Genomic DNA, 44,357 nt, shown 5'->3' with positions numbered 1-44,357 from the left:
AGATCATTTCTTCATCAATCTGCTTGCAGGATTGGCTGCATATGTTTTGAAACCGAGGAAACCTGCATGTTCACTGAAAGGCTTGCCGACAACATTCCTTATCCCGAATTGACGTTAAGCAGCATAAGAACAGCTGCGCCCCCGACCACACCAACTGCGAATAAGATATTCACGACAGATCGTATGGGATGGGTATGGCGTTCTTCCTTTAACCGGGTGTGTGTGCGTTGTTCCGGGCCGCCGACAATGGTCAGATAAAAACGTTTCTTGAAAAACGGAATCGACAGGCGAAGGTTCAAGGGATGCTCATTGGATCATTTTGCGGTTTCCAACGCATCGTTGATGGCATGACGTTGCCAATCATCCAGCGAAGCCACAATATCCCCGTCTAAACGGTGATGAAGAAGGTGCCCTTGCGGATTCGTTTCATGCCCTGTTTTCATCATCTTTTTTTGCCCTGTATGCCTATCCCCTTATAGGTAAATATACTCCTACAAAGTCCCTATTCAAAGTAGAATGCAGAAAAAACTGCATAAATTTTAGCCAGAAGTCATCTATTTACTTGTAAATTGGTATTTTTATCCTAGCCTTAAACTTATGGGGAAAAATCCCCATATGTGTAACGACCCAATAAATGGGCTACAGGGATGAATGGAATGAATAAGACGCTTTCCAAGTCGGAACAGCAGAAAGCAGACCTCATAAATAAAGTTGCCAAGCTGATTAACGACAGACTACCAAAAAAAGATGCCGCCGATGCGGTAAAATTTGTTCAACAATTTTTTTCAAAAGTACCACCTCACGATTTGATCGGGCGCCAGGAAGAAGAGATTTACGGCTCTGCACTGGCGTTTTGGCGTTTTGCCGCCAAGCGTAAAAATGACGAGACACTGGTGCGTGTCTATAACCCCAATCTGGAAGAGCACGGTTGGCAGAGCGACCATACGGTCGTGGAAATTTGCACACCGGACCGCCCTTTCCTTGTCGATTCCGTCACCTCTGCCTTGACGGAAAGCGACATGACAATTTACCTGACAATTCATCCCGTCATTACCTTATGCCGCGACGATAAAGGCTATCTTGTCGGCACATTGTTTGAAGACGAAAAAATACCGAAGTCGTGGGGCGATACCTGCCAGTATGAATCCTACATGCTGTTTTTTGTGAATAGACAGTCCGATAAGGACCAACTGCAAACATTAAGCGATAGATTAAAACATTGCCTGAGTGAAGGCGATGCCGCCGTGCGCGATTGGCAGGATATGCGCAAAGCAGCCCGCGATACGATTGAAGGCCTGTCTAAAAAACTACCCGATGTGAACCCGGAAGAAGCCAAAGAAGTCTGTGACTTTATGCAATGGGTTCATGATGATCACTTTACGCTGCTGGGTGTCTGTGATTTTGATATCAAGGGGGATACGGTTGTTCCCGTTCTGGATGGGGCGCTGGGCATCCTGTCCAATCCGAAGTCAAATATTCTGGATGAAATCAGTATTCTGGCAACCAGTCCGGCATCGGATAAGGGCAAATTTACAGAAGATTCATCCCCGCTGATGATTGTAAAAACATCCCATAAGTCGGTTATTCATCGCCCGGTTTACATGGATGTGATTTGCGTCAAACGTTATGGCGCAAAAGGCAAAGTGATCGGTCAGCGTGTCTTTGTCGGCCTGTTTACATCGGCGGCTTATAGCCGGGCACCGCATGATATTCCGGTCGTTCGCATGAAATCCATGCGTGTTATGGAACGGGCCGGTTTTAAACCGGGCAGTCACAACCGCAAGGCTTTTGCCCATATCATTGATACCTTCCCGCGTGACGAACTTTTCCAGATCAATGAAGATGCGCTTTATGAAATGTGCATGGGTATCCTGAACCTGCAAGAACGCCAACGTGTGGCGTTGTTTGTGCGTATGGATGATTTTTCACGTTTTGCCTCCTGTTTGATCCATATTCCGCGCGACAGCATGACAACGGAATTGCGCCAAGACATGCAGGCGATTCTGGAACGGGCGTTTAATGGTGAATTGAAGGCTTTTTATACCCAGATCGGCGATGCACCTTTGGCGCGTTTGCATGTCATTATCTCGACACCGGATGCGGGTAAAACCGAAGTTGATCTGTATGAAGTGGAAAACCAGTTGATAGAAGCTGCGCGCAGCTGGTCCGATCATTTGCGCGATCAATTGGTGACGTCAAACGGTGAAGAAAAAGGGTTGGAACAATACCGGCGTTACCGCAATGCTTTCCCGGCGGGGTATATCGAAACCCACAACGGCGCATTGGCGGTAAACGATATTGCCAAACTGGATGATGTGTTGAAGACGGGTGAATTGCAGTTGAGCCTTTATCGCCCGATTGAGGCGACAGGTAATGTCATCCGTTTTAAACTTTACCATCCCAACGGGGCGGTTCCGTTATCCCATGTTTTGCCGATGCTGGAACATATGGGCTTACGCGTACTGGATGAACATCCCTATCCGGTCTATCCGCAGAATTGTGATTGTGAGTTGATTATGATCCACGATTTCGGGTTGACCACAGCCAGTGGCGGCGATGTCGATCTGTCGGCCATTCGGGAAAGTTTTCAGGAAGCGTTCCGTCACATCTGGACATCGCAAGTGGAAAATGACGGTTTTAACCGTTTGGTGATCGAAGCCGGGATTAAACCCTGGCCGGTGATGTTGTTGCGCGCCATGTGCAAATATTTGCGTCAGGTTAACATTCCGTTTTCGCAGACCTATATGCAGCGTGCATTGGCTTCCAACCCGGAAGTGACGCGTTTGCTGGTTGATCTGTTTTATGAGAAATTTGATCCAAAGATCAAAAACGATCCCCAAAAGATTGATGCGATCCGTACGAAAATTCTGGACATTCTGGATACGGTGCAGAATGCGGATGAAGATCGAATTTTGCGACGTTTCCTCAATCTGATTGATTGCACATTGCGCACCAACTATTTCCAGATGGATGAAAACGGCAAAGACAAGCCTTATGTGTCCTTTAAACTGAACTCGCGGGAAATCGAAGATTTGCCTCTGCCGCGTCCGTGGCGGGAAATTTTTGTTTACAGCCCACGGGTTGAAGGGGTGCATTTGCGCGGCGGGCCGGTTGCCCGTGGCGGTTTGCGCTGGTCGGATCGTCGCGAAGATTTCCGTACAGAAGTTCTTGGGCTTGTGAAGGCTCAACAGGTTAAGAACGCGGTGATCGTACCGGTGGGGTCCAAAGGCGGCTTTGTCGTCAAACAACCACCGAGTGAAGGCGGGCGTGAAGCTTTCCTGAAAGAAGGGATTGAATGTTACAAGACCTTTATTCGGGGCTTGCTGGATTTGACCGACAATTATGTGGCGGGCAAGGTTGTCCCGCCGAAACAGGTTGTGCGCCATGATGAGGATGACCCGTATTTGGTGGTTGCTGCTGACAAAGGAACGGCGACATTTTCCGATATTGCCAATGGTGTGTCTGAAGAATACGGGCATTGGTTGGGCGATGCGTTTGCTTCTGGCGGGTCTGTCGGTTATGACCACAAAAAAATGGGGATCACAGCCAAAGGTGCGTGGGAGTCGGTCAAACGTCATTTCCGTGAAATGGGTAAAGATATCCAGAATGAGGATTTCACCGTTGCCGGTGTCGGTGATATGGGCGGCGACGTGTTCGGTAACGGCATGTTGTTATCCAAACATATCCAATTGGTTGCGGCCTTTAACCATCTGCATATCTTCATCGACCCGACCCCGGATGCGGCAAAATCGTGGGAGGAACGCAAACGTCTGTTTGATGAGGTCAAGGGCTGGGATCAATATGATACATCCCTGATTTCCAAAGGTGGCGGTGTCTTCCTGCGCTCCGCCAAGAAGATTGAGATTACACCGGAAATTCGCAAGGCTTTAGGCTTGGCGGGGTCGGTTAAATCCTTGTCTCCGAACGAACTGATCCGCAGCATTTTAAAAGCACAGGTCGAGTTGCTGTGGTTCGGCGGGATCGGCACTTACATCAAGGAAAGCCATGAAAGTGATGCCGATACTGGTGATCGGGGCAACGATGCCATCCGCGTGGATGCAACCGAGCTTCATTGCAAAGTCATCGGCGAAGGGGCGAACCTTGGATGTACGCAGCGTGGGCGAATTGAATTTGCCCTTCATGGCGGGCGCAACAATACCGATGCGATTGATAACTCCGCCGGTGTGGATTGTTCTGACCACGAGGTGAATATCAAAATTTTGCTCAATCAGATTGTGGCAAATGGCGATATGACCATGAAGCAGCGCAACAAGATTCTGGAACAAATGACCGATGAAGTTTCCGATTTGGTCTTGCGTGACAATTATCTGCAAAGTCAGGCGATTACGATCGTTCAGGATCGGGCTTTGGATTTGCTGGATCAACAGGCACGCCTGATGAAATATCTGGAACGTCAAGGCCGTTTGGACCGTGATGTTGAAGTGCTGCCCAATGAAGAAGTTCTGGCAGAACGTCAAGCCGCGCAGAAAGGGTTGACCCGACCGGAAATCTCGGTGCTGATGCCTTATGCGAAAATCTGGCTCTATGACAAATTGCTGGAGTCCGATTTGCCGGACGATCCGCGTCTGGAAGAAGATTTGATCCGTTATTTCCCGACACAGTTGGGGGATATGTTTGAGGATCAGATTAAAAACCATATGCTGCGCCGTGAAATTATTGCGACCGGGATTACCAACTCTTTGATCAACCGTGTGGGGGGTAGCTTCCTGATGCAAGTGATGGAAAATACCAATGCAACGCCGGATGATATTGCGCGAGCTTATTTGATCACGCGCGATTCGTTTGGATTGCGTGACACCTGGGCGGATATCGAGGACTTGGACAATAAAGTCAGTGCCAAGGAACAAATCCGCATGTTGCAACAGGTCAATAAACTGATTGACCGGGGCACCAAGTGGTTCTTGCGTTATGGCGAAAAACCGTTGGATCTGGGTAAGGCGGTCGAGTCTTTCTCAAGCGGTTTGCAAAAACTGGGCGAAAAACTGGAAGAGGTGCTGCCGAAGAATATTCTGAAAGCACATCTGGATCAGGCCCAGACCTTTATTGACAATGGCGTCCCGGAAGAATTGGCCAAGAGCGTTGCAGGCAAAGTGGTTTTGGTATCGGGTTGCGATATCGTCGGCATTGCCCAAAAACGCGAAATGGATGTTGTGGACGTTTCCAAAATCTATTTCGAAGTCGGTTCCCGCTTCGATTTGGGTTGGATGCGCGCCACCGGTGAGCAACTGGGTCTAAAAAACCATTGGCAAAAATTGGCGGTTGGTGCGTTGATCGAGGATTTGTACAATTACCAGTCAACCTTGACCAACATTGCGATTGACAATATTGCAGGTGGCAAAGATGCGCTCAGCGGATTGATGAAATGGATTGATGACAATCAAACTGTCGTGGACCAGACCGATCAAATGCTGGCGGAAATTAAATCCACACCGGGTATTGATTTTGCCATGCTGACCGTAGCGGCAAAACAGTTGCGTGATATGATCGCACAAGGCTGATAAGCCCTTAAAAGAGAAGGCCCGCTTGTACTTAACAGGTGGGCCTTTTTCTTTATCTTATTGAAAAACATCAGATAAAAATTTATATTTTCCCTTTACAGACAGGATTTCCAGACTATGTCTCATAGAGCGAAACAAAAAAGAGGAGCCTGTTTTCGACTTATTCCAAAGAAAGCGCGATATGATTTTTAATAGCAGTAGCGCGCTTAGATCATAAGATTTTTCAACAACGGCATGACTTGATGCAAGCATGTCCGCGCGGAGCCAAAACATTCAGGTTGAAAAATCAAGATCCACCCTCTGCGCGTGACGATGGATATATATTTTTTGGGCAGCCCATAGTGGCTTTTTAAAGCCCGTCTATCCGTCGAAACCTTCGTCAAATACATTAGCCGATCTTGCACTTGCCCTGATATGGGAAGATTTGCAGGCGGTTTTGAATCGAATGGAGACGTCACGTGACCCATAAAGAAACCTATATTCAGAAGATCAAAAAACAGCTTGATGACCTTGAGTTTGAAATTGAACGCTTAAAGGATAAAGCGGCGCAAAAACGTGCGCAGGTGCATGTTGAATATTCTCGTCAAATGATGGAACTCAACACGAAAAAGGAGATGCTGAACAAGGAACTTGAAGACCTTGCCATTGCTTCCGAAGATGCGTGGGAAGAGTTGAAAACCGGTGCAGATAATGCATGGCAGGATTTGAAAGAAGCCGTGGAACGCGCCCGTAATCATTATTCCTGATGAGCGCATGATCCATATCTAGTTTATTGATTTTAAATGGATCCCACATCAAGTGCGGGACGGCTTTTGGTCAATTATTTACTGAAAACACTTTGTCAGCAGACCGAAATGGCTGCGTTTTGTGCGCAGCCATTTTTAAAGGAAATATAGCTTGGATCAGGAAATCAGGTTTCCTGATCCAGATTTGCCCCGGCTTCTTCCGTGCCGGCTTCGTATGCCTCTGTTGCGCCCGGTGTTTCTTCACCTTGTGGGGCCTCATATTTGGGGCCGCCCTTGGTGACGCCGACCATTGCCGGGCGCAAAAGACGGTCATGGATGACATAGCCGTCCTGCATGACTTGTGCGACCAGACCTGCAGGCTGGCTGGGGTCGTTCACTTCGAACATGGCCTGATGCAGGTTATGGTCAAACGGTTGACCGGCGGCTTCGACACGTTTGATACCGGCCTTTTTAAAGGCGTTTTGCAATTCGCGTTCGGTCATATCGACACCTTTAATCACATCGGTGTCTTTCATATTGTCCGGGGTACTTTCCAGGGCGCGGCGTAAGTTGTCGGCAACGGAAACCATTTCGCGGGCAAAATTGGTGACGCCGTATTTCAGCGCATCCTGTTTTTCGCGTTCGGCACGGCGGCGTACGTTTTGTTCTTCCGCAACTGCGCGCAACCATTTGCTTTTGGTGTCTTCCAGTTCCGCTTCCAACTGGGCGATGCGTTCATTTACGTTTGCGCCTTCGGCAAAACCTTGTACGTCCGCCTCCAGTGTGTCTTGCGGTGCGCCTTCCTCGATTGTAACTTCTTCTGTTACAGGGTCATTGTCTGCAGGTGTTGCTTGTGTGTTTTCGCCTGACATTTCGTCTTCTCTTCAACTTTATTCTAGCCAATCAATCGGCCGATTACCTTGGAGGTATAATCGACCATCGGAATAATGCGCGCATAGTTGATACGGGTTGGCCCGATCACACCAATTGCGCCGACAATTTTTTGGTGACCGTCGCGAAACGGAGCCACCACCATAGAACAGCCGGACACGTTAAACAACGGATTGTCCGAACCGATAAAAATTTGTACGCCATCTGCCCCATCGGCAAGGTGCAGAAGCTTTAACAGGGTTTCTTTGGTTTCCAAAGCTTCAAATAGGGATCGAATGCGTTCCAGATCGCCAATGGCGGCAATATCATCCAGTAAATGCGCCTGGCCCCGGACAATCAGGGAACCCGAATCGCTTGTCCCGCCTGCCCATTGGGCTAAACCTGTTTTGACAACACGGCTGGTCAGTTCATCCAGTTGTGCCTGCTGGTTCTTGAGCTCTTTATGAATTTCGCCCAAACCCTCAGCCACGGTACGCCCGACCAGTTTGGCCCCTAGATAATTACTGGCCTGAACCAAGGCACTGGGTGGGATGTCATGCGGGGTGTCGATGACCCGATTTTCGACCACGCCGTTTTCCATCACCATAATTACAAGGGTGCGTCCCGGTGACAGATTGACGAATTCGATATGTTTCAGCGGAGAATCGGTTTTCGGGGCAAAGACCAGACTGGCGCACCCGGACAGACCGGAAATCATGCCAGAAGCTTCGGACATTACATCTTCGAATTTGCGGCCCTTGGCAGAACATTCCTTATCAATGACCTTGCGTTCATTGGCCGGTAAGTCGCCGATTTCCATAACGCCATCGATAAACAGGCGCAACCCTTGTTCCGTCGGCATGCGTCCGGCGGATGTATGGGGGGAATGTAAAAGCCCCAAATCTTCCAGGTCCGCCATGACATTGCGAATGGAGGCCGGAGACAAAGAGTTTTCCAGCAGTTTTGAAACCGTGCGCGAGCCGACAGGCTCGCCCGTTTCCATATAGGCATCCACAATGCGGCGAAAGATATCGCGCGATCTATCGTTCAAATTACTCAACATGAGAGAAATTTAGTCTCAAGAGGTCATTGCGTCAATGCGAGAGGCTATGTTAAACCGAGTCAAACTTAATGACAGGCCCAATAGGATATTCGATATGATCACGATGGATGAAATTCAAAAAGTCACCGCCCACCTGCGTAAAACCTTCGGCAACGATAAAATTCGTATTCAGCCGCCGAAAAAGCCGGACCATCCGACCGAAGTTTATATTCTGGATGAATTTATCGGCGTTTTGCACCGGGACGAAGACGAAGGCGAAGTGTCTTATGATCTGAATATCTCCATCATCGAAGAAGATTTACAGTAATGGCCATTCGTCCGTCCGGTCGCGCCGCCGATCAACTGCGCCCTGTCAGTTTCGAATTGGGTTTCAGCAAATATGCAGAAGGTTCCTGTCTGGTAAAATTTGGCGATACCCATGTGTTATGCACCGCCACCGTGGAAGAAAAAGTCCCCGGTTGGATGCGTGGCAGTGGTGCAGGTTGGGTAACTGCGGAATATGGCATGTTACCGCGTTCCACCCATGACCGGATGCGCCGTGAAGCGTCCAGCGGGAAACAATCCGGTCGGACACAGGAAATCCAGCGTTTGATCGGGCGTTCTTTACGTGCGGTAACGGATTTGAAGGCAATGGGTGAAATTCAGGTGCGTGTGGATTGTGACGTGTTGCAAGCCGATGGCGGGACGCGTACGGCATCTATCACCGGGTCTTATGTGGCCATGTATGCGGCGTTTCAAAAAATGGTCGAAGCGGGCAAGCTGGCTGCCATTCCCATGTCGGATGAAGTGGCAGCGGTTTCTTGCGGGATTTATGAAGGCGAAGCTGTTCTTGATCTTGATTATGACGAAGACAGCACAGCACAGGCTGATACGAATTTTGTTCTGACCGGCAAGGGCGGGATTGTTGAAATTCAGGGAACGGCAGAAGAAGACCCATTCAGCCGTGAACAATTTATCCAATTGCTCGATCTTGCGCAAAAAGGCATTAGCGAGTTAAGCATTCTACAACGCAAAGCCCTTGGATTGGAGTAAGCCTTATGACCCGCAAACTGGATGCCGGAAAACTTGTTATCGCCAGCCACAATGCGGGCAAAGTGCGTGAAATTCAGGAATTGCTCGCCCCTTATGGGATGGACGTTATTTCTGCCAAGGATTTAAACTTGCCGGAACCCGTTGAAGATGGGGAAACCTTTATTGCCAATTCCCAGATCAAATCTTTGGCAGCGGCCAAAGCCTCCGGCTTGCCCGCTTTGGCAGACGATTCCGGTTTGGCAGTCAATATTTTGGCCGGTGCCCCCGGTATTTATTCCGCCCGCTGGGCCGGGCCACGCAAAGATTTCCAACGGGCGATGAAAAAAGTGCAAGACGCGATTTGCGAATATGACACCATCGAAGCGAAAGCCGATCGTGGGGCGGCCTTTATTTGTGCGTTGTCTATCGCCTGGCCGGATGGACATACCGAGGTGTTTGAAGGCCGTGTCGAAGGCGAGATGGTCTGGCCACCGCGCGGGGAACAGGGGTTCGGGTATGACCCGGCCTTTCAACCCGTTGGATATGATGTGACGTTCGGGGAAATGGAACCTGCTGGCAAACATGAAATCAGTCATCGTGCGGATGCGTTTCGTCAATTGGTTGCCAACTGTTTTTAAAAAATCGTCATTCGCTGTTGTTCCTGATTTTCCACTTCCTATATCAGCTTGATAAGATGTGGAGCATGAAATGAATAACGAGATAACAAGCGTTCTTGAGTTCTGGTTTGGCAGTGCGGCGCCCGAACAGATGGCGACCCACCGCGATATGTGGTGGATGAAAGACCGCGACATTGATCGAAAAATCACCGATCAATTTACCTCTCTCTATGAACAGGCGGCGACCGGGGCTCTGGTTCATTGGAAAGAAGACCCGTTGGGGTGTCTCGCGTTGATCCTTTTGCTGGATCAATTTCCACGCAATATGTTTCGCGATAAGGCCAAATCCTTTGCCACTGACGAGCAGGCTCTGGATATCACACGTTATGTACTGGAACGTGAATGGGATGTGGATTTGGCACTGGCGGCCCGCTTGTTTATATATTTGCCGTTGGAACATAGCGAAAATATTGAGGATCAAAATGTGGCTGTTAGCCTGATCCGTTCCTTGGGGGATGAAAACTATACGGACTTTGCCGTGCGCCATCGCGATATTATCAAACGATTTGGACGGTTTCCCCATCGCAATAAAATTTTGGGTCGCGAAGATAGCAAAGAAGAGGCTGCGTTTTTGAAAGAGCCGGGCAGTGGGTTTTAACCTCTTTCTCCGACATGTGAAAACGTGTATGAAAGAGGCATGCAAAACAGTATCGACATAAACCGTACAGACATCGTGTATCACGGCTGGGTCGGGCAAATGCCGCAGGCCGTGCGTCCTTATTTGATTTTAATGCGGGCAGACCGTCCCATCGGGACATGGTTGTTATTGCTGCCGTGTTTCTGGTCTTTGGCCTTGGCCTCCAGTGGGGTTCCCAATCTGTATTTTGCGGTTTTATTTGCAATCGGGGCCTTTGTGATGCGCGGGGCCGGATGTGTAATGAATGATCTGGCGGACCGAAATTTTGATGGCAAGGTGGCCCGCACCGCAACGCGCCCCATTCCCAATGGCGATGTCAGTCCGTTGCAGGCCGCTCTCTTTATGGGGGTTCTGTGCCTGATCGGCTTGAGTGTTTTGCTGCAATTTAATTGGTACACGGTTGTTCTGGCCAGTGTCTCGTTGGGGTTGGTCTTTATTTATCCGTTTTGCAAACGCTGGACCTACTGGCCGCAGGTCGTCCTTGGGTTGACCTTTAACTGGGGGGCCTTGGTGGGTTGGAGTGCCGTTGACGGTAGGCTGGCGTGGTCGGCGGTTTGCCTTTATTTTGCCGGGCTATTCTGGACCTTGGGATACGATACAATTTATGCCCATCAGGATAAGGAAGATGATATTTTAATCGGTATTAAGTCTTCTGCCCTGAGATTGGGGGAAAAAACCGTACCGGCGCTTTATTTTTTCTATACCATGACAACCGGGTTGGTCGTGTTGGCGGGTTATTTGGCGCAAACCGGACCTTTGTTCTATATCGGTTTATGTGCCCCGGTTGCCCATCTGATCTGGCAGGTTAGAACAGTCGATATTCATGATGCCCCGACTTGCCTGATGATTTTTAAATCCAACAAATGGTTCGGCTGGTTGCTGTTAGGCGCTTTCCTGATGGGCAATATATCGCTTTAATCTATTTTGTGTTTTTGTTGTTTTCGTTCAAAAGCTCTGCGGCGCGTTCCATTACGGCTGCCAGACTTTGGCGAACTTCCGGCTGGTCAAGTTGCTCAAAATCCTTGAGCAACGAAATGGAAAGTTTGTTGAGAAGCGGATCAATATCTTCAAACTCCGCCAAGGCAGGTGTTTGATCGTCGGCTTTAAAAAAGTAATTTACATTTACGTTGAAAACCTGTGCCAGCAAAAAGAGCTTTGAAGCGGGGATTGGGATTTGCCCGGATTCATATTGGCCGATTTTGATGCGCGAGACGTCTATTTTCTGTCCTAAGGCACTTTGCGTTAAGCCCGCAATTTCACGTTTCAGGCGGAGTCGACGACCAATGCCCAGATTGATAGGGTTTGGTCCTTGTGGGTCTTGAGACATGGTAGCTCCCTGCAATACACTAAAGAGGTGTATGAAATAAAAAATACACCTCTGTTGTATATCACGAAAGCCAAGCGCGCCAACCGAATATTCACCTTTTAATAGGGTTGTTCAATATTTTACTACTATTTAGTGTTTTATAGACGGGGATGTTAAAAATTTTCTTCTTCGTGCGGTGTATCCGTCAGGCTATTGGCCAATGCCCGCATGAATTGCCCCATGCGTTGACGCAATATGTCATCGGGGATGCGGTGAAAATCGTGGACCAGCGAAATGGAATCGCGTGAAGAAAGCGGGTCGCTGTCAAATGGCTCGGCAAGAGGCTCGCTCAACCCGTAAGGGTCTGCGTGAGAGGCTTCATACAAATCTTCCGGCATTTCCTGAAAGAAGTAGGACACATCAACCCCAAGCTGGCGTGCAATTTTATAAAGGTTGCTGGCGCCAATACGGTTGGTTCCATTTTCATATTTTTGAACCTGCTGGAAGGTCACACCGATGGAATCGCCGAGTTTGGTTTGCGAAATGCGTAATCCGACACGACGTGCGCGGACACGGGAACCTACATATTTATCGATTGGGTCGGGGCTGGTTCTTGGTGGTCGTCTGCTCATTGTTATCTACTCGTTTCTATTCGCACCATATTTTTATTCTTGCACGCATGTGCAATCTCTCTCTTACACAATCCAGCGCCAGAATTTTATTATATCGGACTGCAAAAATGCATTTCGATATAAAGATTTTTATAGCTGTTCAAGACTGTTTTCGTTAAAAACGATGAAGGTTTTCGTGATACACTTGTGGGCGTACATTGAAAGCAGTCTTAAGAGGAATTCAGAAACTCAGGGTGTAGAGACTACAACCAATAGTTCGAAAATACCTCTGTTCAGCAGGCTTAACATATATTTAAATTGTTGGTATTGCAAGGTTTTCAATAGGTTGGAATATGAAAGATATCGGTCAGCGATTTACGGAAATACGTAAAAATTTGGGTGTGACTCAGAAAGAATTTGCAGACCGTTTGGGGGTGTCTTTAGGGTCCGTTCAGGGCTATGAGTACGGAAAAGTTCCCAAAGGTGAAGTTTTGCAAGCTTTGCTCAATATGGGTTTTAATTTGAACTGGCTGGTTGATGGGCGCGGGACGATGATGCGCGACCAAAGTCAGGATGTGGCACTGAACCGTATGTTGATGTGGAATGTTGCGTATTTTTTATGCAAACGAAATGATACGGATGAAGACCCGGAACTGTATGCCGATGCCTTTATGGAAATATATGATGCGATGGTACGCGACAGCGGTATCAAAAAAGAGGGTGAAGACAGTGATATTTCAAACATCATTGATTTTACCTTGCGACGTCTGGGGCAATAAAAAAAGATGCCTGTGCCGGTATAATCCGACACAGGCATCTGGCCCGCTTAGTTTGCGCGCTGGAGTTGACGTTCGGTCAGTTCGATCAGTTTATTGGGCTCGAAATGAACCATACCGAACTCGGGGACATCAACGTTATTAATTCTCCGGTTTCTGGCAATCATACGCTTGAAACCAAGGCGTTCGTACCACCGCCAAATTTTGTTTTCCTGAAAAGCCCAGCAACATAAAGGGGCAAGACCTCGTTCAACCAAATATTTAGAAAGGGTACTGATGGCCAGATAGCTGACGCCAAATGTCCGATATTGCGGTAAGACATACAATGCATGTAATTCGCCTTTTGCGCCGATCAACATATCGTCGTCATTTGGTTTGCACATGCAAAAGCCCACAGGTTTGTTGTCATCTTCAAACACGAACAGGGCTTCGTTTTTATTGGGGCGATCTTCATCAAACCAGCGTTGCCATTGCTGGAAGCGGTAAGATCGATCCCGATTGGACAAGACTTCCTCGGGCATAAAGCCATAGGCATGGCGCCAACAAATTTCGTGAATTTCTGCAATGTCAGCGACATCATCTTGAGTTGCTACACGTATATTAAGCATTTCTATCTCCTTTTCTTGCTTAAGAGATAAAAATGTACAAAAAATATTATTGCATGGCAGTTCACAATCTATAATAATACTCAAATGGTGGGCAAGAATATATGATATGGTTACTGTAAGGTGTAATATGCTTGATCAAAACATTCAGGGCGCATTGGCAAAGCTCGACGTAAATGCCAAAAAGCGCAAGAAAAAACGCTCATTGGTTGTTTCTCTTGCGGGACTCGCGCTTATTTTTAGTGTTTTCAGTGGTGTTTGGGTCTATCAGCACATGATGCCATCGGTCAGCATGGATCATTTGTCGCGTTTGATTATTGTGGCTTCCCGCAGCAGTGATAACGATCCCATTCGTTTGTTAGGGGATATTGAACGCCGCATGGGTAAGAAAATGGAAAAATTGTCCAATGCGGAACGTGTTGATGCGGTGGCTTATCTGATGAACCATATTGAACTGCATCACAATCGTCAGGAATTGATTTCCTATTAAGCTGCATGTGATTTCCCTTGTGAAATGGGAAATAGATGGTAGCCAATGCGCCGCTTTGGCGCTATGGTCGCGTTGTTTTTATTCGGGTCTATCTTGAAGAACGATGCGCATTCTTTTTATTACCTCCACACGGATCGGCGATGCCGTTCTTTCCACAGGCATTCTGGATTATTTGCTTGAACGTTATCCGCAGGCAAAATTTACAATTGCATGCGGGCCTGTTGCCGCCCCTTTGTTTGAGGCAACCCCACAGGTTGAGCGCGTCCTGATTATGACCAAAAAGAAACGATCCATGCATTGGATTGATCTTTGGAAAGAGTGTGGTTTTACATGGTGGCACCGCGTGATTGATTTACGCAATGGGCCGATTACCTATCTATTCCCAACGTTGCGCGGGACACACCTGCACCATGATGATAAGCAAACACACCGGGTTGAATTGTTTTCCAGCCTGTTAAAATTAAATCCGCCGCGTGGCCCGGTTTTATGGACAAATGAAAAACACGAACAAAGGGCGGATAGGTTATTACCGGCCAATGACATGATCCTTGCTGTCGGACCAACGGCGAACTGGCGGGGTAAAACGTGGCGGGCAGAATATTTTCTGGAACTTGTTCAGCGTTTGACCGCAAAAACAGGGCCGTTTTCCGGGGCAAAAATAGCGCTGTTTGGGCATGTTTCAGAACGTGCGCAGGCAGAAAAATTGATTGAAGGTTTGGATGAAACCCAAAAGATAGATTTAATCGGTGAGCTTGACTTGCCAACGGTCTATGCCTGTTTAAAACGGTGTGCTTTTTTTGTTGGAAATGACAGTGGTTTGATGCATATGGCCTGTGCCGCGCGCATTCCCACGCTGGGCCTGTTTGGGCCAACGCAGGAAAAATTATATGGCCCGTGGGGGGCACATTGTGCAACCGTTCGAACGGCAACGCCATTTTTGGATTTATTTGGTGAAAATTTTGACCATGAAAAGACCGATAGTTTGATGGATAGTCTCAGCGTCGATATGGCATATGACGGGGCCGTTGAATTATGGCAGGCCTGCGCCTCAAAAGAAGGAATGTGAGAAATGTTTGATTTGGATAAAATCAACGAGACGGTTCCGTTTCTGGCACAATTGACCAGCGATAGTGGCAACGCCATGTTCGTCTATATCGTTTTGCTGGGGGCCGGGGTGTTGGTCGGTATGCTGATCATGCTGAAAATTTTGTTTATGAGCATGCATCGTGCGGATGAAAGATGCCTGACGCAATTTAATGAAATGCTCGACAAACAAGAATGAAAGCAACTTAAGGACGGCGAATATTAGCGCCTTCACGAAAGACCGCGCATTGTTCAACCAGTTCTGTTGCCGATAAAGCCACACCGCATCGTGACAGGGTGAACAGCCAAAAGGCGCGATTGAAATAGTTCATGCCCAATTCCCGTTTTGCCCATTTCCAGATGCGCGATGTGATCTTTTTCTGGGCGGCTTTGATATGTTGGGTATCCAGTTGCGGATTGTCCTGCAGGTGATAGGCAAGGGCAAGGGTCGCATCATGTACGACTTGGGCATTATTATTCATAATACGGCCCGGTTCATCCCGTGGTGAGGAACAGACAATATGGCGAACCTGTGCAAGTTTGCCATGTGTGCTCAGGCGGATAAACAAGGAATGATCCTGTGAAAAGATCCGTTCATCACAGCCTTGGGCACGATCAAACACGTCTTTTTTGAACAGGCAATGACTGACGCGGGCGTACCCGTGTTTAATAACGCTGAGCAGGGAATCGTCAAAGATGACCACTTCCGGGTTGGCCGGGTCTTCGAAAACAGGTGTGTCTTCATGTTCCCCTGAAATGGCAAAGACAAAGTCGCTGTTGCTGTCTTGCAGGGTTTGTATGAGGAGTTGACAACAAAAGGGCGCAAGAATGTCGTCGGAATCGACAAGTTTGATCAAATCACCACTGGCGGCGCGCACGCCGTTGTTGGTCGCAATCGCGACACCTTGATTAACTTGATCGATAAGAACAACATGGGGTAGGCCTGCTGTTTCGGATTTGACGATATCCCACGAATTGTCGGTGGACCCGTCATTGACAAAGACATATTCGCGTTCAAAATCCCCCTGTTGGTTTTTCAACGCGTCAATCACACCGGGCAAGAACGGAGCTTTGTTATAGACGGTTACAACAAAAGAGACTTTTATCATTGTTTTGATATGGTTCCGGTGTGATGAAGAAAGTAGCCGCCCCTGCTTAAACAAAGCCGGAGCGGCTTTTATTGGAGTTACTGGATGCGCAAGACTTCGACGCCGGGCAATACTTTGCCTTCCAACCATTCAAGGAAGGCACCGCCTGCGGTGGAGATATAGGTGAAGTCGTCTTTCGCCCCGGCATGATCAAGGGCGGCAACGGTATCGCCCCCGCCCGCGACAGAAACCAGCGAACCGGCCTTGGTCAGTTCGGCGGCAGCTTGGGCGGCCCCGTTTGTACCGGCATCGAACGGTTCAATTTCAAAGGCACCCATCGGGCCGTTCCAGACGATTGTTTTGCAATTGGCAAGACGGGCTTTTACATCTGCAACGGATGCCGGGCCAACGTCCAAAATCATTTCGTCGTCATTGACCCCATCGGCGAGGTTCACGATGCGGTTTTCGGCATGGGCGGCAAATTCCTTGGCAACAACCCCGTCGATGGGCAGGACGATTTCACAGCCGTTTTTTTCTGCCGCTGCGATGATGTCGCGTGCGGTATCTGCCAAATCATGTTCACACAGGGAATTACCGATGTTGATCCCTTTGGCGTTCAGGAACGTATTGGCCATTCCGCCGCCGATGATCAGCATATCGACCTTGGCAGACAGGTTGTTGAGTACATCAAGTTTTGTGGATACTTTTGCGCCCCCGACAAGGGCCGCCAATGGGCGTTGTGGTGCATCGAGCGCGCCGGACAAGGCTTCCAGTTCCGCTTGCATCAATCGACCTGCGGCAGAGGGCAGCAGACGGGCGAGGGCCTCGGTTGAGGCATGGGCACGGTGTGCGCATGAAAACGCATCATTCACATAGATATCGCCCAGTTTTGCCAGTTTTTCGGCAAAGGCTGTGTCGTTATCGGTTTCTTCTTTGTAATAGCGCAGGTTTTCCAGAACACAGACTTCGGTATCGGAGAGGGAATTAACGATTGCTTCGGCTTCTTCCCCGATGCAATCATCTGCAAACTTAACGGGCTTCCCAAGTTTGGCGGACAGGGCATCCGCAATTGGTTTAACGGTCATTTCCGGTACGCGCTGGCCTTTCGGGCGGCCCCAGTGTGTGATCAAAACAATACGTGCACCTTTTTGCATCAATTCAACGATGGTTGGTAATGTGCGGTCGATGCGCGTGCTGTCGGTGACAACGCCGTCTTTCATCGGGACGTTCAGATCGGCACGCAACAAGACACGCTTGCCCGCCACGTCATAATCGCTCAAGGTTTTAAACTGGGACATCTGAGTTTCCTTTACTCGCAAGTGCAAAAAAGTTTGCAGGCAATATACATAAAATTGGCTGAAAGTGAATTGTTTATAGACAATACAAAAGGGCAGTCGTGCTGTTGTTAAAATCGTAAAACCTACTAAGTCTATGGAACGAAAGATTATTATATCTTTTATCTAAAATGTTAGATTTACAGTTCTTGGAGACTCTTATGCCTTATGTAAATGTGAAAATCCTGCAAGGTGCTTCACGCGAACAAAAGAAACATCTTGTTGAAGATATTACGAAAAGTTTAGTGGAACGTCTCGGCAAAAAACCGGAAACAATTCATATCGTTATTGATGAAATCGCAGATGAGAACTGGGGTTTTAGCGGTATGTTGACGGACGATTATAAAAAACAATAATTCTTTCTTTCTTATGGCGAAAAAAAGCCCTCTTTCGGATACTGGGCCGAAAGAGGGCGAGATCAGTGCATGCTGAAAGGAGGGATGCCGCTTCAGCGAGGTGCCTTTATACTGGCAATTTTTCTACGCTGTGGCATTGCGAATTATCAATTTCTAATTTTTATCCCTCTCATAATTTTTGAAATTATTCAGCAGGTGTCTTGTCATGGATATCTTCATAGCCTGTGACCATTGCTTTTAAATGTGCGCCGACCGTATGCCCGGTGGTGATCAGATAGACATGCAAGATGACAAAAGACACCATGAAGAAGGCAAAGGCGGTATGAACCAGTGCGACGATTTCCAGTGTCAGGATTTGGGTGACGATCTCCGGCCACTGGTTGTAAAACAGATACAGCAAACCGGAAATAATCAGTCCCGGGTTAAGCACCAGTTTTAATCCCAGATAGGCGATCCGTTGCACGGGGTTCAGTTTCTTTTCCGGTGTTTTTTCATAAGGATGTTCTTCGCCTTTGAAAATGCCGATGGTGTAGAAACGAAACACTTCCGCCATCTTCTCAGTGGTTGGAATGTAGTTTTTCCATTCCCCTGTCGTGAAATGCCAGAAAATCGCAAAGGCCCATAATCCCAGCAAGGCCCATAGCAAGGTGGTATGGACTTCGCTGGCTTGTTCATAACTCAACACTGTAAAGGTGCCGTGGATGTTAAATCCAGTGAAGGCAAGGGCGAGGACAAGGGCAGCCTGTGACCAGTGCCAGAACCGTTCAAATCGTTTGTACATCAAAACACGTGTCATGGTTTTATCCCTCCTTCTTGTCTTTGCGGCGCAGTACGAGACGTAATACACCGTGAACGGCAACGCCTGTACCGGTTAAACCGATCATAATAAAGCCCAGCATATCCAATACATCGGATTGATCGCGCCTAGGCATGTAGAAACCGTTCAGGCCCGCCAATCGCCCGTCTTTGGCATGACAGTCATCACATCGAAGCGCATCACTTTTGGGGGCAACCATATGGGTTTGTGGCCAGTGATAGGTGGTTTCCACAAATCCATAATGACCGGAATAGGGTTGTCCGGCATACTCGGTTCCGGCGGTTAAGGCCTTTTGCCAATCGAAGTTTGTCCAGAAAGACGTATCATCCTTGCCAAACACATGATTGACGAGGAAGGTTTTGAGCTCTTTATCATAAGGTTGCTTGCCGCGCATAACCTTGAAAGGCCAGATGCGGGCATTGGGGTCATCGTATGAACCGCCGAAGGTGTTGATCGGCACGGGCGGATTGGCATCGTCGATTTTTTCACTGCGCAGGGTATAACGCATTTTACCGTCAAACCATGCATATTCAGGTATGACGTTTTCCGCCAGTTTGAAATCACCTTTTTTGGAATTATAGATATCGTGACCGTGATCATCCTTGATGGCATAGGGTTTGCCGTCTTTCATTTTGCCGCCCTGTGACCAGTCCCACCACATTTTGGTCGGCACACCACCACGGGCAAATTCGGGGATATGGCAGGTTTGACAAGCGACTTTGTCTGTATGGTCGTTCAATTTGGCTTCGGATTTATGGGGTGTCATGCCGTGACAGGATTCGCATGTGGCATGATCTTTATAATCTGCGCTGGCAATATCAATCCCTTTGGTATCCTTGGCTGTCGTTTCAAACCGTGAGCCCGGGACATCATGGCCTTTTGGATTGTGACAGGTTGCACAGGTGAAATTGGCCCCGTCCTTGGACATATGAACGTCCAGTTCCTTGGGTGGATTGACGAGGGAGCTATCCAGATCGCCATGTTTTACCCCGTCACCGCCACCACCGTAAAAATGGCAGGCCCCGCAGTTTGCGCGCGATGTTTCCCCGACATTCTGTGCGATTTTTTTTAAATCAAGCTCCGGCCCGTATTTGGGGTGCCCGGCCCCGGCGGGGAGTTTTTTATAAATCCCGGTGGTGTCGTGACAGACCAGACAGTCCACGTTGGTTCCGGCCGGATGGTCTTTGCGCATATCGGTCCAGTCGTACCCGATATGACAGCTTGTGCAGCGTGGCTCGTTTGACGCAACGCTTCCGCAAAAACTGTTGACCACCTCGCGTTTGCCGAGTTTTTGACCGTTCATATGATCGAATTGCCAGGTCCAGTGGGTTGTTTTTTCCAGTTGTTTGGACGCTTCGGTATGACATTCCAGACAGGCGGCTGTGACCTCCGGCCCGGTTTGAAAATCTTTTTGAAGCTGTTTGAATTGGGTGTGATCGGCTGTCGATGTTTTATCCTTGGTCGCCGCCCATGCGGGCGTCATCATCAATAGCCATGCAAACACACCGCATCCAAAGATGCGTTTTATTGACATGAAATATCCTCCGTCTGTAATTCAATGCCCGATTTTTTCGGGACTAATGGTATTTTCGACGATAAGGATAAATTAGATCAAACTAATTCACATTGCGATTTATCAATTTGCGACAAATAACACATTTTAAGCGTTGATACATTCAACGGCCCATATGTTGTCAAACAAGCTGAAACGGCTGATGGATAAGGTATCTATCTTTAATTTCAAGGCATTGGCAGGTGAAAGGCCCAAGGCTTGAGCCGCAGCGGCGCGGATGGTTCCGGCATGGGTTACGCAGACAATATGCTGGCCCGGATATTTGCGGCCCAAATGGTTGATGCATTTTTCAACGCGTTGACAAACAGCGGCAAAGCTTTCCCCATCGGGCGGGCAGGTATGGGCTGGGTCGTCCCAAAAAGATTTTGAAGCCGGGTCTTCATCCAGTTCATCCCAAGTCTTACTTTGCCAGAGACCGAAATTCTGTTCCATCAGTTCCTTGTAGGCCAAAGGCTTGATGGTCCAGTTTTTTTGCGCGGCAATGGCTTTGGCGGTTTTTTTTGTGCGTGACAAGGTCGATGTCACCCACAGTGCATCTTCGGGCAAAAGGTCTGCGAGACGTTTCAGGCTGTCGGTATCTTTCAGGTTACAGCCGACATCGCGTTGTCCGTAAATGCGCCCCGGCATCATGGCTTTGACTGGAGCGTGTCTGATCCAATAAAAACGGGTGGGTTCCGTAAATGTGCTCATGTAAGGGAGGCCAGTGTTAAAAGCGCAGATATTTCGATAATTTGCTGACTTGCCCCGCAGACATCACCGGTTTGTCCGCCGATCTGCTTTTGTGCAATGGCTTTCCAGATCAACAGGCACAGCGCACAAACCGACAGGGTAATCCATCCCGCCATTCCCGGTGTACAGAGCAGGAAAAGCGCCACGCCAAGTCCAAGGGACTGACAGATAATCACCCCGGCGGGTTTTTCCATTGTTGCCGCCAGACCATCGCTGCGTGCTGGCTTCATCATATAGATCAACAGGGCCGGGGCAACGCGCGATAAACAGGCGGTGCCGACAAGGGCGGCTGCACCCAAGGTCCAGTCTTCAAAACCGATCAAGGCGCTGGTGCGCAAACCAAGACTAAAAACAAGGGCAAGTCCCCCATATGCACCCAATCGGCTGTCGCGCATAATTTCCAGTTTACGGGCCTTGTCCTGTCCGCCGCCAAATCCATCGGCAACGTCTGCCAATCCGTCTTCATGTAAGGCTCCTGTTAATAAAACAGCGCTGAGAATCGCCAACAGGGCACAGGCAAGATCGGGCAGGTTGGCAAAATGTGCAAGGCCAAAGACCGTGGCACTGCCCCCGCCAACGATTAAACCGACCAAGGGAAAGGCGCGCAAGGCCCGGTTTAAGGCCTGTGGCGGGACATCACCGTTTAAGCGCCACGGGATGCGCGTCAGAAAAACGACAGCCAATTGTATGTCGGCCCCCCACGCAAGGGGCGATTGGGATGTTTTTTCGAATGTAGAACTGGTATCGCTCATATCTTGCATGCTATGTGTGGGACGTAAAAAAGATTATTGATCTTATAGCGAACCATCTGCCATTGGGAAAGAGAGTAAACCCCCATGAATACATTACCCCATGTTCAGTCTTTAAAAGATATCCGCGACGTCCTGAATGTTTTGCCCGCCCTTTCCCAGAATGCGTTGCAACAGGCACAGGCGCGTGAACCGCAATTGACCAAGCCGGAAGGTTCTCTGGGACGATTGGAAGAGGTTGCTCATTGGATGGCCGCATGGCAGGGCAGTTATCCCCCGCGTGTCAAATCGGTTCATTGTAATGTCTATGCTGGCAATCATGGTGTGGTTGCACGCGGTGTGTCGGCTTATCCGGCAGAAGTCACCACACAGATGGTACAGAATTTTATTAACGGCGGGGCCGCTGTTAATCAGTTGTGTGCAACCTTTGATGTGGATTTACAGGTCCATGAAATGGCGCTGGATCAACCGACCGCCGATTTTTCCCAAGGCCCGGCCATGAGTGACGCCGATTGTGCCGAAGCGTTCTTCTATGGCATGACAACCGTAAAAGACCATACCGATCTGTTGTGCCTTGGTGAAATGGGAATCGGCAATACGACATCGGCTGCTGCCGTGGCACATGGCTTGTTTGGCGGGAGTGCCGAAACATGGGTTGGGCGTGGCACCGGCGTAAATGACGACACATTGGGTAAGAAAATCGCAATTGTTGGCGAATCGGTTCTGGTGAACAAAGATGCGATGACGGACGGTCTGGAAGTGCTGCGTTGTTTGGGCGGGCGTGAATTGGCAGCAATGGCGGGGGCCGTTGTGGCCGCGCGCCTAAAACGTATTCCGGTCTTGCTGGATGGATATGTCTGCACCAGTGCCGTTGCCGCCCTTGAAGTCACCTGCCCCGGTGCGCTGGATCATTGTCTTGTTGCTCATAATTCAGTGGAGCCGGGTCATCAGTTGATTTGTGAAAAAATCGGCAAAAAAGCCCTGTTTGATCTGGATATGCGCCTTGGGGAAGGCAGCGGTGCGGTTCTGGCCGTTGGCTTGGTGCGCTCAGCCGTTGCGTGCCATAACAACATGGCGACCTTTGCCGATGCAGGTGTGACCACAAAAGGCGCATAAATCAGGGACAGTCTTATCCCCTTGAGGAATTGTCAACCGGGCGCAGGTCGGTCACGCGCTTGGCCTTGCCCTGGGATCGTTCAATGGCGCCGGGGTCCAGTACGTCGATGGCTGCACTGATACCGATATAGGATTTGATGTGCAGTTGCAGGCTGCGGGCGATATTTTCACGTTGATCCAGATAGGTATCTGGGCGCAGTTCGGTTTTAACCGTCAGGCGGTCCATATGTTCGATCCGTTCGACCAGCAGGTGATAGTGAGGGGACAGACGTTCATCGCGCAAAATCTGTTCTTCAATTTGGCTGGGGAAAACATTTACGCCCCGAATGATCAACATATCATCAGAACGTCCGGTGATTTTATCCATACGGCGCATATGCGGACGTGCGGTGCCGGGCAGAAGGCGGGTTAAATCGCGGGTGCGATAGCGAATAATGGGCAAGGCTTCTTTGGTGAGGGAGGTAAAACACAACTCGCCAAATGCGCCGTCTTCCATCGGGTTTTCGTCTTTGTCCAGAATTTCCGGCAGGAAGTGATCTTCCCAGATGGTTGGACCGTCTTTGGTCTCCAGACATTCCATCGCCACACCCGGTCCCATGACTTCCGACAGGCCGTAACAATCCAGTGCATCAATGCCTAAACGGTTTTCGATTTCTACACGCATCTCATTGGACCAAGGTTCTGCGCCAAAAAGACCCAAGCGTAAATTGGACTGTTTGGGATCATAGCCTTGGCGTTCCATTTCATCGGCAATAACCAGACTGTACGACGGTGTCGCCATCAAGGCATGAGGATTGAAATCACGGATCAACTGAACCTGTTTTTCTGTTTGACCGCCCGACATGGGAATGACGCTGCATCCCAGTTCCTCTGCCCCGTAATGAAAACCCAATCCACCGGTAAACAGGCCGTAGCCATAGGCGACATGGGCAATATCATGGCGGGTCAATCCGGCGGCGCGTAAGGACCGCGCCATAATGGTTGCCCATGTTTTGATATCTTGTCTGGTATAACCGACAACCGTGGGACGACCCGTTGTACCGGAAGAAGCATGAATACGCACAACCTGTTCCATCGGAACGGCGAAACTGTGAAATGGATACATTTCACGTAAGTCCTGTTTCGTCGTAAAGGGAAACAGTTTCAAATCCGTCTGGGTTTTGAGATCGTCAGGATGTACCCCTGTGGCTTCACATTTCGCGCGATAGTGGGGCACATTTTGATAGGCATGATTTAACGACCATTTCAGACGTTTTAACTGCAGGGATTCCAATTCGTCCCGACTTGCGGTTTCGATGGATTCCAGTGGTTCGATACAGTTTAAATGGCCGTCTTTCATGTGATTTTTCCTCCCCTAATCCCGACATAGGGGTAACACAGAAGAAGAATATCACAAGAAAATTATGGTATTTTTTGTTATAAAATTTCTTTAAAATTACACTCTGTATAATAAAAGTAAAAACTTATTGTCTTTATAAGAAATGTTCCAAGTTTATGGGCTAGTAGCCGATTGCCACACCTTCGCGACGAGGATCGGCGGCACCTTGTAAAGTGCCATCGGGCAGGATGCGCACTGCATGTAAGCCGCTGGTCATTTCCTTGATTTTGACAGAATGACCGAGCTGTTCGAGCTTTGCTTTGTGCTGTTCGGCTTCGGTGCCTTGTTCCAGTTCGCTCGCGCCATTGCGGTTGGTGATGTGACCCCGAGCAAGGGCTTTATCCAGATCAAGGCCTTCATCCAAAATGGAAATCAGATTGCGGGTGACATAACCGATAATGCGCGACCCACCGGGGGAACCGATGGCAAGAACGGGTTTTTGTGTGCTCCGGTCCAAAACGATGGTCGGGGCCATTGAACTGCGCGGACGTTTGCCGGCCTCAACCCGGTTGGCAATGGGCAGCCCGTTTTTACTGGGCAGGAAGGAAAAATCGGTCAGTTGGTTATTAAGCAGGAAACCGCCAACCATTTGGCGTGACCCAAAGGCATTTTCGATACTGGTTGTCATGGAAACGACCATGCCATCGGCGTCAACAATGCTCATATGCGTGGTGGACAGGCCGTGTTCACTGTCATCATCGGCCCATTTCCGGCTAAACATGAACGGGCCGCCCGGCTCTGCCGGTGTGGTGACAATGCGGTCATGCTGGATTTGAGTTTGCCGTCCGATCAAATAGCTTTTGGATAAAAGCTGTTGTGTCGGTACCTCAACGAAATCCGGGTCGGCGATATAGTGATTGCGATCGGCAAAAGCAAGTTTGGAGGCTTCCAGATATAAATGGTTGCGATCAATGGTCGGTTTGGGATCGTTGTTGCGATCATATTGTTCAATCAGGCCCAAGGTTTGCAAAACGGTTAGGCCACCGGAGCTGGGAGGCGCCATACCGCAGACTTTATATTGGCGATAGTCCAGACAAACGGGATTGCGTTCGATACTGCGATAAAGCAACAAATCATCAGAACCAAGCAAACCGGGGTTATCGGGATGGGTTTGGACCTTATCCACAATCCGGTCGCCAAGTTGCCCTATATAAAAGGACTCGACCCCGCCTTTTTGAATTTGGCGCAAGGTATCGGCAAATTCCGGGTTTTTAAGAAGATGACCAACCGGGTGGGCCATACCGTCTTTATTATAGAAATAGCTCCGGGCAATTGGGTCGGTTTTTAAAAAACGATCCGCACTGACCAGTTTATGTAAACGTTCTGAGACGTTGAACCCGTGTTCAGCTAAATTGATGGCATCGTTAAATAAAAGTTCCCAATCCATGCGGCCATATTTGCGATGGGCCTGTTTCAACATATGTAATAAACCGGGTACACCAACGCTACGCCCCCCAACGGCGGCCTCAAAAAAGCCCATCTTCGCGCCGTCTTTTTTTATGAATAAAGCGGAGTCGGCTTTGGCCGGGGCGGTTTCGCGTCCATCAAAGCTGGTCAGGGCATTTCGTTCAGGGTCGAACAGGAGCAAAAACCCGCCACCACCGATTCCCGATGATTGAGGCTCAACGAGGTTGAGAACCAGCTGCGCAGCGATGGCGGCATCAATTGCGTTGCCCCCTGCCTTGAGGATGCGATAGCCGGCTTGTGCAGCATGGGGGTTGGCAACGGCAATTATGGCATGGTTTGCCTTAGTTTGGGGCTTCTCCATGCGAATTCCAGCTTCTTCAGGGGTCGCCCGGTAATCTTTCTGCGGGGTGGGCGTACAGGAAGCCCCAAAAAACAGGCTGAGTACCAAAGCAAAAACCGCAGGAATGCCAAGAGTGTGTTTGAGAATGACCATATTGCTGTGAACCCAAGTAAAGCGATCTAGAATGTTTCTTAGAATGGGGTTTTATGAAGAATAAAACAAGGATATTTCTATCAAAAATATCCAATAATCATAGTTTATATATTTAAACGTCTTGTAAGTTTAGTAATAATTTTATCTATATAAAAATAGGATAGTAATAATAAGTAAAGATAAAGTAAAAAATAATATTCGAGATTTTGATTGTATGTGTGCCTATATGCCAAATCACCAGAAATGGTACTTAAGTGCTAAAATAAAAGGCTTATAAATATCAACAAGATCATTATGGAAATTTTTATTATTCCACTTTTACATTCAGTAGCATGTTATAATCATTATAAACTTATTATTACTTGGAAACTTTATTTGACTTAGATCAAACGCCTCCATATATTCGCCGCTATATTTCAAGCCTTCCAGCCCGCATTCTCGTATGATTGGGGTGCGAGGTTTGGAAGCGGGACGTAAGTCGTCGTTAAGGTTTGTGGGCGCTGGGGGGTGTCCACAAACCTGATACGTCGACAAGTTTGCGTTCAAATTTCGGGAAGAACAGGAGTTCGGCATGAACCAAGCGACCACAGCTACTGGCGCCTCCGACGTGGCATACAACGAGGACGTAGTCCGTAAGTTTGTACTTGCTGCCACATTCTGGGGTGTCATCGGCTTTCTCGCCGGAACTTTCATCGCTTTTCAATTAGCGTTTCCGGCGCTGAACCTGGGTCTGGAATGGACGACTTTCGGTCGTCTGCGTCCGGTCCATACGTCGGCGGTAATTTTCGCCTTCGGTGGTTCTATTATGTTTGCAACGTCTTTTTACGTTGTACAGCGCACTTGCCGCGCACCGCTTTTTGGCGGAAAGTTGCTGGCAAATTTAATTTTTTGGGGTTATCAGCTATTCATCGTGATTGCTGCATTGGGTTACGTTCTGGGGGTTACTCAGGGTAAAGAATATGCAGAACCGGAATGGTATGCTGACCTACTTTTGACTGTTGTCTGGGTAGCGTATCTGGTTGCCTTTGCGGGCACATTGATGACACGCCGTGTTTCCCACATTTATGTGGCAAACTGGTTCTACCTTGCCTTTATTATTACTGTTGCGATGTTGCATCTGGGCAACAACATCACGCTGCCGGTTGTCTTATTCGGCGGTGATAGCCTTGCCAAATCCTATATCTGGGCTTCCGGTGTTCAGGATGCCATGACGCAATGGTGGTACGGTCACAACGCGGTAGGTTTCTTCCTTACTGCGGGTTTCCTCGGCCTTATGTACTACTTCGTTCCGAAGCAGGCTAATCGTCCGGTCTATTCTTACCGTCTGTCGATCATCCACTTCTGGGCGCTGGTATTCCTGTATATCTGGGCTGGTCCTCACCACTTGCATTACACATCTTTGCCTGACTGGACGCAAACTCTCGGTATGACGTTCTCTATCATGCTGTGGATGCCGTCTTGGGGTGGCATGATCAACGGTCTGATGACGCTGTCTGGCGCATGGGAAAAACTGCGTACCGACCCGGTATTGCGCTTCCTGATTGCGGCTGTTGCGTTCTATGGCATGTCCACTTTCGAAGGTCCGGCAATGTCGATCAAAGCTGTTAACGGCTTGTCGCACTACACAGACTGGACAGTCGGTCACGTACATTCCGGTGCTTTGGGTTGGGTTGCTTTCGTATCTTTTGGTGCGATGTATTACCTTATTCCGAAACTTTGGGGTCGGACACGTTTGTACTCTCTGCGTTTGGTGACTTACCATTTCTGGATTGCGACAATCGGTATCGTTCTTTACATCACTGCGATGTGGATTTCCGGTATCATGCAAGGCCTAATGTGGCGTGCTTACGATGACCTCGGCTTCTTGCAGTACTCGTTCATCGAGTCTGTTGAAGCGATGCATCCGTACTACGTAATCCGTGCTTGTGGTGGTGTTCTCTTCGTACTTGGTGCTTTGATCATGGTTTGGAACTTTATCAAAACCATTCAGGGTGACGTACGTACAGAAGACGAATTCGTTGCACCGCAATCTGCGGCAGCTGAGTAAGGGGATCGGATATGAAACACGAAATTTTCGAGAAAAATACGATCCTTTTGACGATCGCAATCCTGATTACCGTCTCGATCGGTGGTCTGGTTCAAATCGTGCCACTTTACACAATCGACTCTACGATTGAAAAAGTGGACGGCATGCGTCCTTACTCTCCTTTGGAGCTGGCAGGTCGTAACATTTACGTTCGTGAGGGGTGCTACCTTTGCCACTCTCAACAAATTCGTCCGTTCCGTGATGAAGTTGAACGTTATGGTCACTACAGCCTGGCGGCTGAGTCCATGTACGACCACCCCTTCCAATGGGGGTCAAAACGTACGGGGCCGGATCTGGCACGTGTGGGTGGAAAATATTCCAATGCCTGGCATGTTGCACACTTGATCCGTCCGCAGGATGTTGTGCCTGAGTCTGTTATGCCGATGTATGGTTTCCTGGCTGAAAAAGAACTCACGTTCAATGATGCCGGTGCCCACCTGAAAGCACTGCGTGCTGCAGGTGACCCGTATACCGACGAACAAATCGCAGAAGCTGCGGCTGACTTCACTGCGCAAGCAAGTGGAGAAGGTGACGTTGATGCGGTTCTCACGCGTTATCCCAAAGCCGTTATTGGTGACTTTGACGGTGATCCGTCCAAAGTAACTGAACTGGACGCGCTTATCTCTTACCTTCAGATGCTCGGTACGCTCGTAGACTTTACGACGTACAAGCCTGAAGGCGAGATGGCTCGATAGGGTGCAAGCGTGAGCTTGGACGATATAGTCTCACTCGCACGACAGTTATGGGTCGTGTGGCTGCTGATCCTGTTTTTGGGGATTATTGGATTTGCCTTGTGGCCGCGCCATAAGGACCGCTTCGATGAAGCTGCCAATATTCCCCTGCAGGATGACGATTAAGGAGGTTACAGTGGCAAATGTGGAAAAGGACCCGGTGACGGGCACAAATACCACCGGCCATGAATGGGACGGCATTAAAGAATTGGATACTCCGCTACCGAAGTGGTGGTTGACCGTATTCTATGCCAGTATCATTTGGGCTATTGGCTATTGGGTGGTTTATCCCTCATGGCCAACGTTAAACGATTATGCAAAAGGCGTTTGGGAAACTACCAACCGTCTGGAACATGCACAAGAAATGGCTGCGGTTGCTCAATCGCGTGAAGTTTGGACTAGCAAGTTCGAAGGGAAAGAAATCAGCGAAGTAGCGGCTGATTCAGAACTGTTGAACTACGCTATGGCAGGGGGTCGCGTTATTTTTGCGGACAACTGTCAGCCGTGTCATGGCTCCAGCGGTTCTGGTGCGCCGAACTATCCGGTTTTGGCGGATGACGATTGGATTTGGGGCGGTACGTTGGATGATATCCAGCAAACTGTTCTCTACGGCATTCGTTCCGGTCACGACGAAGCGCGTGTTTCCGATATGCCGGCTTTGGTTGCTGATGAAATGATCACAGCGGCTGATGCTGATAAAATTGCCGACTACGTTATGAAGCTCGGCGGTCAAGGCGGATCGGATGCAGGCAAAGACCTGTTTGACGAAAACTGTGCTGCATGTCACGCCGAAGATGGCGCTGGTGTGCAAGAACTGGGTGCACCGCGTCTGAATGACGGCATCTGGCTCTATAAGGCCGGTAAAGACGGCGTTGTCGCACAAATCACCAAACCCAATCACGGTGTTATGCCGGCTTGGTCAGGTCGTTTGAGCGAAACAGAGATCAAGCAAGTTTCTATCTACGTTCACTCTTTGGGTGGCGGTCAGTAAGGAACGTTTGAGTTGATCAAACAAGAAAACGGCTGTCGTGATTTTTTAGCGACAGCCGTTTCTTTTTTGTGTTTTATCTAAATTCAATAAACTTAACTTTAGAATATTTTGATATAATACTTTTCCTTGTAAACCAAGGGTTTTAGGACGCTTTCAAAAACATAATTATTAAAAAAAATCTGATTTTACCGCAGTTGATTGATGTTTATCAATTGCACCAAGGGGTGAACGAGAGTACAAAAAACACGAATTTTGCTGACGTATAATTGAATCGAGATTGAACGATGTCTGACGCACAACAAGCAGTAAATCAAGAAAATCAGGATCCCGGTGGACATGGTAGCGGTCCGCTTTATGCCGAACGTGTCAAAGTACACCCGCGTATTTTTAAGGGCCCGTTCCGGAAGTGGAAAACAATTCTGCTATGGGTTTTTCTGGCCATTTACCATTTTTCTGCATGGTTGCGTTGGGATCGCGGGCCGGGCGTGCCGGATCAGGCTATTTTATTTGATCTCCCAGGACGTCGCGCCTATATTTTCTGGGTCGAAATATGGCCGCAGGAAGTTTATTACCTGACGGGTGTCTTGATTTTAGCGGCTGTCGGCTTGTTTGCGGCGGCGGCGATTGCCGGACGGGTCTGGTGCGGTTTTGCCTGTTTCCAAACAGTCTGGACCGATTTGTTTATGATGGTGGAAGGCTGGGTTGAAGGCGATCGCAGCAAGCGGATCCGTCTGGATAAAGCGCCGATGTCTTTGAACAAGTTGATGAAGCGCACTGTAAAACATGTGATTTGGCTGGGAATTTCCGTTTTCTTTGCCATTTCATTTTTATGGTATTTCAACGATGCGCCGACCATTACCAAAGAAATCTTCACAGGACAGATCGGCGGCTGGACGCTGGTGACCTTGTTGTTGCTGACGGCGATGACTTATATGATGGCTGGTTTTGCGCGTGAGCAGGTTTGTTTTTATATGTGTCCTTACGGACGTTTCCAAGGGGTTATGACAGACGAAGATTCTCTGCTGGTGACCTATGAAGCCTGGCGCGGGGAACCGCGTATGAAGGGGGCCAAGAATAAAGATTTCTCGGACCGGGGGCACTGTGTGGATTGTGGCCTTTGCGTTCAGGCCTGCCCGACAGGGATCGATATTCGCAACGGTCAGCAAATGGAATGTATCGGGTGTGGTCTGTGTATTGATGCCTGTAACGTGATGATGGACAATATGGGTTTGCCGAAAAACCTGATTTCTTACGACAGCTACACCAATATGGTGGCCCGTGAGGAAGGCAAAGGCAAACAGGTTCACCTCGTGCGCCCACGCACGATTATCTATGCTGCTATTCTGACCGGGGTTATGGCTGTGCTTATGCTCAGTCTGTCGATGCGCGACCGTCTTGAAGTCAATATTCTGCGTGATCGTGCTCCCTTGTTTGTAACGCTCTCTGACGGCTCCATTCGAAATGGTTATACCTATAAGATTTTGAATATGGAATCGCAGGCGAAGTCTTATGAGTTAAGCGTTGAAGGGCTTGAAGGGGCGACCATGACCATGATCGGTCAGGAAGAAAAAGACCAACCAACCTTGAAATTGGATGTGAAAGCTGACCATATCGGAAGCTACCGTATCTTTATGAAAGCCGGTCGTCAGAACCTTGACGGGAAATCAACCAATATTGATTTCGTGTTGAAGGATCTTGAAACCGGCGAAATTCATAGCCAGTCAACCGTATTCCGTGGACCATAATTTATGACTAAACAACGCGCACCGGGGTGGTGGTACCCTTGGATCTTCGTGGCTTTCTTTCTAGTGATTGTAACAGTGAACGGCATTATGATGTTTTTTGCCTTTGATAGCTGGACGGGGCTGGAAACCAAGGACCACTACCTTAAAGGTCTTGCTTATGACGACAATGTTGCCGGTGCCAAGGCGCAAGAAGCGTTGGGCTGGGATGTGAAATTGACAGTCAATCCGGTTGCAAGCAACGGGGATAGCCGCAAGGTAGCTTATAAAGCGACATTTTTGGACCATGACGGGAAACCTGTGGAGGCGTTGAAAGCCCATGCTTTCTTTATTCGTCCGACAAGTGAAGGTCTGGATGTGGATCAACCGACCGAAACCCTGTCTCCCGGCGTAGTCGGTGGCGAAGTAACGCTGGCCCAGCATGGGCAATGGCAAGTCCGTATTCATGCCGCCAGCAAAGGGCGCCAATACCAGCTTGTCGAGCGGGTTGTTGTAGAATAACTTTTAGTACTCTCTCCTTGTGAAAGCAGGGAGGGAGTGCCTATTTCAGGGCTATAAAGACCAAATTTCATAAGGCCTGTTATGACCACAGACTGTCTGCATTGCGGTGATCCGGTTCCCCAACACTCAGAAGGGGGCGCGGATTTTTGCTGTAAGGGGTGCCGGGGCGCCTATGAACTGATTAACGGATTAGGTTTAAAAACGTATTACGAACGCCGGGTTATCGACCCGGATGCCAAAATTTTGCGTCCTGAAGATGATACGGTCAAAATTGACTATTGCGCCCATATCAATGATGAGAACGGCCTGAAAACCCTGTATTTGATGGTGGAGGGGATCCACTGTGCCGCCTGTGTCTGGTTGATCGAAACGGTTTTGGGTAAACAGGAAGGGGTCGTTCAGGCGCGTGTGAATATGTCAACCCGCCGGCTCGTTTTAAAATGGCGCGAAGAAACACTTGATCCCAATGATCTGATTGCCAAGGTTTCGGCCCTGGGCTACCGGCTGGTGCCGTATGATCCCTGTCTGTTGAATTCTGAAAATGAAAAGCAGGAAAAAGAGCTGTTGCGCGCAATGTCGGTTGCAGGCTTTGCGGCAGCCAACGTAATGTTATTCAGTGTTTCCATCTGGGCAGGTTACAGTCAGGGTATGATGGACAGCACGCGTGATTTTATGCACTGGTTATCCGCGCTTATTGCCTTGCCAGCGGTTGCCTATGCCGGACGTCCGTTTTACCGATCCGCCCTGACGGCCTTAAAAGCGGGTCGTTTGAATATGGATGTTCCCATATCACTGGCCGTGTTATTGGCTGCAGGCATGAGCCTGTTTCAGGTGATCACCGGGGCGGAACATGCATATTTTGATTCCGCCATCAGCTTGCTGTTTTTCTTATTGATCGGACGTTATCTGGACCGACGCGCGCGCGGTCGTGCCCGTGGAGCAGCGGAACATTTACTGGGCCTGAATGCGGTTGCCGTTACGGTTTTGTCCGAAGACGGAAACAAAATTCTATTGCCGCCCGAACAGGTGAAAGACGGGATGATTGTCCTTTGTGCCGCCGGGGAACGGGTGGCGGTAGACGGTCAAATTATCGACGGTATATCCGATATCGATACCAGCCTGATTTCCGGGGAAAGTGTCCCGGTGATGGCAAAGGTTGAGGATAAAGTCTTTGCCGGGACGGTTAATCTGTCTGCACCCATAAAAATCCGTGTATTGGCAACTGGCGAAGGGACCTTACTGGCTGAAATCGTCCGTTTGATGGAAGAAGCAGAAGCCGGACGGGCCAATTATGTCGCCTTGGCGGATCGCGTTGCACGTTATTACGCCCCGGTTGTGCATCTGTTATCATTGGGCACCTTTATATACTGGTTTTTCTTTGCCGGTGTGGTCTGGAACGAAGCCTTATTAAATGCCATTGCGGTTCTGATTATTACCTGCCCGTGCGCGTTGGCTTTGGCGGTGCCGGTTGTACAGGTGATTGCATCCGGGCGTTTAATGCGCCAAGGCATTCTGGTGAAAACAGGTACGGCCTTGGAACGTCTGGCCCACGTTAAAAACATCGTTTTTGATAAAACCGGGACGTTGACATTGGGGCGTGCTGAACTGGTCAATAAAGAAAAGATTGCACAAACCGATCTGGAACTGGCCGCCGCCCTTGCCGGGGCCAGCAAACATCCGTTATCACGGGCCTTATGTCGTGCGGTCCCACATATCGCGGTCAAATCGGGTGTGTTGGAAGTCCCCGGTCGCGGATTGCAATGGGAAAAGGTGCGCCTTGGCAGTCGTCAATGGTGTGGGCTGGCGGAGGCTCCCTTAAGCGATGGACCGGAACTTTGGCTGGATAAAGGCGATGGTCTACCGGTTTGCTTGCAGTTTGCCGATCACTTACGTCCTGATGCCAAAGAAGTCGTCGCCCGTTTACAGGCCTCATATCAAACCCACTTGTTGTCGGGTGACCGGGTGGAACCTGTGCGCAAAGTTGCCGAAGACTTAAATATTCAGGACTGGAAAGCACAATGCAGCCCAGCCGATAAATGTGAGGTGTTGACCCATATGGAAGCCGCGTTGATGGTGGGCGATGGGTTAAACGATGCGCCTGCGTTGGCCGCAGCGCATGTTTCGTTATCGCCCTCTACTGCGATTGATGTGTCGCAAACCACGGCAGATGCGGTTTTTCAAGGCGATAAATTAAAGGCTGTTTTGGAAGTGTTGGGGGTTGCACGCAAGGCGGAACGTCTGATTAAGCAAAACTTTGGCTTGGCGTTTTTATATAACAGTGTCACCATCCCGCTGGCGATTGCGGGTTATGTGACACCATTAATTGCGGCGGTTGCCATGTCGACCTCTTCTTTGGTCGTGATCGCCAACGCCCTTCGATTAAGTAAAGGAAAAGTGTCGTGACAAGTCTGTTATATCTTATTCCGGCCATGTTGTTGCTTGGCGGTCTTGGACTGGCGGGTTTTTTATGGGCATTGAAATCAGGCCAATATGACGATATGGAAGGTAACGCCAGCCGTATTCTATATGATGACGATGATAAACCGTTACCGCCTGAAGATAAAATTTAAAGGAAGCCGCTATGAGTAAAGCGACCAATACCAAACGTATCACATTAACAGATCTGGCTGCCCGTAAAGGGGCCGATCCCATTGTATGTCTGACGGCCTACACCACGTCTATTTCCCGGCTGATTGATGATCATGTGGACCTGATTTTGGTGGGTGACAGCTTGGGTATGGTGCTTTACGGCATGGACAGCACGCTCGGTGTCACGGTTGAAATGATGATTGCCCATGGTAAAGGTGTGATGCGCGGATCTGAAAAGGCCTGTGTCATTGTGGATATGCCGTTTGGATCATATGAAGAATCGCCGCAAATGGCCTTTCGCAATTGTTCACGCGTTATGGCGGAAACCCGTTGTTCCGGCGTGAAATTGGAAGGCGGCGTGGAAATGGCGGAAACGATTTCCTTCCTTGTGGCACGTGGTATTCCAGTTGTGGCCCATATTGGTTTGACACCGCAATCTGTACATGCTTTTGGCGGGTTTAAATCGCAAGGTTGGTCTGAAGAAGTCGCCGAACGTATTGTTGCAGACGCCAAAGCGGTGGCAAAGGCCGGAGCTTCCTGTGTGGTGGTTGAAGGGGTGGTGGAACCCTTGGGCGTGCGCATTACCAATGAAATTGATGTCCCGACAATCGGGATCGGGGCTTCCCCGCAATGTGATGGGCAAATTCTGGTGACCGAGGATTTAATTGGGTTGTTTGCTGAATTTAAACCGAAATTCGTCAAACGTTATGCGCAGATGGATGAAATGATCACACAAGCGGTGAGCGAATACGGTGCAGAAGTGCGCACGCGGGTTTTCCCGGCGCCGGAACATTGCTTTGGGTATAAAGGCAATATGGGCCATAACAATCCCCCGGCGGCTGAAAAGAAAGAGGATAAATAAATGCAGATTGTGCGCACGATTGCTGAGATGCGCGCCGTGGTCGCAGATTGGCGCGGGGCAGGTCTAAAGGTTGGTTTGGTGCCAACGATGGGGGCGCTGCATGAGGGGCATTTGACATTGGTGCGCACCGCCTTGGAAAAATGCGATCGGGTAATTGCGACGATTTTTGTAAACCCCAAACAATTTGGTGTAAACGAAGATTTCGGAACCTATCCGCGCACAGAAAAGGAAGATGCTGCAAAATTGGACAATGCAGGCGGTCATCTGTTATTTGCCCCCAATGTGGACGAAATGTATGGCAAGGACGGCGGGGTGACAAAAGTGTCGGTTGCCGGGCTTGGCGATATTTTAGAAGGTAAGTTCCGACCCGGTTTTTTTGATGGGGTGGCAACCGTGGTCACCAAACTTTTGTTGCAGGCCTTACCTGATTACGCCTTTTTCGGGGAAAAAGATTATCAGCAGCTCAATGTCATCAAACGGTTTGCTGCGGATTTGAATATTCCGGTCATAATTGAAGGCATCGCCACGGTGCGCGAACCGGACGGTTTGGCCATGTCGTCGCGCAATGCCTATTTGCTGGATGAAGAACGTGGCATTGCACCGACACTTTATCGGACAATCTCGGAAGTTTCAGAACGTTTTAAGGTTGGTGGAAAGGCGGAAGCCCTTTCAAAATGGGCGGCCCAGCAATTGCTGGATGCCGGGTTTCAAAAGGTCGATTATGTGGAAATTCGCCACGGTGATGATTTGACCCGTGAGGCGGTTAAAGGCGAACCGATCCGTGTTTTGGCGGCGGCTTTTCTGGGAAAAGCCCGACTGATCGATAATGTCGATTAACTTTAAACGGCTTATTTAATTTGTGTATAGAGGAAGAAGCTTGTAATCCCCAGCATTCCGATAAAGCCGATTAACGCCCATAACATTTTAATACCCTTACGTAGGTTTCCTTATCCATTGAGAGGATATGGGATGTGGTATTTTTAATTCAAGATAGATTTTCTTTTATGATATTTCCCGTATTCAGAAGAAACCAAATTTTAAACTTTATTTGCTAGTTTCTATGCCAATGCGGAGATCAATTTTTTTAAGGTAAAGACATGTACGCCACCATTAAATCAGAAGTGATGACATTCTTTCCATTTAGCAATGATGCGACTTTGATTATACTTGGTTTGCTAATTTGGCTTGTGACAGGTTTGATTTTTCGTTTGCCGATGACCCGTCTGGTGTGCATTGCCCCGCTAATTATGTTGACGGTGGCGATTGAGGTCGCCGATGTCATGTTTCTTGCGCAGGCCCCCATCCGTGCCGTCAGTGATTTTGCCATAATGGTCTTTCCCATTAGCGTTATTGTTTTTTTCCAGCATCAAGGCTGGGCACGGGCCTAGAGCGCAGATTTCATGGTTGATTACCGCGATATAGAACCCCCGCTGAAAACGCTGGGATTGTGTCTGCGCGGTGGTTTTGTGGACGAGGATAAAACCTATATTCTGATCGGGAATACCGGATCGGATATATGGAAAGAATTCGGACCGGCCTATGATGACTGGATTGAACCCAATCCACTGGATGAATGGACCAAACGTCATATTGACCCGATTGCGGCTGATTTTGGGGCCGAGGCGTTATATCCCTTTATCGGCCCCCCTTTTATGCCGTTTCAAACGTGGGCGATGCAGGCGGAAGCGGTTTTTCCATCCCCGATTGGTCCGCTTATTCATCCTGAATATGGCTTGTGGCACGCCTATCGTGCGGCGTTGGTTTTTGACGAACCGGTCGCAGGCCTTCCGGTCCGTGAAGACATGATTTCGCCGTGTGAAAAATGCGAATTGAAACCTTGCTTGGTCAGTTGTCCTGTTGATGCCTTTGTTGAAGGGGCCTTTAAATTCCAGAAATGTCTGGATTTTCTGAATAAAAATTTGGAAGGATCCTGCATGCATAATGGGTGTCTGGCGCGCCGGGCCTGTCCTATTGGGGCAGAATATAGATATCATCGCGAACATGCGCGTTTCCATATGGATAAATTTTTAGGAATAGATTTTGGCTGAACAGGTGCAGATTATGCCCGTAAGTTCAGACCGTTTTCCGCATCGCGGCCCGCAAGAAGGGCGGCGGTAAATTTGTTCTGATTGGCATAAAGCTGTGCAACGACCCCAAAAGGTGAGGCCCCGGCCCCATAATTGTCCTGCATGGCGTTGATGATAGGTAAGGAAGAGGCAAATGGATTTTCCAGCGGTCTGTAACTGGCTGGCAGGGGACGATCAGGATAATATTGACCATCAATGATTTCCGCCTGAAATCCGATAGGCACGTGTCCGGTCCCGACAGTTGGACGCAAAGGCGTTGCACCGCTGACGAAGGAGCCGTACTGGCTTAATTGCAATGTGGCATCAATATAGCTCATAATGAGGGGTATTATAGCAAAAGAAACGGCGATTTGCTATGGACTCTCACGCGTAATAGAACATATATACTCACACTATGTCAGGATTACCCTTTATTAAGATGCATGGGCTCGGCAATGATTTTGTCGTGCTGGATGCACGTACAACCCCGATTGATTTATCTGTAAGTCAGGTGCAGGCGATGGCCGACCGACGCACAGGGGCGGGGTGTGACCAGTTTATCGTGATGGAAACGGCGCAGCATAAGGATGCCGATGTTTTCATGCGTATTCGTAATGCCGATGGCAACGAGGTCGAGGCCTGTGGAAATGCCACACGATGCATTGCGCGTATCGTCATGGATGAAACGGGCAAATCTGATGTGGTTGTTGAAACGGTTGTCGGCTTGTTACGTGCCAGTGCGGGTGAAAAGGGCAATGTGTGTGTCAATATGGGGCCAGCCCGTTTGAACTGGGATGAAATCCCCACAGCAGAAGAATGTGATACCCTGAACATGCCGGTAACCGTTGGCCCGTTGGAAGGTCCGGTCGGGGTCAATGTGGGCAACCCGCATGCGGTTTATTTTGTCGATGATTGTGAAATGGTTGATCTGATGGCGGCAGGCCCGCATGTGGAAACGCATCCTTTCTTTCCTGAACGCATCAATGTGGAAGTGGTCAGTAAACTGGACGGAAATCGCCTGCGGATGCGGGTATGGGAACGCGGTGTCGGTATTACACAGGCTTGCGGGACCGGGGCATGTGCCACGCTGGTCGCCGCAGTGCGCCGTGGTATGATTGACGGGCGTAAAGCCGAAGTGATTCTGGATGGCGGCTCGTTGACGATTGAATGGCTTGAGAACGGTGAAATTCTAATGACGGGTCCAGCGAGCCGTGCGTTCAGCGGATCGTTTGATCCGGCTGTTTATCCGGGGCAGGCGTGATCTGATGAGCGAAGCAAAAGTCGTCACACTGGGATGTCGGCTCAATACATATGAGTCTGAAGTGATGCGTAAAAACGCACGCGAAGCTGGCTTGGAAAATGCGATTATTATCAATACCTGCGCGGTGACAGGCGAAGCAGTGCGACAAGCGCGTCAAACCATTCGCAAGATGCGTAAATCCGATCCTGACGCCAAAATTATCGTGACAGGCTGTGCTGCTCAAATCGATCCTGAAGCCTTTGCAGAAATGGAAGAAGTCGATCGTGTGATCGGGAATAAGGAAAAGCTGGAAGTCGAAAGCTTTTTACCCGAACGCACCGAACTAATCGAAGTCACAGATATTATGCAGGTGCGCGAAACGGCCAATCATTTAATTGATGGGTTTGATGGTCACACCCGCGCCTTTATCGAGGTTCAGCAAGGTTGCGATCATCGTTGTACGTTCTGCATTATTCCGTTTGGGCGGGGACCGAACCGTTCGGTTTCCATTGGGGAAATCGTTGACCGGGTGAAAAATCTGGTGGAACGGGGCTACAAAGAAGTGGTTTTGACGGGCGTGGATGTCACCTCTTATGGGCCAGACCTGCCGGGCAAGCCGACCTTTGGGCAGATGGTGCGCCGTGTGCTTAGCAATGTGCCCCAATTGCCGCGTTTGCGTCTGAGCTCCCTTGATCCGGCGGCGATTGATGCGGACCTGTTGGAGGTCATCGCACGCGAGCCACGTTTGATGCCGCATTTTCATCTCAGCCTGCAATCGGGTGAGGATATGATCCTCAAACGCATGAAACGCCGCCATACCATTGCGGATGCCATTGCCTTGTGTGATAAAATCCGCATGTTGCGCCCCGATGCGGTGTTTGGGGCCGATCTTATTGCGGGCTTTCCGACCGAAACGGACGAGATGTTTGCGACAACGCTGGAAACGCTGGATCGTTGCGGCATCACTTTTGCCCATGTCTTTCCCTTCAGCCCGCGCGAAGGGACGCCTGCGGCCCGTATGCCACAGGTGCCCGGTGCCATCCGCAAACAACGTGCGGCGAGAATTCGCGCCCTTGGCGAAGCGGCGCTGGATGATTTTATGGCATCGCGTCTTAATAAAACGGTTTCGGTGCTGGTTGAAAAAAATAATGCCGGACATTGCGAACATTATTGCCCCGTGCAGTTGACAAGTGCCGCCGAAGCAGGCCAAATCGTCAGCGCAAAAATTACGGGGATTCAGGACGGAAGTCTTATCGGGGAAATCATATCACATGACTGAAAAAAAAGGCTGGTTGTCCCGTCTGAAAGCGGGCTTGAGCAAATCTTCCAATAAATTGACAAGCGGGATCGGTGATCTTTTTACCAAACGCAAGCTGGATGACGAGGCACTGGAAGAACTGGAAGACCTGCTCATTACCTCTGACATGGGGATTGCAACCGCCTCTAAAATCGTTCAGGGCATTGCGAAAAGCCGCTTTGGCAAAGATATCTCCAGCGAAGAATTAAAGGCTGCTTTGGCAGATGAGATCGTCCCTATTCTCGAGCCAGTCACAAAACCGCTGAATGTGCAAACCGGACGCAAGCCCCACGTGGTTTTGGTCTGTGGTGTGAACGGGTCAGGCAAAACCACCACCATCGGCAAGCTCGCTAAAATCTATAGCGACCAAGGTTTGAAAGTCATGTTGGCGGCAGGCGATACCTTCCGCGCCGCTGCCGTTGAACAACTGAAAGTCTGGGGGGAACGCACCAACGTGCCCGTCATTGCCAAGGAAACCGGCGCGGATGCGGCCGCCCTTGCCTATGATGCGGTGGTACAGGCACAGGCCGATGGTTGTGATGTTCTGTTAATCGATACAGCAGGACGCCTGCAAAACAAGGCACACTTGATGGATGAGCTGGAAAAGGTCGTGCGCGTTATAAAAAAAGTTGATGAAACCGCCCCGCATGATACGGTCTTGGTCTTGGACTCCACAGTCGGTCAAAACGCCCATTCCCAAGTGGAAACCTTTGATAAAATCGTCAATGTCACCGGCCTGATCGTGACCAAACTGGACGGCACTGCCAAAGGTGGCGTGACGGTGTCTTTGGCAGAACGTTTCGGCAAACCCGTCCATGCCATCGGTGTGGGCGAGACCGCCGAAGACCTACGCCCCTTCGAAGCCCGTAGCTTTGCCAATGCGCTTGTGGGACTGGACGATTAGGCTTGTTGTGCAGTTTCTAATAGGCGAGTGATCCAATTATTGAATCCTGCACATTTTTGTCGAATCAGGTCAATTCCAATTTCTGCTGCAATATTTGGCCCATGAGTCGTTTTACGATATTTTGTTTTATTTTCTAATCGCTTAGAAGGAGATGTTAAGATTGAGTTATTTATGCGTTCTGGATTGTTTTCGAATTCATTAAGGATACTATTCGCCCAATGTTGGATTCCTTCTTCACCAATTTCTATTTCCATTACTTCTGGATCAGAAAATAAAAGGCCTTCAAATTCATACATTTGTATATAAGGTATGACTTTTGGTCGAATGTTTTCTGCAATATGGTTTATAATTTTCATTTCCAACGAATACTTGGTTTCATTGTCATCTTTACCTTTGAAGCCATAGTAATCATATAATGTAGAAACGAAATCAAAGTTATGCGCAATTTTTTGCAACTCTGACCTGACTCTATCAAGTTTTATATCTCCACCCATAGAAATAGGTGTTGAATATATAGAGTATGTAGATAGATAGGGTGTTAATACTTTAGTTATAAAACGCTCTTCAGTTGGCCCTTCAACTGATATACCAATTCTTACCATTCAGGCCGACCCCCAATTAGGTTTTTAGTCCATACCTCTCCCATTGCATAATCTTCTAGCCAAATTGTAAGATCTTTTTCATCGACGCGTTTAAAAGTTGATGCGCCATTAATTTGGTCGACAACAATGAAATCCTCAGCATTAAATTGGTTAGCAAATGTTACAGATTGTGTTGAGCAAATGACTTGGTTTTCTTTTGCTGTGACTTTCACAATATCTGCAAGTATATCTAATGCAGCAGGATGTAAACCAAGCTCTGGTTCATCCAGGATGATAGATTTGGGGCGCAAATCGATGGGCTGCAAGAACAGCGTTGCCATGCAAATAAAACGTGCTGTTCCGTCAGATAATTGGTTTGCAGAAAAGGGTTCCTCATGATCTCTATGTAGCCATTTTAATAGGATTTTTTCATTGCCCTCTGTACCGCGAGGCTCGAGGTAAAAGTCATGAAAGTAGGGTGAAACTGTTTTTATGGCTTCTATGATATCTTTATAACTTTTTGAATAGTTTCTTTTAAGGCGATATAAAAAAGAAGCTATGTTACTGGCATTTGGATAAAGGTAATCAGAAGAGGTCAGGTCAGCTGCTTGTTTAAAGCCAGCAGAAGGGCCTGTATCATGGAAATGATAAACGCGGCATTGCCCTAAATATTCGTGAGTGTAGCGGCGCACATAATCACTTGCGACCTCAGAACCAGGAAGTAATCCGCTTTCTCCCTTCTTTCCTTTTACCTTCCAGTTACGTCCTGAACCTACATATGTGCAATATTCAAATTCAAATACTAAAGAATCATCATTTCCATGTACAAACTTAACATTATATCCATTATCACCAACTTCTGTATTGATAAAAATAGAGGGAGTTACTTTCGCACCAAAGTGGAAGAATGAGTTAGCATAACCATTTTTTTCTACATAATTTTGTAGTTTTCCTTCTGACAAATTACGAAGGAAAGTAAATAATGAAATAAAGTTTGATTTCCCTGATCCATTTGCTCCTATCAATATATTGATAGATTTCATTTTCAAGTCTAATTCCTTTATAGACTTAAAACCATGAATTATAATGCGTTCTAAATGAGGTTTAGACTCAATTGTCATAAACTACCTTTAAAGGGTATTATTTTAAAAAATATTATTCTAGATAGAATAAGTTATTGTTATATAAGAATACAGACTCGCAGTACGTCTTACAAGAATCTTTGTCTATCAGCTAAGAAAACCCCGCGCGGATCTGAACCGGCGGGGTTTTGCTTGATCGGTTTGACTTAGCGGGTCGGGACCGGTTCGTCACCGCTGTAGTCATAGAAACCGCGACCGGTCTTGCGACCGAGCCAGCCAGCTTCCACATATTTCACAAGAAGCGGGCACGGACGATATTTGGTATCGGCCAAGCCTTCGTGAAGGACGTTCATAATTGCCAGACAGGTGTCCAGACCAATGAAATCCGCCAGTTGCAGCGGGCCCATCGGATGGTTTGCACCCAGACGCATGGCTGTGTCGATGGAGTCAACAGAACCGACACCTTCATAGAGGGTGTAAACGGCTTCGTTGATCATCGGCAACAGGATACGGTTTACGATGAAGGCCGGGAAGTCTTCTGCGGAGACAGAAGTTTTTTCCATTTTGGCCGTCATTTCCTTGATCGTGTTATAGGTTTCTTCATCCGTGGCAATCCCACGGATCAATTCCACCAGTTTCATCACAGGCACCGGGTTCATAAAGTGCATGCCGATAAAACGTGCCGGACGGTCTGTTGAGGCCGCCAGACGTGTGATGGAAATAGAAGAGGTATTGGAAGCCAGCAAGCAATCCGGTCCGACAACATCGCAGACCTGCTTGAAGATCATTTTTTTGATTTCTTCGTTTTCTGTTGCGGCTTCAATCACCAAATCGGCAGAAGCCAGAGCGGACATCGCGGTGGATGTTTCGATCAAGGCCATAGCCGTGTCACGATCTTCAGCGGAAATCTTTTCTTTTCTGACTTGACGATCCAGGTTTTTCTTGATGGTGGCAACCGCATTTTCCAATGCGTCCGCACTGACATCGATTAGTTTTACAGTGAAGCCGGAAACGGCAGCGACATGCGCGATCCCGTTACCCATTTGTCCGGCGCCAATAACGCCGATCGTTTTGATTTCTACAGACATGGTCCCTCTTTTGCTGTCTGTTAAAGATAAGGCGGTTAGGCAAAGAGCCGGGGGTTAACCCAGCTCTTTTTCCAGTTCCGGTACGGCCTCAAAGAGGTCCGCAACGAGACCGTAGTCAGCCACGCTAAAGATGGGGGCTTCTTCGTCTTTGTTGATCGCCACGATGACTTTGGAATCTTTCATC

47 protein-coding genes and 2 pseudogenes are annotated in these 44,357 nt (G+C 48.7%); 29 read left to right on the top strand and 20 right to left on the bottom strand.

The features are described from left to right. Window positions 1–112 (top strand): annotated as a pseudogene (locus tag IEW74_RS17725) (IS982 family transposase); the annotation flags it as partial. Here the strand turns inward: IEW74_RS17725 and IEW74_RS14630 are convergent. Together IEW74_RS14630 and IEW74_RS17525 are read right to left on the bottom strand one after the other, a co-directional pair. Next, entirely contained in the window at window positions 99–299 is a 201-nt protein-coding gene (locus tag IEW74_RS14630) for a hypothetical protein (RefSeq protein ID WP_188666523.1), read from the bottom strand. The pseudogene IEW74_RS17725 and the gene IEW74_RS14630 overlap by 14 nt on opposite strands. Before the next feature lie 15 nt (window positions 300–314). Continuing rightward, window positions 315–446, bottom strand: a complete 132-nt coding sequence (locus IEW74_RS17525) for a hypothetical protein (protein WP_268233814.1) — start codon at window positions 444–446, stop codon at window positions 315–317. A 210-nt stretch (window positions 447–656) separates the two neighbouring features. Here IEW74_RS17525 and IEW74_RS14625 point away from each other — a divergent pair, with 210 nt between their 5' ends. Next, the gene (locus IEW74_RS14625; protein WP_188666522.1) at window positions 657–5,519 is read left to right on the top strand and encodes an NAD-glutamate dehydrogenase; all 4,863 of its coding nucleotides are present in this window, start codon (window positions 657–659) and stop codon (window positions 5,517–5,519) included. A gap of 458 nt (window positions 5,520–5,977) precedes the next feature. Next, the gene (locus tag IEW74_RS14620; protein WP_188666521.1) at window positions 5,978–6,265 is read left to right on the top strand and encodes an RAQPRD family integrative conjugative element protein; all 288 of its coding nucleotides are present in this window, start codon (window positions 5,978–5,980) and stop codon (window positions 6,263–6,265) included. Between the two features lie 164 nt (window positions 6,266–6,429). Here the strand turns inward: IEW74_RS14620 and grpE are convergent, their stop codons facing one another. Both grpE and hrcA read right to left on the bottom strand, forming a co-directional pair. Next, window positions 6,430–7,116, bottom strand: a complete 687-nt coding sequence (gene grpE / locus IEW74_RS14615; RefSeq protein WP_188666520.1) for a nucleotide exchange factor GrpE — start codon at window positions 7,114–7,116, stop codon at window positions 6,430–6,432. A gap of 23 nt (window positions 7,117–7,139) precedes the next feature. Next, window positions 7,140–8,177, bottom strand: coding sequence for a heat-inducible transcriptional repressor HrcA (hrcA, locus tag IEW74_RS14610; RefSeq protein ID WP_188666519.1), 1,038 nt, complete (start codon window positions 8,175–8,177; stop codon window positions 7,140–7,142). A gap of 94 nt (window positions 8,178–8,271) precedes the next feature. Here hrcA and IEW74_RS14605 point away from each other — a divergent pair, with 94 nt between their 5' ends. The 5 genes from IEW74_RS14605 to ubiA all read left to right on the top strand — a co-directional run bounded on the left by IEW74_RS14605 (window position 8,272) and on the right by ubiA (window position 11,420). Continuing rightward, window positions 8,272–8,484, top strand: coding sequence for a DUF3126 family protein (locus IEW74_RS14605; protein ID WP_308419107.1), 213 nt, complete (start codon window positions 8,272–8,274; stop codon window positions 8,482–8,484). 5 nt (window positions 8,485–8,489) lie between these two features. Beyond that, entirely contained in the window at window positions 8,490–9,209 is a 720-nt protein-coding gene (gene rph / locus IEW74_RS14600) for a ribonuclease PH (protein ID WP_188666524.1), read from the top strand. Window positions 9,210–9,214: 5 nt separating this feature from the next. After that, entirely contained in the window at window positions 9,215–9,826 is a 612-nt protein-coding gene (rdgB, locus tag IEW74_RS14595) for an RdgB/HAM1 family non-canonical purine NTP pyrophosphatase (RefSeq protein WP_188666517.1), read from the top strand. Window positions 9,827–9,896: 70 nt separating this feature from the next. Continuing rightward, complete coding sequence (locus IEW74_RS14590) at window positions 9,897–10,463, top strand: DUF924 family protein (protein ID WP_188666515.1); 567 nt, start codon at window positions 9,897–9,899, stop codon at window positions 10,461–10,463. A gap of 39 nt (window positions 10,464–10,502) precedes the next feature. Further along, the gene (ubiA, locus tag IEW74_RS14585; RefSeq protein ID WP_188666513.1) at window positions 10,503–11,420 is read left to right on the top strand and encodes a 4-hydroxybenzoate octaprenyltransferase; all 918 of its coding nucleotides are present in this window, start codon (window positions 10,503–10,505) and stop codon (window positions 11,418–11,420) included. Between the two features lies 1 nt (window position 11,421). Here ubiA and IEW74_RS14580 read toward each other — a convergent pair whose 3' ends face one another. After that, window positions 11,422–11,829 (bottom strand): helix-turn-helix domain-containing protein, encoded by a 408-nt coding sequence (locus tag IEW74_RS14580; protein WP_188666512.1) that lies wholly within the window; start codon window positions 11,827–11,829, stop codon window positions 11,422–11,424. A 152-nt stretch (window positions 11,830–11,981) separates the two neighbouring features. Next, window positions 11,982–12,440 carry a helix-turn-helix domain-containing protein gene (locus tag IEW74_RS14575; protein ID WP_188666511.1) on the bottom strand — a complete coding sequence of 153 codons (459 nt, stop codon included), beginning with the start codon at window positions 12,438–12,440 and terminating at the stop codon, window positions 11,982–11,984. Between the two features lie 332 nt (window positions 12,441–12,772). Here IEW74_RS14575 and IEW74_RS14570 point away from each other — a divergent pair, with 332 nt between their 5' ends. Next, complete coding sequence (locus IEW74_RS14570) at window positions 12,773–13,198, top strand: helix-turn-helix domain-containing protein (protein WP_188666510.1); 426 nt, start codon at window positions 12,773–12,775, stop codon at window positions 13,196–13,198. Between the two features lie 47 nt (window positions 13,199–13,245). Here the strand turns inward: IEW74_RS14570 and IEW74_RS14565 are convergent, their stop codons facing one another. Beyond that, the gene (locus tag IEW74_RS14565) at window positions 13,246–13,803 is read right to left on the bottom strand and encodes a GNAT family N-acetyltransferase (protein ID WP_188666509.1); all 558 of its coding nucleotides are present in this window, start codon (window positions 13,801–13,803) and stop codon (window positions 13,246–13,248) included. Window positions 13,804–13,930: 127 nt separating this feature from the next. Between IEW74_RS14565 and IEW74_RS14560 the strand changes: the two genes are divergently transcribed. The 3 genes from IEW74_RS14560 to IEW74_RS14550 all read left to right on the top strand — a co-directional run bounded on the left by IEW74_RS14560 (window position 13,931) and on the right by IEW74_RS14550 (window position 15,572). Next, on the top strand, window positions 13,931–14,290 hold the full coding sequence (locus tag IEW74_RS14560; protein ID WP_188666508.1) for a hypothetical protein: 360 nt from the start codon (window positions 13,931–13,933) through the stop codon (window positions 14,288–14,290). 103 nt (window positions 14,291–14,393) lie between these two features. Continuing rightward, window positions 14,394–15,356: a glycosyltransferase family 9 protein gene (locus tag IEW74_RS14555; RefSeq protein ID WP_188666497.1), complete on the top strand. Its 963-nt coding sequence runs from the start codon at window positions 14,394–14,396 to the stop codon at window positions 15,354–15,356. A gap of 3 nt (window positions 15,357–15,359) precedes the next feature. Beyond that, window positions 15,360–15,572: a hypothetical protein gene (locus IEW74_RS14550; protein ID WP_188666495.1), complete on the top strand. Its 213-nt coding sequence runs from the start codon at window positions 15,360–15,362 to the stop codon at window positions 15,570–15,572. A 7-nt stretch (window positions 15,573–15,579) separates the two neighbouring features. Here IEW74_RS14550 and IEW74_RS14545 read toward each other — a convergent pair whose 3' ends face one another. Together IEW74_RS14545 and IEW74_RS14540 are read right to left on the bottom strand one after the other, a co-directional pair. After that, window positions 15,580–16,482 (bottom strand): glycosyltransferase family 2 protein, encoded by a 903-nt coding sequence (locus IEW74_RS14545; protein WP_188666493.1) that lies wholly within the window; start codon window positions 16,480–16,482, stop codon window positions 15,580–15,582. A gap of 77 nt (window positions 16,483–16,559) precedes the next feature. Further along, window positions 16,560–17,759: a phosphoglycerate kinase gene (locus IEW74_RS14540; protein WP_188666491.1), complete on the bottom strand. Its 1,200-nt coding sequence runs from the start codon at window positions 17,757–17,759 to the stop codon at window positions 16,560–16,562. 197 nt (window positions 17,760–17,956) lie between these two features. Here IEW74_RS14540 and thmT point away from each other — a divergent pair, with 197 nt between their 5' ends. Next, window positions 17,957–18,151 (top strand): 2-hydroxymuconate tautomerase, encoded by a 195-nt coding sequence (gene thmT / locus IEW74_RS14535; RefSeq protein WP_188666489.1) that lies wholly within the window; start codon window positions 17,957–17,959, stop codon window positions 18,149–18,151. 184 nt (window positions 18,152–18,335) lie between these two features. Here the strand turns inward: thmT and IEW74_RS14530 are convergent, their stop codons facing one another. The 4 genes from IEW74_RS14530 to cobS form a co-directional block, all read right to left on the bottom strand. Then, window positions 18,336–18,947 carry a cytochrome b/b6 domain-containing protein gene (locus IEW74_RS14530; protein WP_188666487.1) on the bottom strand — a complete coding sequence of 204 codons (612 nt, stop codon included), beginning with the start codon at window positions 18,945–18,947 and terminating at the stop codon, window positions 18,336–18,338. 4 nt (window positions 18,948–18,951) lie between these two features. Next, entirely contained in the window at window positions 18,952–20,502 is a 1,551-nt protein-coding gene (locus tag IEW74_RS14525; protein ID WP_188666485.1) for a tetrathionate reductase family octaheme c-type cytochrome, read from the bottom strand. 126 nt (window positions 20,503–20,628) lie between these two features. Next, window positions 20,629–21,231: a histidine phosphatase family protein gene (locus tag IEW74_RS14520; RefSeq protein WP_188666483.1), complete on the bottom strand. Its 603-nt coding sequence runs from the start codon at window positions 21,229–21,231 to the stop codon at window positions 20,629–20,631. Next, a complete protein-coding gene (gene cobS / locus IEW74_RS14515; RefSeq protein WP_188666482.1) occupies window positions 21,228–22,022 on the bottom strand; it encodes an adenosylcobinamide-GDP ribazoletransferase in 795 nt (264 codons plus the stop codon). Before cobS ends, IEW74_RS14520 begins: the two co-directional genes overlap by 4 nt. Window positions 22,023–22,106: 84 nt before the next feature. Here cobS and cobT point away from each other — a divergent pair, with 84 nt between their 5' ends. Beyond that, window positions 22,107–23,135 carry a nicotinate-nucleotide--dimethylbenzimidazole phosphoribosyltransferase gene (gene cobT / locus IEW74_RS14510; protein WP_188666481.1) on the top strand — a complete coding sequence of 343 codons (1,029 nt, stop codon included), beginning with the start codon at window positions 22,107–22,109 and terminating at the stop codon, window positions 23,133–23,135. Between the two features lie 13 nt (window positions 23,136–23,148). Here cobT and paaK read toward each other — a convergent pair whose 3' ends face one another. Both paaK and ggt read right to left on the bottom strand, forming a co-directional pair. Then, entirely contained in the window at window positions 23,149–24,474 is a 1,326-nt protein-coding gene (gene paaK / locus IEW74_RS14505; RefSeq protein ID WP_188666480.1) for a phenylacetate--CoA ligase PaaK, read from the bottom strand. Window positions 24,475–24,634: 160 nt separating this feature from the next. After that, entirely contained in the window at window positions 24,635–26,413 is a 1,779-nt protein-coding gene (gene ggt / locus IEW74_RS14500; protein WP_188666479.1) for a gamma-glutamyltransferase, read from the bottom strand. 571 nt (window positions 26,414–26,984) lie between these two features. On the opposite strand from ggt, the gene ccoN reads away from it, so the two are divergent. The 12 genes from ccoN to IEW74_RS14440 all read left to right on the top strand — a co-directional run bounded on the left by ccoN (window position 26,985) and on the right by IEW74_RS14440 (window position 37,963). After that, complete coding sequence (ccoN, locus tag IEW74_RS14495; protein ID WP_188666478.1) at window positions 26,985–28,460, top strand: cytochrome-c oxidase, cbb3-type subunit I; 1,476 nt, start codon at window positions 26,985–26,987, stop codon at window positions 28,458–28,460. 11 nt (window positions 28,461–28,471) lie between these two features. Then, window positions 28,472–29,194 (top strand): cytochrome-c oxidase, cbb3-type subunit II, encoded by a 723-nt coding sequence (ccoO, locus tag IEW74_RS14490; RefSeq protein WP_188666477.1) that lies wholly within the window; start codon window positions 28,472–28,474, stop codon window positions 29,192–29,194. A 15-nt stretch (window positions 29,195–29,209) separates the two neighbouring features. After that, window positions 29,210–29,356, top strand: a complete 147-nt coding sequence (locus tag IEW74_RS14485) for a cbb3-type cytochrome oxidase subunit 3 (RefSeq protein ID WP_229734380.1) — start codon at window positions 29,210–29,212, stop codon at window positions 29,354–29,356. 10 nt (window positions 29,357–29,366) lie between these two features. After that, window positions 29,367–30,221 carry a cytochrome-c oxidase, cbb3-type subunit III gene (ccoP, locus tag IEW74_RS14480; protein ID WP_188666473.1) on the top strand — a complete coding sequence of 285 codons (855 nt, stop codon included), beginning with the start codon at window positions 29,367–29,369 and terminating at the stop codon, window positions 30,219–30,221. A gap of 284 nt (window positions 30,222–30,505) precedes the next feature. Further along, window positions 30,506–31,966: a cytochrome c oxidase accessory protein CcoG gene (gene ccoG / locus IEW74_RS14475; protein ID WP_188666470.1), complete on the top strand. Its 1,461-nt coding sequence runs from the start codon at window positions 30,506–30,508 to the stop codon at window positions 31,964–31,966. Between the two features lie 3 nt (window positions 31,967–31,969). Next, the gene (locus IEW74_RS14470) at window positions 31,970–32,464 is read left to right on the top strand and encodes a FixH family protein (RefSeq protein WP_188666469.1); all 495 of its coding nucleotides are present in this window, start codon (window positions 31,970–31,972) and stop codon (window positions 32,462–32,464) included. An 81-nt stretch (window positions 32,465–32,545) separates the two neighbouring features. Next, complete coding sequence (locus tag IEW74_RS14465) at window positions 32,546–34,867, top strand: heavy metal translocating P-type ATPase (protein WP_188666468.1); 2,322 nt, start codon at window positions 32,546–32,548, stop codon at window positions 34,865–34,867. Continuing rightward, entirely contained in the window at window positions 34,864–35,034 is a 171-nt protein-coding gene (ccoS, locus tag IEW74_RS14460; protein WP_188666467.1) for a cbb3-type cytochrome oxidase assembly protein CcoS, read from the top strand. Before IEW74_RS14465 ends, ccoS begins: the two co-directional genes overlap by 4 nt. Window positions 35,035–35,045: 11 nt before the next feature. Further along, the gene (gene panB / locus IEW74_RS14455; RefSeq protein ID WP_188666466.1) at window positions 35,046–35,915 is read left to right on the top strand and encodes a 3-methyl-2-oxobutanoate hydroxymethyltransferase; all 870 of its coding nucleotides are present in this window, start codon (window positions 35,046–35,048) and stop codon (window positions 35,913–35,915) included. Next, on the top strand, window positions 35,916–36,752 hold the full coding sequence (gene panC, locus IEW74_RS14450; RefSeq protein WP_188666465.1) for a pantoate--beta-alanine ligase: 837 nt from the start codon (window positions 35,916–35,918) through the stop codon (window positions 36,750–36,752). It begins immediately after the preceding gene. 260 nt (window positions 36,753–37,012) lie between these two features. After that, window positions 37,013–37,303, top strand: coding sequence for a hypothetical protein (locus IEW74_RS14445; protein WP_188666464.1), 291 nt, complete (start codon window positions 37,013–37,015; stop codon window positions 37,301–37,303). A gap of 12 nt (window positions 37,304–37,315) precedes the next feature. Continuing rightward, window positions 37,316–37,963: a hypothetical protein gene (locus IEW74_RS14440; protein WP_188666462.1), complete on the top strand. Its 648-nt coding sequence runs from the start codon at window positions 37,316–37,318 to the stop codon at window positions 37,961–37,963. 11 nt (window positions 37,964–37,974) lie between these two features. Here IEW74_RS14440 and IEW74_RS14435 read toward each other — a convergent pair whose 3' ends face one another. Then, window positions 37,975–38,319: a hypothetical protein gene (locus IEW74_RS14435; protein WP_188666460.1), complete on the bottom strand. Its 345-nt coding sequence runs from the start codon at window positions 38,317–38,319 to the stop codon at window positions 37,975–37,977. 101 nt (window positions 38,320–38,420) lie between these two features. Here IEW74_RS14435 and dapF point away from each other — a divergent pair, with 101 nt between their 5' ends. Genes dapF through ftsY form a run of 3 tightly spaced genes read left to right on the top strand, consistent with a single transcriptional unit; the run spans window position 38,421 to window position 41,422 of the window. Next, a complete protein-coding gene (gene dapF / locus IEW74_RS14430; RefSeq protein ID WP_229734379.1) occupies window positions 38,421–39,242 on the top strand; it encodes a diaminopimelate epimerase in 822 nt (273 codons plus the stop codon). Window positions 39,243–39,246: 4 nt separating this feature from the next. Continuing rightward, window positions 39,247–40,500, top strand: coding sequence for a tRNA (N(6)-L-threonylcarbamoyladenosine(37)-C(2))-methylthiotransferase MtaB (mtaB, locus tag IEW74_RS14425; protein WP_188666458.1), 1,254 nt, complete (start codon window positions 39,247–39,249; stop codon window positions 40,498–40,500). Further along, on the top strand, window positions 40,493–41,422 hold the full coding sequence (gene ftsY, locus IEW74_RS14420) for a signal recognition particle-docking protein FtsY (protein ID WP_188666457.1): 930 nt from the start codon (window positions 40,493–40,495) through the stop codon (window positions 41,420–41,422). Before mtaB ends, ftsY begins: the two co-directional genes overlap by 8 nt. Here ftsY and IEW74_RS14415 read toward each other — a convergent pair. The 4 genes and pseudogenes from IEW74_RS14415 to IEW74_RS14400 form a co-directional block, all read right to left on the bottom strand. After that, window positions 41,419–42,024, bottom strand: a complete 606-nt coding sequence (locus tag IEW74_RS14415; protein ID WP_188666456.1) for a DUF4276 family protein — start codon at window positions 42,022–42,024, stop codon at window positions 41,419–41,421. The genes ftsY and IEW74_RS14415 overlap by 4 nt on opposite strands. Beyond that, a complete protein-coding gene (locus tag IEW74_RS14410) occupies window positions 42,018–43,124 on the bottom strand; it encodes an AAA family ATPase (protein ID WP_188666455.1) in 1,107 nt (368 codons plus the stop codon). Before IEW74_RS14410 ends, IEW74_RS14415 begins: the two co-directional genes overlap by 7 nt. 167 nt (window positions 43,125–43,291) lie before the next feature. After that, entirely contained in the window at window positions 43,292–44,173 is an 882-nt protein-coding gene (locus IEW74_RS14405) for a 3-hydroxybutyryl-CoA dehydrogenase (protein WP_188666453.1), read from the bottom strand. 54 nt (window positions 44,174–44,227) lie between these two features. Continuing rightward, window positions 44,228–44,357: pseudogene (locus IEW74_RS14400) on the bottom strand (electron transfer flavoprotein subunit alpha/FixB family protein); the annotation flags it as partial.

It is taken from the genome of Terasakiella brassicae, assembly GCF_014641495.1.
Taxonomy (GTDB): domain Bacteria; phylum Pseudomonadota; class Alphaproteobacteria; order Rhodospirillales; family Terasakiellaceae; genus Terasakiella; species Terasakiella brassicae.
The sequence above is the reverse complement of the archived record's forward strand: the minus strand, read 5'-3'. Positions and strand labels throughout refer to the sequence as shown.

Coding starts and splice junctions, on each gene's coding strand:
- IEW74_RS17525 (WP_268233814.1), bottom strand. CDS start 446: ATGATGAAAACAGGGCATGAAACGAATCCGCAAGGGCACCTTCTTCAT.
- IEW74_RS14625 (WP_188666522.1), top strand. CDS start 657: ATGAATAAGACGCTTTCCAAGTCGGAACAGCAGAAAGCAGACCTCATA.
- grpE (WP_188666520.1), bottom strand. CDS start 7,116: ATGTCAGGCGAAAACACACAAGCAACACCTGCAGACAATGACCCTGTA.
- hrcA (WP_188666519.1), bottom strand. CDS start 8,177: ATGTTGAGTAATTTGAACGATAGATCGCGCGATATCTTTCGCCGCATT.
- IEW74_RS14605 (WP_308419107.1), top strand. CDS start 8,272: ATGATCACGATGGATGAAATTCAAAAAGTCACCGCCCACCTGCGTAAA.
- rdgB (WP_188666517.1), top strand. CDS start 9,215: ATGACCCGCAAACTGGATGCCGGAAAACTTGTTATCGCCAGCCACAAT.
- IEW74_RS14590 (WP_188666515.1), top strand. CDS start 9,897: ATGAATAACGAGATAACAAGCGTTCTTGAGTTCTGGTTTGGCAGTGCG.
- ubiA (WP_188666513.1), top strand. CDS start 10,503: ATGCAAAACAGTATCGACATAAACCGTACAGACATCGTGTATCACGGC.
- IEW74_RS14580 (WP_188666512.1), bottom strand. CDS start 11,829: ATGTCTCAAGACCCACAAGGACCAAACCCTATCAATCTGGGCATTGGT.
- IEW74_RS14575 (WP_188666511.1), bottom strand. CDS start 12,440: ATGAGCAGACGACCACCAAGAACCAGCCCCGACCCAATCGATAAATAT.
- IEW74_RS14570 (WP_188666510.1), top strand. CDS start 12,773: ATGAAAGATATCGGTCAGCGATTTACGGAAATACGTAAAAATTTGGGT.
- IEW74_RS14565 (WP_188666509.1), bottom strand. CDS start 13,803: ATGCTTAATATACGTGTAGCAACTCAAGATGATGTCGCTGACATTGCA.
- IEW74_RS14560 (WP_188666508.1), top strand. CDS start 13,931: ATGCTTGATCAAAACATTCAGGGCGCATTGGCAAAGCTCGACGTAAAT.
- IEW74_RS14555 (WP_188666497.1), top strand. CDS start 14,394: ATGCGCATTCTTTTTATTACCTCCACACGGATCGGCGATGCCGTTCTT.
- IEW74_RS14550 (WP_188666495.1), top strand. CDS start 15,360: ATGTTTGATTTGGATAAAATCAACGAGACGGTTCCGTTTCTGGCACAA.
- IEW74_RS14545 (WP_188666493.1), bottom strand. CDS start 16,482: ATGATAAAAGTCTCTTTTGTTGTAACCGTCTATAACAAAGCTCCGTTC.
- IEW74_RS14540 (WP_188666491.1), bottom strand. CDS start 17,759: ATGTCCCAGTTTAAAACCTTGAGCGATTATGACGTGGCGGGCAAGCGT.
- thmT (WP_188666489.1), top strand. CDS start 17,957: ATGCCTTATGTAAATGTGAAAATCCTGCAAGGTGCTTCACGCGAACAA.
- IEW74_RS14530 (WP_188666487.1), bottom strand. CDS start 18,947: ATGACACGTGTTTTGATGTACAAACGATTTGAACGGTTCTGGCACTGG.
- IEW74_RS14525 (WP_188666485.1), bottom strand. CDS start 20,502: ATGTCAATAAAACGCATCTTTGGATGCGGTGTGTTTGCATGGCTATTG.
- IEW74_RS14520 (WP_188666483.1), bottom strand. CDS start 21,231: ATGAGCACATTTACGGAACCCACCCGTTTTTATTGGATCAGACACGCT.
- cobS (WP_188666482.1), bottom strand. CDS start 22,022: ATGAGCGATACCAGTTCTACATTCGAAAAAACATCCCAATCGCCCCTT.
- cobT (WP_188666481.1), top strand. CDS start 22,107: ATGAATACATTACCCCATGTTCAGTCTTTAAAAGATATCCGCGACGTC.
- paaK (WP_188666480.1), bottom strand. CDS start 24,474: ATGAAAGACGGCCATTTAAACTGTATCGAACCACTGGAATCCATCGAA.
- ggt (WP_188666479.1), bottom strand. CDS start 26,413: ATGGTCATTCTCAAACACACTCTTGGCATTCCTGCGGTTTTTGCTTTG.
- ccoN (WP_188666478.1), top strand. CDS start 26,985: ATGAACCAAGCGACCACAGCTACTGGCGCCTCCGACGTGGCATACAAC.
- ccoO (WP_188666477.1), top strand. CDS start 28,472: ATGAAACACGAAATTTTCGAGAAAAATACGATCCTTTTGACGATCGCA.
- ccoG (WP_188666470.1), top strand. CDS start 30,506: ATGTCTGACGCACAACAAGCAGTAAATCAAGAAAATCAGGATCCCGGT.
- IEW74_RS14470 (WP_188666469.1), top strand. CDS start 31,970: ATGACTAAACAACGCGCACCGGGGTGGTGGTACCCTTGGATCTTCGTG.
- IEW74_RS14465 (WP_188666468.1), top strand. CDS start 32,546: ATGACCACAGACTGTCTGCATTGCGGTGATCCGGTTCCCCAACACTCA.
- panB (WP_188666466.1), top strand. CDS start 35,046: ATGAGTAAAGCGACCAATACCAAACGTATCACATTAACAGATCTGGCT.
- panC (WP_188666465.1), top strand. CDS start 35,916: ATGCAGATTGTGCGCACGATTGCTGAGATGCGCGCCGTGGTCGCAGAT.
- IEW74_RS14445 (WP_188666464.1), top strand. CDS start 37,013: ATGTACGCCACCATTAAATCAGAAGTGATGACATTCTTTCCATTTAGC.
- IEW74_RS14440 (WP_188666462.1), top strand. CDS start 37,316: ATGGTTGATTACCGCGATATAGAACCCCCGCTGAAAACGCTGGGATTG.
- IEW74_RS14435 (WP_188666460.1), bottom strand. CDS start 38,319: ATGAGCTATATTGATGCCACATTGCAATTAAGCCAGTACGGCTCCTTC.
- dapF (WP_229734379.1), top strand. CDS start 38,421: ATGCATGGGCTCGGCAATGATTTTGTCGTGCTGGATGCACGTACAACC.
- mtaB (WP_188666458.1), top strand. CDS start 39,247: ATGAGCGAAGCAAAAGTCGTCACACTGGGATGTCGGCTCAATACATAT.
- ftsY (WP_188666457.1), top strand. CDS start 40,493: ATGACTGAAAAAAAAGGCTGGTTGTCCCGTCTGAAAGCGGGCTTGAGC.
- IEW74_RS14415 (WP_188666456.1), bottom strand. CDS start 42,024: ATGGTAAGAATTGGTATATCAGTTGAAGGGCCAACTGAAGAGCGTTTT.
- IEW74_RS14410 (WP_188666455.1), bottom strand. CDS start 43,124: ATGACAATTGAGTCTAAACCTCATTTAGAACGCATTATAATTCATGGT.
- IEW74_RS14405 (WP_188666453.1), bottom strand. CDS start 44,173: ATGTCTGTAGAAATCAAAACGATCGGCGTTATTGGCGCCGGACAAATG.